Genomic DNA, 55,944 nt, shown 5'->3' on the forward strand with positions numbered 1-55,944 from the left:
GTCGAATCGTCCGAGTAGCCCACTACGAGGACGACTCTCCGCCTTGCGATGCACCGCACCTGGGGGCACCTCCCGGCGCAAGCCGGGGGAGCCGCGGGACCCGCCCTCCGGGCGGTGGGGGCACCTCCCAGCGCCGGCTGGGGGAGCTCATGTGACGACACGCCCTAGGACCTCGTCCCGCGCGGGCGGAACGGCCGCGGACGCCGCGGCACGGCGCCCCGCGGGCTGCCGGCGGGCCCGGCCCGCCCCGCGCCTGCGCCTGCGCCTGCGCCCGCGCCCGGGCCCGAACCCGGTCCCGGCCAACGACTTCGGAACGTGCAAGGAAAGAACGTCTCATGGCTTTCGACATCGACAAGTACACCAAGAGCTCCGCCGCGGTGCAGTGGTCCGACCTCGACTTCGACGAGTTCGAGCGGAATCCGCTGCCCGAGGAGACACTCCGCACGCTGCGCTACATGTGTGACATCGAGTACCACACGGTGTGCTACCTGCGTGATCTGCTGACGACGCCCTCCCACAACGAGCCCGCGGTCGGCGCCTTCATGACGATGTGGAACCGCGAGGAGTTCTGGCACGGCGAGGCGCTCGGGGCCGTGCTGGCGCGCCACGGCATCGTCGTCGACTTCGACGCGCTCAAGGCGACCCGCCTGAAGCTCAGTTGGAAGGACCGCCTGGGCACCGTGCAGCAGACGCTCGTGAGCCGGCTCGTCGGACACGACTTCGTGGCCGTGCACATGGCGTGGGGAGCCGCGAACGAATGGTCGGCGAACGCGGCCTACCACCGGCTCGCGGCACTCGAGAGCCACCCGGTGCTGACGCCCCTGCTGCAGCGGATCGCCCAGCAGGAGACCCGGCACGTCGCGTTCTACGCGTCGCAGGCGCGCGACCGTCTCGCGGCCAGCAAGAAGGCCCGTGTGATCGCCCGCATGGCGCTCGAGAAGGCGTGGGGGCCCGTCGGCTCCGGCGTCATGCCCGAGAGCGAGGTCAAGCACGTCATGACGCACCTCTTCGCCGGCCCCGAGGGGCGCAAGCTCATCCGTGACATCGACTCCCACATCGCGAAACTGCCCGGCATGGACGGGCTGCGCATCGTCGAGGAGTCCATGGACCAGCGCGGCATCGCCGCATGAGCCCCGCCCCGGGACGCGTCCGTCCCCGCGCCGTCGCCGGACGGCACGCGACGCCGCGCGGGAGCCACGGGCACGCCACCCGGCGTGCGAAGTCACCCAGCCGAACAGGAAGGCAGACGATGCCCGCGAGAACGCGCGACCGTTTCACCTCCCGCTCCCTCGCCGTGGCGCGATTCGTGGCGCAGCGGGGGCTCTTGAAGGCCGTCGTCTGGAGCGAGACGAGCGTGACGGTCCTCGGACGGGAGCGCCTGAGGGACGTCGGGGGCCCGTACGTCGTCGTCGCCAACCACACCTCGCACCTGGACACCCCGCTCATCATGGGGGCGCTGCCCCGGCGACTGGCGCGGCACCTGGCGGTCGGGGCCGCCGCCGACTACTTCTTCGACGTGTGGTGGCGCCGGGGCCTGACCGCCCTGTTCTTCAACGCCTTCCCCGTCGACCGGACCGGCACCAACCCGCGCCGCGTCAGCGCCCGGTCGCTGCTCGACCGCGGAGTGCCGTTGCTGATCTTCCCCGAGGGCACCCGGTCCCGCGACGGATCACTGGGTTCCTTCAAACCGGGAGCCGCCGCGCTCGCCTCCTCGACCGAGGTGCCGGTGCTGGCCGCGGCGATCGTCGGCGCGCACACGGTGCACCCTTGTGGATCGAAGTGGCCCAAGCGCGGCAGGCTCCCGGTGACGGTCGTCTTCGGCGACCCGCTGACCGCCCTGCCGGGGGAGGGGGTCGGCGAGTTCTCCGAACGCATCCGCTCGGCCGTGGTCAAGCTGGCCGAGGAGCACGCCGCCCCGGGCCTCCCCGTGCACGTCGCCCCGCACCACCACGCCGCAGCCGAAGGAGAGCGCCCGTGACCGCCGAATCGACCCGCCGTACCGGGGTACCGCGCGCCGGTGAGGTGAAGCACATGAAGTGGTGGGGCTGGGGCGTCGAAGGCGTCGGCTTCCACCACGAGGACAAGCCCGGTTTCGCGCCGTTCGTACGCGCGGCCGTCGGTCTCGACCTCCGGACGGGCAAGCGCGCGGAACAGCCCGCACTCTCGGAGCTGAAGGTGCCGGACTCGCGGGCACCGGAGGAGTTCGTCGCACTCCTGCGTGACGTCGTCGGGGCGGAGAACGTCGTCACCGACGACCTGTCGCGGGTGGTGCACACCTACGGCAAGAGCCTGCGCGACCTCGTCCGCGTCAGGGCGGGCGAGTTCGCTCGCACGCCCGACGTCGTCGTCTACCCGGCCGACGAGGCCGAGGTCCAGGCGGTGGTCGACGCGGCCGTCGGGTCGGACGCCGTCATCATCCCCTTCGGGGGCGGCAGCAACATCGCCGGCAGCCTCGAACCGCACGCCGAGGAGTCACGGGTGGTCGTCTCACTCGATCTCGGCCGCCTGAACCGGGTGCTCGAGATCGACGCGGACTCCGGACTCGCGCGCGTCCAGGCGGGAGCCCTGGGGCCGGACCTGGAGTCGCAACTGAACCGGCAGGGCTGGACGATGGGGCACTTCCCCGACTCGTTCACCCACTCGACGCTCGGTGGCTGGGTCGCGACGCGCTCGTCCGGAATGCAGTCGGACAAGTACGGCGACATCGCGGACATCGTCAAGGGCCTGCGCGTGGTGCGGGCCGGCGGGGTCCTGGTGATCCGCGCCGTTCCGAGCGCGTCGACCGGGCCGAGCGTGCGGGAGATGGTGGTCGGCTCGGAGGGGCGGCTCGGTGTCATCACCGAGGTCACCGCGCAGATCCACCGGCTTCCCGAGACACGCGGCATCTACGCCTATTTCTTCAAGAACCTCGACCACGGCCTCGCCGCCATGCAGGCGATCGCCGAGAGCGACGCCTCGCCCTCCGTCACCCGCGTCTCGGACGCGCACGAGACGGGCTTCTCCCTGGCCACCAGCAAGGGGTCCAAGGGGGTCGCCAAGATGCTGCAGGCCGGCCTCATGGCCTACCTCAAGAGGCGCGGCTGGAACCTCGACGAGATCTGCCTGTCGTTCATCGGTTTCGAGGGCGGCACGGCGCACGCCAAGCGGCAGAAATCGGTCGTCGACCGGATCGTGCGCCGGCACCAGGGCATCGGCGTCGGCAAGGGACCCGGTGCCCTCTACGACCAGAAGAAGTTCGACACGCCGTACATCCGCGACTTCCTGCTCGACCACGGCGCCGCCGGCGACGTGAGCGAGACCGCCGCTCCCTGGTCGCGGCTCCGCGACCTCCACGCCGCGGTCTACGAGGCGGCCGACGACGCCTACGAGGAGATCGGCCGCAGGGGCTGGATCATGTCCCACCTCTCGCACTCGTACCACTCGGGTGCCTGTCTCTACTTCACGTTCGCCTTCGTGCTGGGCGACGACCCGCTCGGCGAGTACGACACGGTCAAGCGCGCGATCCAGCAGGCGTTCGCCGACACCGGCGGCACCGTCTCGCACCACCACGGCGTGGGCCTGGAGCACGCGCCCTGGCTGGAGGAGGACATCTCCCCGCAGGGCGTCGCGGTGATGTCGGGACTCTTCGACGCCGCCGACCCGGGAGGCAACTTCAACCCGCGCAAGATCGTGCTCTGACCGCGGCCGTGCCGGTGCCTCAGTCAGGGGCATCGGTGGGGCCGGGGGAGGGCGGCGTCCCATGGAGGTTCGCCAGCGCCTCGGCGATCTTTCCCCGGCTGGTGATGCCCAGGCGGGGATAGATCCGGTACAGATGGGCTCCCACGGTGCGGTGCGAGATGAACAGCCGCTGTCCGATCTCGCGGTTGCTCAGGCCCTTCGAGGCCAGGACCGCTATCTGCATCTCCTGGGCGGACAACTGCTCCGCGCTGTTCGCGCGCCGCCGGCCGCTCGACTCGCCGGCGGCGCGCAGCTGCTCGCGGGCCGTCCGGGCCCAGGTCTCCGCGCCGATCCGGTCGAATTCGTCGCGGGCGACGCGCAGCGGGGTCCTGGCGTCCACGTGGCGGCGCTGCCGGCGCAGCCACCGGCCGTGGTGCAGGTGCAGCCGGGCGCGGGCCGGCGCCCAGCCGGCGGGCATCGCCGCGAGGGCCTCGGCGTAGCGCTGCTCCGCCGTCTCGTCCGGAGCCAGCACCGCCGCGGTGTAGGCGTGCGCCACCACCATCATCTCCGAGGGCAGTCGCCGGGCCAGTTCCGGCAGCCGCGCCATCACCTCCCGGGCGTCCCCGACGGTGCCCGCCGCGACGGCGGCGTCCGCCAGGTCGGGGGCGAGCAACCAGCGGCTCACCGAGTGGTGGTGCGGGTCGGCGGGGTCGAAGGCGCGCGCGAGGAGTTCGTAGGCCTCGGTGGTACGGCCGTCGGACAGCGCGAGCAGGCCGTCGACCTGCTGCGCCATCACCGCGGCGAACGGCATGCCCGGGAACAGGCGGTGGTTCCGCAGCTCCCTGATCGTCCGCGCCGCGGTCTCCGTCTCGCCGCGCAGTGCCGCCAGCAGCGCGGACGTCGCCTTCAGCCCCAGCCAGACGATCCACTCCCCGGTCTCCTCGGCCAGGACGAGCCCCTCGCCGCATTCCTGCCGGGCCCGGTCGAACTGACCGAGGTACAACCGTGGCCAACTGCCCGCCAGCGCACGGGCGAGCAGCCCGAGCCGGCCCTGCGAACGCCACACCGCGGCCGCCAGCGCCAGGTAGCGCGCGGCCCGGCTGCAGTCACCCATGACCATGGCGCCGCTGCCCAGGTAGTGCAGGACCCGGCCGTCCGCCCGGTCCGGCTCGAAGCCGTCCAGCCGCGCGAGCACCTCCGCCCCGTGACGGTACGGTTCGGTGTACGCGCGCACCGTCAGCACGAGGGGCGTGTCCGGGTCGGGGTTCCACCGCTTCAGCTCGGCAGTGGCCTCGGCGCGCACCTCCGCGTCGCCGTCCTGGAAGAAGCACCGTGCGGCGGCGCGCCACAGCAGGTCCTCCGCTATGTCCCCGGCGCCCGCGTCGTTGGCCGCGGCCGCGGCCGTGACCATGTCCTGGATCCGCCGGTGCGGTTCGTCCGGTTCGAAGGCGGCCTTGTCGGAGACGAGCAGCAGACGCGCCCGTTCCAGCGGGCCGACGGCACGCATGTCCGCCCGGTCCAGCAGCATCTGTGTGTGGACGCGGTCGTTGACCTCGCTGGACAGCTCGGCCGCCCGGATCAGCAGGCCCGTCCGGCGGTGGGCGTCGTGGACCAGGTCGGCCGCCTGGCGCAGCGCCGGGACGGCGGCGGCCGGCTTGCCGGCGGCCTGCAACGCGTCGGCGAAGTGCTCCAGCCGGTCGGCCAGTTCGTCGTCCGGACCGATCGCGGACGCGGCCTGGTGGGCGAGTTGCCGGTCGGGCGTGTCCGCCATCACCGCGGCGAGGGCGCGATGGGTGGCCAGCCGGTCGGTGACCGACGCCCGGGTGTAGATCGCCGAGCGCATGAGGGGATGGCGGAACTCCAGGGCACGGCCGACCAGGGTGACCAGACCCGCGTCGATCGCCTCCTGGAGCGCGTCCGGGGAAACGGGCGAGTCGGTCAGGTGCGTGGCGACCTTCAGCAGCCTCCCCATGGGCGCGGTCGGTTCGGCCGCCAGCGCCAGGAGGAGCGCCCGGCACTCACGGCTCGCCGAATCGGTGCGCGCCGCGAACGCGATCTCCAGTCGCTGGGTCAGCGGCAGGTCGTCCGTGTGGGCCGGCGGCATGTCCTCCAGGGCCTTGGGCAGTTCGATCAGGGCCAGCGGATTGCCCGCGGCGCGCTCCAGGACGAGTGTCCGCAGCCGGGCGGGCAGCCGGGGCGCGCCGGCGTCGAGCAGTTCGGCGGCGGCCTCCCGGCCCAGAGGCTCCAGATGGACGTCCGGAGGCGTGGCGGGGTCCGGCCGGAACGTGTCCGACGTGCGGACCCGTGCGGCGGCGACGATCAGTATCGGCAGATCACGGGTTCGCCGGGCGAGGAACCTGAGCACGTCCTTCGTGGACGCATCGATCCACTGCAGGTCGTCCACGAGCAGCAGCAGCGGCTGCCGGTCGGCGGAATCGGCGAGCAGTTCCAGCACGGCCAGTGCGACGTGGAAGACCTGCGGCTCGGTCTCCGCGGAGCCGAACGCGCGGCCCAGGGTCTCGCGGTGCGCGGGCGACAGGTCCTCGATGCCGCGGACGGCCGGCTGCAGGAGCAGCTGCAGCGCGGCGAAGGGCAGCCACTGCTCGGTCTCCACCCCTGAGGTGCGCAGGATCCGGAAACCGCCCTCGGCGGCCTCCGCGCCGAGGGCACGGAGCAGAGCCGACTTCCCGACGCCGGCGGTGCCGTGGATCAGGAACGCCGTACCGCTGCCGGCCGCCGTCTCCGCCAGCAACGCGCGCAGGTTCCGCAGCTCCTCGTCCCGGCCGGTCACCGCGTGCGGATTCATGCCGGCCCGTTCCCGGCCGCCGACGTCCTGGACCCGGCGCCGCCGTCCGTCCCGTGCTGCCCGCCGGCCCGCCTTCGGGCGGTCGCCGGCAGTGCGCGTACAGGGCTGAACATGCGGAGCTTCCTCTGATAACCGGCCACGTCCCTTCCGATGCTACCTGCGGGTGTCCGACGGGAACCCCGGCGCCTGCTCCGGTGGGACGGGCACGATGACTCGAGAATGACTCCGGTTCGCTCCCCCCGGGCGAGCGCAGGGAGGTGCGGCTCGTGCGCGGCGGGAAGCCGACGCCGGCGACCGCGCTACGACGGGCTCTTCCGGGGTGACGACTCCCCGGACCGCGCGAACACGTCCGTGTTGCCCCGGGGCGCGGACGATTTCCAGCGCCCGTACCCCGCATGACGGACCTTGTCCCGTTCCCCGCCCGCGTCCTGGGCGAGGAGATCCTCCAGGGCGGTGAGATTCCCCGACCGTGCCGCCGTCGTGAAGGTCTTGAGGAATCTCCGGTGCTCGGATCTGGATACCGGATTTCCCGGTCCGCCGAAAAGGTGCTTGCGCGCGCGGCTGACGATCTGGCGCGTGTTCGACTGGCTCATCCGGAGATTCTCGGCGATCTCGCTGTAGGGGTAGTCGAACGCGACACGGAGGACGAAGGCGGCGCGTTCCGTGGGGTTCAGCTTCTCGAGGATCAGCCGGAGGACCAGTTCCAGCGCTTCGGCCCTCTCGGCCGCGGTGACCAGGTCCAGGCCGGAGTCGATGTCCGCGGCCGCCCCCGTTCCGCCGCCGATCTCGTAGCGCAGCCGGGCGGACCGCGCCGCGTTGAGAGCCAGGCGGGTGGCGGTCCTGGCCAGGAAGGCGGGCGGGTTCAGCACTCTCGCACGATCGGTGCCCTGCCAGCGCAGCCAGGTGTCCTGGACCACGTCCTCGGCCTCGGACGCGCTTCCCAGCACGCGGCACGCGATCAGGAAGAGACGCGGGCGGAGTGCGTCGAAGTCGGCTGCGACGACCTCCAGCGAATTCTCGGGAGGTGTCTGTGAGGCGTGCATGATTCCTTCTTCTTCCCCGCGTGGATCTTTTGCTCTGTTCCGGAGTTCCGACCCGGCCGCGACGGCTCGGCGGCATTTCTGCGGGATCGGAAATTCTCCGGGCGTTTCCCTGGCATGCCGCGCATCACCGGATGCGGCCTGATCGGATGTGCGACCAGCATCGGCCGGTCCCCGGGGGCCGAACATCGGTCATCCGACTGTGCGGGGAACCGTCGGCCCGCGGCGACCGTGCAGCGCAGCCGCCCGGTGGAAGGCGTCGTGCGCGCTGCCGGAGGCGTCAGCGGCGGCGGGCGGCGGGGCGGGTGCGGGGCCGGGGGCGGAGGGCGGTCTCGAGGTCGTCGAGGGTCTCCATGAGGAGTTCGGCGCTGCGGCGGACGATGCGGTCCGCGTCAGACCGGGGCCAGGCGTCGAGGGTGGCGCGGACCGGGGCGAAGTCCGGGGAGCGCCGTTCGCGGACCGCGGTCGCGGCGTCCGCCGTGGCCGCGCGCAGGTGCCGGGCGAAGGGCGCGGCATCCGGGACGGGGGCCGCGTCGGGGGCCGGGAGGTGGGCCTCCATGAGCATGGGGACGCGGCCCATGGCCGACAGGGCCGTGTCGGCGCCGTCGGCGGCACGCCGGGACAGGCCGCGGCCCCGGACGGGTTCGGCGTCGGCGCGGGCGACCGCCTGGTCCCAGGCGAGCGCGGCCGCGCGAGCGTCCAGCAGGGCCGCCCGCACGGCCTCGCGCCGTCCCTTGGCCGGAGACGCGTGGGCCTCCATCGCTGCGGCGGCGTAGCGCCCGGTGGCCTTGATGCGGTCGGCCAGCCGGTTCCGCAGCCGCGGGGTCTCCCAGGCCGGGAACAGCGCGTACGCGGCCATCGCCAGCACCCCGCCGAGCATCGTCAGCAGCACGCGGTCGGGCACCGTCTGCGTCCAGCTGGAGCCGGCCATGCCGAGCAGGAAGACCACGTACGCCGACGCGGCCACCTGCGAGACCAGGTAGCCGGTGCGCATCAGCCCGTACATCAGGGCGATCGACACCACCGCCAGCACGGCGCAGGGGTAGGGCCCCGGGGCGAAGGACTGCATCACGGTGGTCGCCACCGTGACGCCCGCCAGGGTGCCGACGAAGCGGGCCACGCTGCGGCCGTACGTCTGCGAGAAGTCCGGCCGCATCACCAGCACCGACGTCAGGGGCGCCCAGTAGCCGTGGCCGAACGGCAGGGCCGCGCCGAGCGCGTAGCCGGCCGGGGCGACGGCGGCCAGCCGGACGGCGTGCCGGAAGACGGGGGAGTCGAAGCGGGCCTCGCGCCGCACCGTCCGCACGGCGAGCGGAAGGAGTTCGGCCACGCTGGGGCGGCGCAGGTGGGCGGTGTCGCCGCCGACCGAGCTGCCGCGTCCGGTGGCGGAGGAGACCGCCTCGCTGAGCAGCGCGACGAGCCTCAGCGCGGTGCGCCGGGCCGGGCCGGTGAGCTGCTCCTCGGGGGCGGGTTCGACGAGCACCACGGAATCCGCCTCCGGCGGTACGCGCACCGGCTGGGCCTCGCGCACGGCGCGCGCGACGGCGTCCAGCACGGAGGCCGCAGCGGCCAGCAACGCGCGGGCCCGGTCGCGCTCGGGCCCCTCGGCGGCGGCGCCGACCGCGGGATCGGCGAGCGAGGCCAGGACGGGCCGGATGCGTTCGGCCAGCACCCGCTTGCCGCGCAGCGCGGCCGGGCGCCGCCGTGCCTGCCGGTCGGTGATGACGGCCGCGCTGCGCGCGGTCATCAGCGGCTCGGGGTCGAAGGGCGCGACCGGGTCGTGCCGCAGCCGCCGCGCGTAGTCCGCCTCCGCCGCGAAGGCGTCGGCCAGCGCGTCGCGCTGCCTGCCCCAGCGACGTACCGGGAACAGCAGGATCAGCGCCGCCTGCACGACCCCGCCCGCCGCGATGACCAGGGCGTGGCCGAAGGCGCTCAGCACCGAGGTCGGCAGGGTGATCACGACCAGCATGACCGCGATGGTCAGGGACGAGACGATGCCCGCGGTGGGCCCCAGCGCCCAGGCCATGCCCGCGAGGAACGCCCAGACCGCCAGCAGCGCCACGAACATCCACCAGTGCGCCCCCGCCAGGTAGCCCAGGAAGGTGCTGACGGCCAGCCCGGCCCCGGCGACCAGCGCCAGCACCGGCCGGGGCCGCCAGCTGCGCTGGAAGGTGGCCATGCCGGAGGCGAAGGCGCCGAAGGCGGAGGAGGCGGCGACGGAGGGGGTGGCCAGCCACAGCGAGAGGCCGATGACGATGGCGACGCCCGCGGCGGCGCGCAGCGCGACCAGCGGTTCCAGCCCGGCGCGCTCGATCCGCAGCCCCTCGCGGGCACTGCGGCGCAGGGCACGCAACCAGGTCATGAGGCTGAGGATAGGACGGGTAGGACGGGGAGGGCCGGGTAAGCGCAGCGCAAGATCCGTTCCGGCGAGTCCGAGGAGGCAGAACGTCATGACCGCCCCCGCCCCCGCACACCGTGCCACGGTGCCGCCCGTGCCGCCCGCCCCGAGCCCGGTGCCGCCCTTCCCGCCGGACCCCGTGCCGCCCTCCCCGCACCCCGTCCCCGGTCCGACCCCCGACCCCGTGCCGCAGCCGCCCCCGCAGCCGGAGCCCGACCCGGAGCCGCAGCCCGAGCCGCAGCCGCTCTAGGCGGTGTCGTCACATGCCCTCCGCCAACCTTCGGCCGGGGGTGCCTCCACCCCACAGCTCCCCCGGCTCCGCTGGGAGGTGGCCCCCACGCTGCGTTGTCGCATCGTCCGAGTAGCCCACGACGAGGACGATCCTGCGCCTTGCGATGCACCGCACCTGGGGGCACCTCCCAGTGGCAGCCGAGGGAGCTCATGTGACGGCACGGCCCAGGCCCCGGCCAGGGACCGGCCGGCCCCTTGCCGGGGCCTGTTCACGGCCTGGTCGGGGCCCCGTTCCCGGCCGTCCCTGTCCCGGCGGGCACGACGTCTGGTTCAATGGATCCCATGGCCGGCCTCCTTGACACCGCGACAGGTCGCAGCGACCTCGAGCCGTTCTGGCCGTCCAGGCAGGAGTACCAGTTCGACCGGGAGTGTTGTCGCGCGGTCCCCGCGCGGACCCCGGCCCACAGCTGACGCCGTCCCCCGGTCGCCGCCCGCTGCCGGCCTCCCGGTGGTCCCGCGCAACACGTCGTCCGACGACCCTTCGCGCGAGAGCCGAGACCTGCATGTCCTCCAGCACCAGCACCCAGTCCTTCGCCCTGCCCGCCGCCAACCGTCAGCACCTGCGCGCCGTCCGCGGCGGTGGCGTCCGCACCGGTGACGTCCCCCCGGTACCGGACTTCCTGCCGCCCGGCGCGACCTGGCTGCCCGCCCCCGGCCACCTGATGCCCGCGGGCGTGGGCGGGCCGCCGATGGTCGGCTACCTCGTCCTCGTCCCCGTCGAGGGCCAGGAGCCGCCCGAGTCCCCTGCCACGGCCGCCGGCCGGCCCCCGGTCACCGTCGACGCCGAACGCCGCGTCGCGCGGGTGGCGGGCCGCGCCCTCGACCTCACCTACCTGGAGTTCGAACTGCTCGCCCACCTGGTGGCCCACCCGCAGCGCGTGCACACCCGCGACCAGCTCGTCACCACGGTCTGGGGGTACGGCCACGTCGGGGACGGGCGCACCGTCGACGTCCACATCGCCCGGCTGCGGCGCAAGCTCGGGCCCGAACACCGCGGCAGCATCGTCACCGTGCGCCGGGTCGGCTACAAGTACGCGCCGCCGGGGACCCGTTGAGCGGTGGGGCCGGGCGCGACGAGGAGAGCCGGGCGGCCTCCGGGAGCGTTCCCGGTACCGCCGGAACCCGGCTCTCCCACGCGTCACGGCAGTAGCATGTCCCCCCACCGGAGTATGGGTACGCTGTCCCCGTTCCGGTGCGGCTCGGCGCAGCGGGGAGCGGTTCCGGAGGGCGTGATGGCGGAGTCTCGGGAGTGGGCGCCCCCTGCGCCCGCGACGGTGGCCTGGCCGGCTCCCGCCGCCGCCAGCATGTCGCTCAACGACATCGGCGGCTTCGACTGGGACCTCGACCGCGACCGCATGCACCTCGACCCGAACGCCCTGCGGACGGTCGACCTGCGCCCGGAGGACTTCGACGGCGACCCGAAGGCGCTGTTCTCGCGGCTCACGCCCGACGAGGCCGGCGACGTCACCCGGACGATCACCCAGGCCCTCGGCGAGGGCCACTCCTCCTTCCTCGCCTTCAGCCGGCTCACCCGGCGCGACGGCAGGCATGGCTGGATCCGCTTCCAGGGCCGCATCGTCCGCGACGACGCCGGCCGGGCGAACCGGGTCATAGGGCTCGTCAGCGACGCGACCGACGAGATCGCCCAGGCCGCGGAGTGCCTGCGCGCGGACGGGGACCACCCGACCGAGAGCAACCTGGTCATGGAGGTCACCGCGTCGCTGGCCCGGGCGGTGACCGTGCGCGACGTGACCGCGGCCCTCACCGGGAACCGCAGGATGGACCGGCTCGGCATAGCCAGCCTCTTCCTCGGCCAGGTCGAGGCCGGCCGCGTCCACGTGGTGAGCGACGCCAAGGCCGGCAGCTGGGTGCCGTCGCTGCAGTACACCCGCATCGAGGACGAGTTCCCGATGAGCGAGGTGGTACGGACCCTCGTACCCCGCTTCATCACCTCCGGCGAGGAGTTCGCCCGGCGCTACCCCGAGCTGTGGCCGCACATCGAGCCGCTGGGGGCGTCGGCCGCCGCCTATCTGCCGCTGATAGCGCAGGGCAAGCCCATCGGCGCCCTGGGCCTGCTCTACCGGCACAAGCAGGGCTTCTCCCCCCAGGAGCGGCACCTGCTGATCGCGCTCAGCGGCAGCATCGCGCAGAGCCTGCAGCGCGCGATCCTCTTCGACCAGGAGCACGACATCGCGCAGGGCCTGCAGACCGCGATGCTGCCCCGCACCATCCCGCGCATCCCCGGCACCGAGATCGCGGTGCGCTACCGCTCGGCCCGGCTGGCCCGGGACATCGGCGGCGACTGGTACGACGTCGTGGCGATGCCCGGCGGCCGGGTCGCCGTCATCATCGGCGACGTCCAGGGCCACGACACCCACGCCGCCGCCGTCATGGGCCAGTTGCGGATCGCGCTGCGCGCCTACGCCGGCGAGGGCCACCCGCCCGCCAGCGTCATGGCGCGGGCCTCGGCCTTCCTGTACGAGCTGGACACCGACCGCTTCGCCACCTGCCTGTACGCCCAGGTCGACCCCGCCACCGGATCCGCGCTGCTGGTGCGCGCCGGGCACATCGACCCGCTGGTGCGGCAGTCCGACGGCACCGTCCGGGCGCTGCCCACCGCGGGCGGGCTGCCGCTGGGCCTGTCCGCCCAGTTCGGCAGGCCCGACTACCCCGTGACCCCCGCCGAACTCGCCCCCGGCGACACCCTCCTGATGTTCAGTGACGGACTCGTCGAGCGGCCCGGCGCGGACCTGGACGTCGGGGTGCGCCGGCTGTCCGCGGCGCTGTGCGAGGGCCCCCGCGAGGTCGGTGACCTCGCCGACCACCTCACCGCCGTCATGGCCGAGCAGGCCACCGACGACGACATGGCCCTGCTGCTGCTCCGGCGCGACAGCGACGCCTCCCCGCACCCGCCCCACCGGCTGCACCGCCACATCGCGCCCGGCGACCCGAAGGCGCTCTCCGAGGCCCGGGCCATGGTCCGCGAGGCCATGGCGGGCTGGCGCCTGCCCGACCGGGTCGACGAGGCCGAACTCGCCGCCGGGGAGCTGATCACCAACGCGCTGGTGCACACCGACGGCGGCGCCGTGCTCACCTTGCGCCTGCTGCCCGACCCGTCCCTGGCGCACGCCGTGCCGGACGTCACCCGGCGGCTGCGCATCGAGGTGCACGACCTCGCGGCGAACTGGCCGCGCCGCCGCCGGCCCGGCGAGCGTGAGGTGTCCGGACGCGGTCTGCTGCTGGTCGACCGGCTCGCGGACGCGTGGGGTGTCGAGCCGCACGGTTCCGGCAAGGCAGTGTGGTGCGAATTCCGCGACCGCAGGAGCGGTTCGGAGCCCCTCGGACACTGACCGCGAGGGCCCGGCCACATGCCGTTCGCGCCGGTCACGCACCCCGGATTCACCCGGACGGCTCACCCGCCACGACACACCGCCCGATTGGACGCAGGCTGTCGGTGAGGAGCCAAGAAGCCACTCTGCTCACATGCTGGCCGCGCCGGCACCGGGGAGGTCTGCGATGCCGACGGTGTCTACGAGCGTGATCGTCACCCGTACCGTGGAAGAGGTCTTCGACTTCCTTGCCGACGCCCGCAACCTCGCGTCGTGGAACTCCGGCATCGCCGCCGTCTCGGCGGACGCCGTACCCCCCGGCGAGCGGGCCGTCTACCGCTACCACTACCCGGGCCGCCACCGGGAGCACCGGCTGGTCTGCTCGGTCTTCCAGCCCTGCCGGCGGATCGCCTACCGCGGCCGGCGGATGTGGAGCCCGCTGGGCACCCAGACGCCCGAGTTCGCGTTCCGGATGCTGCCGCACTCGGGGGGCGCGTTCGTCCAGTTGCAGGTCACCTGCCAGCTCGGCGGCGGCATGCTGCTGCTGGGCCCGTTCCTGGGCTGGGCCTGGCGCCGCGACCTCCCGGAGGACGCGCGCCGGCTGCGCGAGGCCCTCGGCGACCACAGCATCGCCCCGCCGCCCCCGCTGCCGTCTCCGCCACCACCTCCGCCCGCCACCGGCGCGCTCCGGGCGGCCCAGCCCCGGGCACCGGCCGCCGAGGTGGTCGGAGCCGTTCCCGCTCCGCCGGCCAGGGGGCTGCGCCGTGCGATGGCCCGTGTAGCAGGTCAGGGCCGGATCGGCACGGGCAGCTGACGGATCCGCCGGAATCCCGGCCACCCGGCCGGTTCGCTGACAGGCTGGACGCCGTACGTGCCCCCCGCACCACAGCACAGAGAGGACCCGCAGATGGCGGAGCAGGCCCGCATCGGCGTCACCGGACTCGCGGTCATGGGCCGCAACCTGGCCCGGAACCTCGCGCGGCACGGCCACCCCGTGGCCTTGTACAACCGCACCCCGGCCAGGACGCGCTCCCTGGTGGAGGAGTTCGGCGGCGAGGGCGAGTTCCATCCGGCGGAGTCCCTGAAGGAGTTCGTCGAGTCGCTCGAACGGCCCAGGCGCATCATCATCATGGTCAAGGCCGGCGCCCCCACCGACGCGGTGATCGACGAACTGGTGCCGCTGCTGGAGCCCGGCGACATGGTCGTCGACGGCGGCAACGCCGACTACCGCGACACCCGGCGCCGGGAGAAGGCGCTGCGCGAACAGGGCCTGCACTTCGTCGGCACCGGCATCTCCGGCGGCGAGGAGGGCGCTCTCAACGGACCCTCGATCATGCCGGGCGGCTCGGTGGAGTCGTACGAGTCCCTGGGCCCGATCCTGGAGGACATCGCCGCCAAGGTCGACGGGGTGCCCTGCTGCACCCACGTGGGCCCGGACGGTGCCGGACACTTCGTCAAGATGGTGCACAACGGCATCGAGTACTCCGACATGCAGCTCATCGCCGAGGCCTACGACCTGCTGCGGCACGCCGCCGGCAAGCGGCCGGGCGAGATCGCGGAGATCTTCCGCACCTGGAACTCCGGCCGCCTGGAGTCGTACCTCGTCGAGATCACCGCGGAGGTGCTGGCCCACACGGACGCCGACACCGGCAAGCCGTTCGTCGACGTGGTGCTGGACCAGGCCGGCCAGAAGGGCACCGGCAGCTGGACCGTGCAGAACGCCCTGGAGTTCGGCGTTCCCGTCTCCGGCATCGCCGAGGCGGTGTTCGCGCGCTCGCTGTCCGGCAGCGCGGAGCTGCGGGCCGCCTCGCACGGGCTGCCGGGACCCGCGGAGACCTGGCTGGACAGCGCGGCGGGCGACCGGTTCGCCGACGACGTCGAGCAGGCGCTGTACGCCTCGAAGATCGTCGCGTACGCCCAGGGCTTCAACCTGATCCAGGCGGGCAGCAAGGAGTTCGGCTGGGACATCGACGCGGGCTCGATGGCGACGATCTGGCGCGGCGGCTGCATCATCCGGGCGCGCTTCCTCAACCGCATCAAGGAGGCGTTCGACTCCGAGCCGGGCCGTCCCACGCTGCTGACCGACGACCACTTCGCCGAGGCACTCGGCGACGCGCAGGCGGCCTGGCGGCGGGTCGTGTCCACCGCGGCGCAGCTCGGCGTCCCCGCGCCCGGCTTCTCGGCGGCGCTCGCGTACTACGACGCCCTGCGCGCGGAGCGGTTGCCGGCCGCGCTCATCCAGGGGCAGCGCGACTTCTTCGGCGCGCACACCTACAAGCGGGTCGACAAGTCCGGCTCGTTCCACACGCTGTGGGGCGGCGACCGCTCGGAGAACCCCGCCTGACGTCCGCGCCGCGTGGGCCCGGCGCGGCCGGGCCTACGCGGCGAGCGGCGGGGTGATGAGCTGCTCCGCCCAGACCGTCTTGCCCGTCTCCGTGTAGCGGGTGCCCTGGGCGTCGGTCAGCTGGGCGACGATGGACAGCCCCCGCCCGTCCTGGTCGCTGGGCGCCGCGTGGCGCGGGTGCGGGGCGGCGCTGCAGCAGTCCGACACCTCACACACCAGCACCCGGTCGCGGATCAGGCGCAACCGGATCGGTCCGGTGGAGTACCGCACGGCGTTGGTGACGAGTTCGCTGACGACCAGGGTGGTGGTGAAGGCCAGCTGCGTCAGCTTCCACTCGGTCAGCAGACGGTCCGTCCAGGCCCGCGCCTCCGCCACCGCGGCGGGGTCGTTGGGCACCTCGCGGGTCGCGACGTCGTCGGCGGCCAGGGCGCGGGTGCGCGCGGCGAGCAGCACCGGGTCCGCGCCGCACGCGGGCGTGCGCAGGACGCCGTCGAGCACCGTCGCCGGCTCGGCGGCCGGCGCGCCGTCGGCGGGCAGCACGCGCAGCCCGGTCACCCGGCCGGCGGCCTCCGCGCCGTCGGGGACGCCGTCCGTGCCGCAGCTCAGCAGCAGCACGCTGCCGGGCGGCACGTCGCACTCCAGGACCTCCGGCTCGCCCGGCGCGGGGACGTCGTCGTCCGCTGCCGGGGGCGCCGGGGGCAGCGCCCGGGGCGCCGCCGTCCAGCCGACGTACGCCACCGTGCAGCGGCAGGCCACCGGGTCGTAGACGACGATCAGGCACTGGTCGGCCCCGTCGCCGACGGGGGTCGCGGTGGACCGGTGGAGCCGGGAGAGGACCTCGCCGGGGCTCATGTCGAGCAGCACCAGCGCCCGCACCGCGGCCTTCAGCTGGCTCATCGCGGTCGCCGCGGCGACACCGTGCCCGCGCACCGCGCCCGTCACCAGGGCCACCCGCGCGCAGGGCAGCGGGATGACGTCGACCCAGGCGCCCGGGGCCGCGGACGACGGCAGGTGCCCCCGGGGTGCCTCGATCGCGCTGACCGGCGGGCCCTGCGGCGCCAGCAGGGACTCCTGGAGGATCCGCCCGGCGGCGTTCTGGACCAGGCGCCGGCGGGCGCAGTCCAGCAGCCGGGCGGCCCTGCGGGCCAGGTGACCGGCCGCCACCAGGTCGGCCCGCGAGAAGGCGGGGGAGCCCGCCGTGCGGTAGAAGGCCGCGATGCCGAGGACGACACCACTGACGTCCAGCGGCATCACCAGCAGGGAGTGCGTGCCGCTGATCCGCAGCAGCGGCGCGCGCACGGGGTCCCGGGAGAGCCACCCCGTCTGCGGGCGGAGGTTCATCACCAGGTGCGGCCGCAGGTCGGTCAGCGACGCGTGGTACGGCGTCCTGGCCGGCAGGGTGCTGATCTCGCCGACCTCGTAGGCCCGCGGGATCGCGGAGCCGCGGGCCGCGCGGAAGGCCCCACGGCGGAAGGCGAGCCCGGTGGCGGGCAGTCCCGAGACGGCGGCCTGCTCCGAGACGGTGGCGTCCGACACCTCGACGGCGGCGAAGTCGGCCACCGCCGGCACGGCTGAATCCACGAGCTGCTGGGCTGCGTCGTAGGACCACGGCCGGTCGGCGGGGCCGGCCTGGGGCGGGAGGGTGGCACAGAGCATGGGATTCGCCTCGGGTGAGGTTCGGGGTCGGCGGTTGGTGTGCCTTTCAAGCACTCACTTCCGAGGCTGCCTCCCCACCTGGGCGAACGGGTCGCTGCACCGCCGCAGACGTCACCAGGGATGTGCCGTAGACGTGACTGCGGGTTTCCCGCAACACCGCCGGCGCGGGCTGCCCACCGCGCGCGCCCGATCTACCGTGTGTGCTATGGACGTCCTCAGCCGCCCCGACGGCAGTCAGCCGCACCCCGCCATCTCCGTCGTACTCGCCGACGACCACCTGGTGGTCCGGGCCGGCATGCGGCTGCTGATGGCCGCGGACCCGGCCTTCGAGATCGTCGCCGAGACGTGCTCCGTGCCCCAGACGCTGGAGGCCGTGGAGCGCCACCACCCGCGGGTGCTCGTCCTGGACCTGACGATGTCCGGCAGGTCCAGCCTGCCGACGATCCCGGCGCTGCTGAACGCCTCGCCCAGGACGCGCATCCTGGTGCTCACCATGCAGGAGGACCCGGCGTTCGCCCGTGAGGCGCTGCGCACCGGAGCGGCCGGCTACCTGCTGAAGGAGGCCGCCGCCGAGGAACTGCTCGCCGCCGCCCACCAGGTCGCCGGCGGCGCCACCTATGTGCAGCCCTCGCTCGGGGCGCGGCTGGCCGTCGAGGACCTGGATCTGGCGGAGCGGCACCACGAGGAGCCGCTCACCGACCGGGAGGCGCAGGTGCTGACCCTGCTGGCGCTGGGCCACACCAACCAGGAGATCGCCCGGCGCCTGTTCGTCTCCGTACGGACCGTGGAGACCCACCGGTCGCGGCTGCGGGACAAGCTCGGCAAGGAGAGCCGGGCCGAGCTGATCGCCGCGGCCAGAGAGCGAGGGCTGGTGGCATGACGCCGTCCGGCCCAGGAAGGACCGGGACGCGCCTGGCCCTGGAGGGGCTGGGCACCTGTCTCCTGGCGGCGGCGACCGTCATGGAGGTCACCGACCGCTCACAGGGCTGGGAGCTCGCCCTGGCGCTGGCAGCGGCGGTCTGCTATCTGCCGCTCACGCCCATGGTGCCGCCGCGGCAGCGGGTGTGGCTCGTGGTGGCCATCGCGTTCGCGCTGATGCTGACGGTGGCCGGGACGGTCCGCATGGCCCAGCAGCCCTCGCTGAACGTCCTGCACGTGCTGCCGCTGCTGCTGGTCGCCTACGCCTTCCTCGCCGTCCGCTCCTCGGCACGCCGGGAGGCGGGCCTGCGCCGGGAGCGGGTCAGGGCCCGGCACGACGGCGAGGAGCGCGAGCGGCGCCGCTGGGCGCGCGAGTTGCACGACGACACCCTGCAGGAACTCGGCGCGGTCCAGGTGGTGCTGTCCACCGCCGCCGCGGACGGCCGGCCGGAGGCCATGCGGGAGGCCATCGACCAGGCGCGCGGCCTGGTCGGCAACCAGATCGCCTCGCTGCGGCACCTGATCGTCGACCTGCGGCCCGTGGTCCTGGACGAACTGGGCCTGCAGCCGGCCCTGCAGGCGCTGTGCCGGCGCTCGTTCGAGACGTACGGCATCCGCACCGAGTTGCGGCTCGGGCCGCAGGCGGACACCGAATGCGGCCGGCTCACCGCCGAGACGCAGGCGCAGATGTACCGGATCGTGCAGGAGGCCATCACCAACGCGGCCAAGCACGCCGAGCCGACCCGGGTGGTGGTCAGCCTGGAGAGCGACCAGCGCGCCGTGCACGTGGCCATCACCGACAACGGGCACGGCATGGCGGCCGCGACCGCCGCCGGGCGCGGCACCCCGCGCGCCGCCGAGCCGTCCTCGCCGCAGACCCGGGGCATGGGCCTGTCGGCGATGCGCGAGCGCGCCGAGCTGATCGACGCCCGGCTCGCCGTCCGCAGCGCCCCGGGCGAGGGCACCACGGTCGACCTGCGGGTGCCGCTGGCGCCGGGCCGGGTCACCGGCGAGGAGTGACCGCGGGCCGGGTGACGACGGGCTGACGGACCACGGGCCGGGTGACCACGGGCCGCCTGCGCGGGCGCGGATCCCGACCGGCAGTATGGGGGCGTGCGACTGACGCCTGTGACCTGGGAACGGCTGACCGACGCCGTCGCGGACCGCGTGCTCGAACTGCAGCCGGACGACGGCGGCGAGCGCCCACGGGTCGCGGTCGACGGGGCACCGGCCACGCGCCCGGACGCGCTGGGGGAGGCCCTGGCGCAGGCACTGCGGCTGAGGGGCCGGCCGGTCGTCCGGGTACGGGCGGAGACCTACTGGCGGCCCGCCTCGCAGCGTTACGAGCTGGGACGCCACGACCCCGACGCCTTCTACGAGCGCTGGCTGGACACCGGCGCCCTGTGGCGGGAGGTCTTCGACCCGCTCGCCCCGGGCGGCACCGGGCGCGTGCTGCCCTCGCTGTGGGACCCGCTGACCGACCGGGCGACGCGCGCGGCCTACGAGGAACTGCCGCCCGGGGGCGTGCTGTTGCTGGACGGCGCGCTGCTGCAGGGCTACGGCTTCCCCTTCGACCTCTGCGTCCACCTGAGGATGTCGGGGGCGGCCCTGGCGCGCCGCACGCCGGAGGACGAGCGCTGGACGCTCCCGGCGTACGCCCGCTACGAGCGGGAGACCGCACCCGGCGGGACCGCGGACGTCGTGGTGCACACCGACGACCCGCGGCACCCGGCCTGGACCGGGTGACCCGGCGGCCCTTGCCGCCGCCCCGCCGCGACCGTTAGCGTCCCGGAGCACCATGACTGTCGCCATCGCTCCGCTGACCACCGAGCACGTCCCCGAGGCAGCGGCCCTCCTCGACCGCTGGTACGCCAGGGCCCGCAAGGCGCTGCCCCACCAGTCGGGCCGGAGCACCGCGCCGCCGCCGGGGGAGGAACTGCTGGGCAAGACCCTCGCCGGGCCCGGCGTGGAGGCCGTGCTCGCCCGGGACGGCGACGGGTCGGTCACCGGCTACCTCGTCACCACCCCGCTCGACCTCGCCGACGACGACCGGGCCGTGCTGCGTGCCCACCCGCGTTCCGCGCTGGTCGCCTACGGCGGGCACGCGCTGCGCGGCGGCCGGGAGGGGGTGCGCGAGGACGTGCTGCGCGGGCTGTACGCGGCGGTCGCCGCGCGCCTGGTCGCGGAGCGCCGCCACGTGCACTACGTGGACCTGCCGGCCGACGAGGCGGTGGCCTCCGCGTGGTTCCGCTCCGGCTTCGGCCTGGAACGGGTGCGGGGCCTGATGGCCGTGCGGCCGCGCGGGCGGCAGCCGCGCGGGGTGGACGCGCTGTCGGTGCGCCGCGCGGGACCCGGAGACCTGGACCGGATCGGGCGGATGGCGGCGGAGGCGGCACGCGCCGACCGCGGTACGGCGGTGTTCCGGCCCCAACCCGAGGGCGCGCTGGCGACCTTGCGGACGCACTACGCCGACGCCCTGACCGACGGCCGCTGCGGGGCGTGGGTCGCGGCCCGCCGGGGCGAGGAGATCGGCATGGTGGTGCTGACCCCCGCGGCGCCGGGCCCGGTCGTGCCCGACGGGTGCGTGGAACTGGTCGAGGCGTACGTGACGCACGCGGCGCGCGGTGAGGGCATCAGCCGGGTGCTGCTCGCGACGGCGCTGGCGTGGGCGTACGACAGCGGCTACCGGCACATCACGGCCAGCTGGCCCGCGGGTTCGCCGGTGTCGGCCGGGCACTGGCCGGCGGTGGGCTTCAGGCCGGTGGCGTACCGGCTGCAGCGCGTCCTGGACCCGCGCATGTGCGGGACACCACAGCGCTGACAGGATTGGAGTGGTGAGGAGCAGTCCTCTTTCACTGTTAAACTAATTCCAGATCGTCCGGCGGACCCGGTGGAGCGTCCGCGACGAACTCCCTCGCTGCCCCGGCCAGATCCCCCCGTCCTGGCCGGGGCTTCCCTTGTTCTTGGTCTGGACATGACCAATTCATGGGAGTACCTTCGCTGTTGGTCTAGACCTACTGCCCGCGGGCTGCGCACTGCTCTCAGAACTCCCCCACGTTCTCCGAGGAGCGAAGCATGCACAGGAAATTCCGTGCCGCCGCCATCGGCCTGGGCCTCGTCGGGCTGTCCGTGCTCGGCACCGGCAGCGCCTGGAGCCACGGCTACACCGACGCCCCCATCAGCCGTCAGAAGCTCTGCGCCAACGGCACCGTGACCAACTGCGGCGACATCCAGTGGGAGCCGCAGAGCGTCGAGGGCCCCAAGGGCTTCCCGTCCTCCGGCCCCTCCGACGGCACCCTCTGCGCCGGCGGCAACAGCCGGTTCGCCCAGCTCGACAACCCGCGCGGCGGCACCGGATGGCCCACCACCAAGGTGACGTCAGGTCAGAACTACAGCTTCCGCTGGCAGTTCACGGCATCGCACGCGACGAGCGACTTCAAGTACTACATCACCAAGCAGGGCTTCGACCCCAGCCGGCCGCTCACCCGTTCCGCCCTGACCCTGACGCCGTTCCTGACCGTCAACTACAACGGCGCCAGGCCGCCCGCCACGGTCACCCACCAGGGCACCATCCCCAGCCGGACCGGGCGGCACATCATCCTGGCCGTCTGGTCCGTCGCGGACACCGGCAACGCCTTCTACGCCTGCTCCGACGTGCAGTTCTGACGCACAACTCCGGAGACAGCGAGCAGGCCGCCTAGCCCTCCGGAGCGGGCCGGCTGCCGAGCAGCCGCTCCCGCACGGCGTCGGCCCCGGCGGTGGAGACACCTCCGCCGGGGCCGACGCGCGGGGCGTCCGTGCCGCCCGGACGCCCCGTGCCGCCCGGGGCGTCCGCGGCGCCGGTGTGGGCGGCGCGGACCCGTGTCCCGCCGTCCACCACCAGCTCGGCGCCCGTGATCCAGGCGGCCTCGTCCGAGACCAGCCAGCGCACGGCCCGGGCCACGTCGCGGGGCTCGCCGATCCGTCCCAACGGCAGCCCGGCGGCGATGGTGTGCTCGGCGTCCTGGCAGACGAAGCGCGCCATCTCGGTGCGCACCAGGCCGGGGGAGACCGCGTTGACCCGCACGGCCGGGCCGAGTTCCCCCGCGAGCTGCCTCGTCAGGTGCAGCAGCGCCGCCTTGCTGGTGCCGTAGGCGCCGACGTTCGGGCCGACGTGCCCGGCGCCCTCGGTGCAGACGTTGACCACCGCGCCGCCGTGCTCGCGCATCCAGGCCCGCCACGCCAGCTGGGTCAGCCGCAGGGGCGCCTCGACGTTGACCGTGAACGCGGTGCGCCACAGGTCCGGGTCCGCCTCGGCGAGCGGCCCGTACGGGAGGTTGGTGGCGGCGTTGTTGACCAGTACGTCCAGGCCGCCGAGGGCGCGGACCGCGAACGCCGTGCAGGCGGCGAGGTGGCCGGGATCGGCCACCGTGCCGGCCAGGGTGACCACGGTGTGCCCGGCTGCCTGCAGCCCTGCGGCCGCCGTCTCCAGCCGGACCGGGTCGCGGGCGGTGAGCAGGGCGCGGGCGCCCGCGGCGGTCAGCTCCGCGGCGACGGCCAGTCCGATCCCGCCGGACGCGCCGGTGACCAGCGCCGCGCGTCCGGCGAGCGGGAGGGGATCCGTCATGGGGTGACGGTCCCATGACGACCTGTCAGTTTTCAGAGGTGGTACGGGGAAACCGGCGGGTCGACGTCAGGGGCCCGGGGCCCGGGGGTTCTGGGCCCGGGCCCCGGGCGTCAGGGCGTCAGGAGGTCAGGGCGTCAGCGTCCATTTCTGGTTGGCGCCGCCGGTGCAGGTCCACAGCTGCAGCCTGGTGCCGTTGGCGGAGTTGTTTCCCGCGACGTCCAGGCACTTGTTCGCCGCCGGGTTGACGATGTCCCGGGCCCCGCTGAGCACCCACTTCTGGTTGGTGCTCCCGGCGCAGTCCCACAGTTGCAGCTGGGACCCGTCGGCGGTGCCGAAGTCCTTGACGTCCAGGCACTTGCCCAGGGCGCGCAGGGTGCCGTCGGACGCGGCGGTCCACTGCTGGGCGGCGGTGCCGTTGCAGTCGTAGAGCTGGACGGGGGTGCCGTTGGCGGGGCTGGCCCCGGCGACGTCGACGCACTTGCCGGCCAGGCCCGTGATGCGGCCGGCCGTGCCGCCCCCGCCCCCGCCGTCGGAGGTGGTGACGCGGACGTAGTCGACGACCAGTTGCTGCGGGAAGGCGGTGCTGCCGTCGGGGTCACCCGGCCAGTAGCCGCCCACCGCGAGGTTGAGGATGACGAAGAACGGCTTGTTGAACACCCACCGGCGGCCGCCGAGGTCGGCCGGGGTGCGCCGCTGGTAGACCGTGCCGTCGACGGACCAGGTGATCGAGTCCGGGTTCCAGTCGACGGCGAAGGTGTGGAACGCGTCGGCGAAGGCCTGGCCGCCCGGCAGGGTGTAGCCGGCGCCGATGCCGCCGGAGCCGAAGTAGTCGGGGCCGTGGATCGTGCCGTGGACGGTGCCGGGCTCGAAGCCGACGTTCTCCATGATGTCGATCTCGCCGCTGGCGGGCCAGCCGACGTCGCCGATGTCGTTGCCGAGCATCCAGAACGCGGGCCACATGCCCTGGCCGCGCGGGACCTTCATGCGGGTCTCGACGTGGCCGTAGGTGGTGGTGAAGCGGCCCGCGGTGTTGAGCCGGGCGGAGGTGTACTGGCAGCTGCCGTACCAGCACTGGTAGCCGGCGGGGTTCTCCTTGCGGGCGGTGATGACGAGGTGGCCCTGACCGTCGAGGGCGGCGTTGCGGTTCCCGGCGGTGTAGTACTGCCGCTCGTGGTTGTTGACGTTGTCGCCGGTCTCGACCTGCCACTTGCCGCCGTCCACGGCGCTGCCGGCCGCGCCGTCGAACTCGTCGGCGAAGGTGGTGACGGCGGCGGTGGCGGCGGGGGCCGCGGGCAGGGGGTGGTCGGCGGGGCCGGTGGTGGTCAGGGCCGCGAGGGCGAGGAGCCCGGCGGTGGCGGCGGCGAACAGGCCGCGGGCGCGCGGGCGCCGGAGCGGGCGGGGGTGTGGGGGGAGTGCCTTCACAGGGCGCTGCCTTTCGGGGCGGTCGTGGGGGGTGGCGGACGGGGTTTGCGCTACGTCGGTCATGCACCTGACATTTCTTGAACCCTCGCGCGTGGGGGCGCGAGGATTCCCGTCCGTCTTCGTTCAAGCCTTAGTTCACGCCGTGATTGAACTGCCGCCCCCTGACCCCGTCAAGAGGTCTGGACCAAGAAGGGGCGGGCGGCCCCGACCGGGGATCCCCCCCGCCCGGTCCCGCCCGCCCCCACCCGCCGGCGCCGCGACGCGTCACGTACCGGGCTTGCGCCCGTACACGTACACGTCGTCACCGTTCTTCAGCAGGCTCCAGTACTTCTTGGCGTCGCCGCTGCGCATGTTGACGCAGCCGTGCGACCCCGGCGGCGACCACACGCTCCCCGCGATCGAGTGGAACGCCTGCCCGCCGTCGAAGAACTGGCTGTACGGCATCGCCACGTTGTACAGCGTCGACCAGTGGTCCTTGTGGCGCCAGTAGACCTTCTTGGAACCGGTGCGGGTCTCGTAGCCGTTACGGCCCGTCCGCACCGGGACCGGCCCGAACTTCAGCTTCTTGCCGTCCTGTATCCAGCTCAGCTGCCGCGTGAGGTCCACGCACGCGATCCGCCCCTTGGTGGTGGGGCACTTGCCGGCCTTGTTGGGATTGCTGCCCGCGGCCTTCTGGGAGTTCATGATCTTCATGACGCCCCAGGTCACCGGGCCCGCGTAGCCGATGTTCGGGGATATCCCGTACTTCGTCTGGAAGGCCCGTGTCGCCTTGCAGTCGGCCGCCGACTGCTTGCCGTCCACCGGCCGGCCCAGGAACTTCTCCACCTGCTTCTGGTAGGGCCCCTTGCTCGTCGTGCACGACGCGGCCTGTGCCGTGCCGCCCCCCGCCACGACCGGTGTCACGGCCATCACCGCCACCGCGAGGGCGGCCCCCGCCCGTCGTCCCGCTGACGCTCCCGCTCTCATCGCTTCCCCTTCCCCGGTGAGGCCGTCGCGCGACGGCCTCACCCCCTAGGACAACCGGGAGGCACCGGAGGTTGCGGAACGGCCGGTGCGGGAAGTGGAGGTGACGGTACGTCAGCCCCGCGGGGCGTCCTCCAGGGCCGCACGCACGATGCGGACGGCCTCCTCGGTGTCGGCCCGCGACACGTCCAGGTGGAAGACGAAGCGCAGCAGCCCGGGGTAGCCGGCGCAGCGCAGCCCGTGCCGCGCGAGACGCTCCTGGACCTGGTCGGCGGAGACCCCCGGCGCCGGCTCGGCGAAGACCATGTTGGTCTGGGCGTCGCCCACCAGCAGGCCCGGCACGCCCTTGATCCCCTCCGCGAACAGCGCCGCGTTCGCGTGGTCCTCGGCGAGCCGCGCCACCTGGTGCTCCAGCGCGTACAGCGCGCCCGCGGCCAGGACGCCCGCCTGCCGCATCCCGCCGCCGAGCGCCTTGCGCCAGCGCAGCGCCCGCGCCACGAACTCCCGGCTGCCCAGCAGCGCGGAGCCGACCGGGGCGCCCAGGCCCTTGCTGAAGCAGATCGAGACGCTGTCGAAGTGGCCGGCGATCAGCCGCGCCTGCTCGTACGGGTCGCCGCCCGCGGCCACCGCGGCGTTGAACAGCCGGGCGCCGTCGAGGTGCGTGGCCAGCCCGTGCTCGCGCGCCAGCCCCGTCGCGGCCCGCAGGTAGTCCACGGGGACGACCCGGCCGCCGATGGTGTCCTCCAGGCACAGCAGCCGGGTGCGGGGGAAGTGCGGGTCGTCCGGCTTCACCGCGGCCGCGATGTCGGCCGGGTCCAGCGTCCCGTCCGCCCGGTGGGGAAGCGGCTGCGGCTGGATCCCGCCGAGCACGGCACCGCCGCCGCCCTCCCAGCGGTACACGTGCGCCGACTGCCCGGCGATGTACTCGTCACCGCGGCCGCAGTGCGTCAGCAGCGCGCACAGGTTGCTCTGCGTCCCGGAGGAGACGAACAGCGCGGCCTCGAAGCCGAGCCGCTCCGCGATCCGGTCCTGGAGGGCGTTCACGGTGGGGTCGTCGGCGAAGACGTCGTCGCCCACCTCGGCCTCCGCCATGGCGCGGTGCATGGCCGCGCCGGGCCGCGTGACGGTGTCGCTCCGCAGGTCGACGACCCGTCCGGGCTGCTCATCGGTGACATCAGTGATCGGCATGCGTTCACCCTGCCATGCCCGCCCTTCGGTAGGATCGTCGGGTGAATTCCCACTGGCACGTCGTCCTTCCGCCGCTGTGCGCCTGACCGGGCGCACTCACTGAAGGACCGGACCACCGTCCCCGGCAGGCCGCCCGGCCGCCAGGGGCGGTCCAGGTGCGCCCGTCCCGGATCCGCTTCCCTCGATGCGTGACGTGACGAAAGGCCGCCTCCGTGCCGGACCGTACCCCCTCCCTCGCCCCCGGACGCCCGCTCGCGCCCGCTGCCGCCGCCCGGCCGCGCTCCGTCCGCGGCGCGCTGCCGATCCTCACCGCCGCCCTGCTGTGGGGCACCACCGGGACCGCCGCGTCCTTCGCGCCCGCAGGCGCCCCGCCCGCGGCGGTCGGCGGTGCCGGGCTCACCCTCGGCGGGCTCCTGCTCCTGGCGGGCGCCCGCGGGGCGCGGACCCTGCTGCGCACCGCGGGCCGCGCCGGAGCCGCGCTGCTGGCCGTCGGCGCCCTGGCCGTCGCCGGCTACCCGCTCGCCTTCTACCCGGCCGTCTCCCGTACCGGGGTCGCCGTGGCCACGGTCATCGCCCTGGGGAGCGCGCCGGTCTTCACCGGACTGCTGGCCTGGGCCGCGGGCGCGCACCGCCCCAGCCGCCGCTGGGCCGCCGCGACGGCCGTGGCCGTGCTCGGCTGCGGGCTGCTGGTGCTCGGCGGCGCGGACGCGGGCCCCGCGGCGCGCACGGACGCCGCGGGGGTGGCCCTGGCAGCCCTGGCCGGGCTCTCGTACGCGGTGTACTCCCTGGTCGGCGGCCACTTCATCGGCCGCGGGCAGGCGCCGGGCGCGGTGATGGGGGTGCTCTTCGGTTGCGCCGGGCTGCTGACCCTGCCGGTGGTGGTCACCACGGGTGTGGTCTGGCTCGCCACACCCCGTGGCGCAGGCGTCGTCCTGCACCTCGCGGTGCTGACGACCTTCCTGGCCTACCGGCTCTTCGGGCACGGCCTGCGGCACACACCGCCGTCCGTCGCCACCACGCTCACCCTCGCCGAGCCCGCCGTGGCCGCCCTGCTCGGGGTGGCCGTGCTGGGGGAGCGGCCGACGCCGCTGTCCTGGGCGGGACTGGCCGTCCTCGTCCTCGCCCTGGCGGTGCTCTCCGGCAGGGATCGCTGACGGACGGGCCTGCCCGACGGCCGCGCCCCGCCCCGGGTCATCCGGGCGGGAGGTCGTCCGTGCGCTCGCCCTCCGCCTGGGAGGGGGTCGTCCGGGGCACGTCCGGGTGGATCTCCATCGTGCTGCGCTCGGCGTCGTCGTAGATCCGCTCGCCCTCCGCCTGGGAGGGGGTCCCGGCGTAGAGGTACGGATCGGCGTCCGAGGACGTGGACTTCATGGCGGACCTCCTACGGTCGCTGCCTCCATCCTGCTCCCTCAGGCCCGGCGGGGCGAGACCAGCAGGAACGCCCTCCGACGGCGGTCGTGGTGGAGCGTGCTCTGCCAGCCGTACGCCTCCAGGACGCGCCGGCACCGGTCCAGTTCGGCCTCGGCGGTGCCCGGGGCGGCCCCGGCGGGGGAGTGCCAGGAGACCTCGGCGACCCCGCTCTGGGCGGAGGGCCCGACGGCGTAGCCGGTGACCGACGGGCGCCCGTCGGCGTCGCGCGCGGACGGGGGCCGGCCGTCCGCCTCCAGGGCCAGGGCGACGGCGTGGACGAGGCGCTCGCGCTCCCAGGGCGCGGGCCGCGTGGTGTCGCCGTCCTGCAGGACGCGGCGGATCTCCAGCAGCCCCGACCAGGCGGAGGCGACCTCGGCGGCACGGCCGGGGGCGGCGCCGGCCGTGCGGTGCCCGTCGTCGGCGGCGAAACCGCGCTCGGCGTCCCGGGCCGGCGCCTCCTCCGCCGGTGCCTCCTCCGGCGCCGTCCCCGCCCCCGTCCCCGCCTCTGGGATCTCCCCGCGGGCCAGTTCGGTGCGGACCCGGCGGCCCTCCTGCGTGAGGTAGTAGCCGCCGGTACGGCCGTAGCGCACGGCGAGACCCTGCCTGGTCAGCGCGGCGCAGGTCGGTTCGCGCGCGCTCAGCTGGCCGGTGTCGGCGTCGGACTCCAGCAGGGCGCGGCGCTGGACGGCGGTCAGGGTCATGCGAAGCACCCTATGAGCCGGACGCGGGGAGCCGGAATGCCCTACACTCGAAATCGAGCAGTTGTTCGAACGAGGTGGAGGCGGACACACCATGGTCGAAGCCGAGCCGCACCAGGACCCCGGGCCCTGCGTGCTGTACATCCGCTGCGGCGGGGCCGACCCGGCGACGCTCGCGGCGCTGACCGCGCTCGTCGGCCAGTTCACCCCCGTCGTCCGCGCCGAGCCGCCGGACGCGGTCGTGGCGGACGTGCGCTCCGCGGTGAGCTTCTACGGGCTGCTGCCCGAGCAGCTGGCCCTCATGATCAGCACCCGGGCCTCGGCCCTGTACGACGTGAGCCCGACGATCGGCGTCGCCGGGAGTCGTACGGTCGCCGCCATGGCCGCCCACGACGTCCTCGCCGGCCGGATCCGCGCCGTCGACTCCGATCCGCGGGCCGTCGCCGACTTCCTGCGCGTCCAGCCGGTCGCGGCCCTTCCCGGGATCACCGCGGAGGCCGTCCGGCTACTGGCCGCGGCCGGGCTGGAGACCGTCGGCAAGGTCGCCGCCGCGCCGCTGCCCGACGTCCAGGCCCTCCTCGGCGCCGCTCCGGGGCGTGGTGTGTGGGAACGCGCGCACGGCCTGGACCCCGCGCCGATCACCCCGGAGCACCCGCCGGGCTCACTCGCCGCGGACCGGCTCTTCACCGCCGACACCACCGACCCCACCGACCGCGGCGCGCTGAGCCGGGCCGTGCTCGAACTCGGGCTGGGCCTCGGTGACCGGCTGCGCAGCACGGGCCGTACCGCCACCGCGCTCACCCTGACCGTCCGGCTCGCCGGCGGCTCGTCCGTCAGCCGCAGCCGCACCCTGCCGGAGCCCACCTCCGACCCCGGCGAACTCGCCGAGGCCGCCTTCGCCATGCACGAGGCCCTCGGTCCGCACGGCGCCCCCGTGCGGGCCGTGGCCCTGCGCGCCGAGGGGCTGTCCGCGGCCGATCCGTACCGGGCGCGCGCCGTGCCGGTCGGTGCGGGCCGCGGCCGGGCCGTGCTGCCGTCCACCTTCGCCGATCCGCCCGCGCCGGGCCCCGCTCAGGACGAGCGCCGGCTGTCCTCGTGAAGCGCCTCCAGCACGGCGGCCATGACCTCCGCGCCGTCCAGCGGACGCGGCAGCGGTCCGCGCCGGGCCCGTGCCATGTCCCCGAAGCACGCGTCGCACACGGCGAGCGGGAGATGACGGATGCCGCAGTCGCGGACGGTGTCGTCCTCCCGCCCGCACACCTCGCACCCCGATGATGCCGCCATGTGTTCGATACTGCCGCGTCGCGGCGTTTCGCGACAGGGCGCAACCGGTGCTCGACGGACCGTCAGAATGCCTGTGCCCGTGCGCACTTGAACCGACCCGGTGCTCCGCCCCGATCACGGGCGCGGCGCCGGTTGCGAGGCGGGTGCTGCGGGACGAGGGTGGGAAGGGGGAACATCCGATCGGGCATCGAACGGAGCTTCTCATGCAAGCGAGAAAGGCCGACCTGTACAGGCGCGACCTCGCGGAGGCGCGCTGGGTCAAGAGCAGCAAGAGCCCCTACCGGGAAACCTGCGTCGAGGTGGCGGAACTCGCCGGCGGAGCCGTCGCGATCCGTGACTCCGAGAACGCGGACCTGCCGCCGCTGCGCTTCACCGCGGAGGAATGGACGGCGTTCCGGGAGGGTGTGCGCGACGGCGAGTTCGGTTAGGCCGCCGCGTTGACCTCAGCTTGACGGGCCGGTCCGCCGGGGCCGCACGACCGCTCCGGCGGGCCGGGTCCGGTCGGGTCGCGGGGCCCGTCGGGGACCGCGGAGCCTCGGCCATGTGGTTGCCTCGGGCAACCACATGCTTCGGAGGTTGCGTCACGGAAGGGGCCGGGGCGAGGGTGGGGAGGGTAAGCGAGACCGAACCTCGAACGGAGGTTCCCCATGCAAGACCGAAAGGCCGACCTGTACGCGCGGGACCTGACCGCGGCGCGCTGGGTCAAGAGCAGCAGGAGCGGCTACCTGCCGGAGTGCGTCGAGGTCGCGGACCTCGGCGACGGGGCCGTCGCCATCCGTGATTCCCAGAACAAGGACCTGCCGCCCCTGCGGTTCACCGCGCGGGAGTGGACGGCGTTCCGTGCGGGTGTGCGCGAGGGCGAGTTCGGCTAGGCCGTGACGTTCCCCCTCGCTCGGCGGGCCGGCCGGACCGGCCCGCCGAGCCTTTCACGCGTCGCCCAGCACCCGCAGCGTCTGGGCCCGCAGCGCGCACGCCACCACGCCCTCGCGGGTGTGCCGCAGTTGCGGTTCCGTCGCCGGGTGCCGCCCGGAGATCAGGTCGACGATGCGGTAGGCCGTCTCCTCGTCCTCCGCCGCGATGCACACCAGCACCGTGCCGCGGTCCGCCTCCTGCTCCGCCATGGGCGCCTCCTTCGTCGTCAGGCCATCCCCGTGGACGCGTCGGAAGACCCCACCGCCCCCGCCGCGGTTCTGCGCCCGGCGCCGGTTCACCCGCACGAAGCACCCCGGGGTGCGCGGGGCTTACGATGAGGGGCCCGGCAGCCCGACCCGGAGAGGAAGCCTTGGCCAAGCAACGGATTCCGGTCGTCGTCATCGCGGGATTCCTGGGCTCGGGAAAGACCACGCTCCTCAACCACCTCCTGCGCAACAGCGGCGGCACCCGCATCGGCGTGATCGTCAACGACTTCGGCAGCATCAACATCGACGCGCTCTCCGTCGCCGGCCAGGTGGACTCCATGGTGGCCCTCGACAACGGCTGCCTGTGCTGCGCGGTGGACGCCACGGAGATGGACGAGATGCTCGCCCGGCTCTCGCGCCCGCAGGCCCGCATCGACGTCATCGTCATCGAGGCGAGCGGCCTCGCCGAGCCCCAGGGCATGATCCGGCTGCTGCTCGCCGGCACCGGCAGCGCCGTCACCTACGGCGGGCTGGTCGAGGTCGTCGACGCCGCCGAGTTCGAGGCCGTGCGCGCCCGCCACCCCGAACTCGACCGCCACGTGCGGGCCGCCGACCTCGTCGTCCTCAACAAGGGCGACCGCGTGGACGCCGCGGGCCGCCGGCGGGTCCGCGAGGCGCTGACCGCCCTCGCCCCCGGTACGCCACTCGTCGAGGCCGCCCACGGACGGGTGGACCCCGCCCTGCTCTTCGAGCCCCGGCCGCGCACGGAGGACGGCACGGCCGCCCGCCAGTTGTCCTTCGAGGAGCTGTACGCGGACGACGGGCACGGACACCCCGCGGACGGCGACCACACCGGCCACCTCCACGCGGCCTACGACAGCGTGGAGTTCACCTCCGAGGGTCCGCTGCACCCGCGCCGGCTGATGGAGTTCCTCGACGGCAGGCCGGCCGGGCTCTACCGGATGAAGGGCTTCGTGCGGTTCGCCCCGCCCGCCCACCGGCAGAAGTACACCCTGCACGCCGTCGGCGGCTTCCTGCGCTTCCTGCCGTCCCCGTGGTCGCGGGGCGAGTCCCGCGCCACCCGCCTGGTGATGATCGGTGCGGGGCTCGACGCCGGTGCCCTGCGCAAGGGGCTCGACGCGTGCGTCGCCGGCCCGGACGAGGAATTCGCCGAGGACGCCATGCTCGGCGTGCTGCGCTACGTCCGCCCCTGACGCGGCCCGCACCGGCGCCCAGGACCCGGCGCCCAGGAAGGAACAGGCCATGAGCGACACCGAGCCCCGGACCACCGTCGTCAACCTCAAGGGCCACCGCGACGACCCGGCGTACGCGGACGTCGTCTACGTCGGCCGCCCGATGCACCGCGGCGGATGGCACCTGCCCGGATCCCCGCTGGCCAGCCCCTACCGGCCGGGGGCCCGACGGCACCCGCCGGGAGGTGCTGGAGAAGTACCGCGAACACCTGCTGGGCCGCCCCGACCTGCTCGCGATGCTGCCCGCGCTGCGCGGCCGCAGGCTCGGCTGCTGGTGCGTGCCCGAACCGTGCCACGCGCAGGTCATCGCGGAACTCGCCGACGCCGCCTGATTCGGCCGCGGCGGCCGCGTGTCCCGATCCGAGGGTCGCGCGTCCGTACCGCGTCCGGCGGGCCCGGCCGTCCCGTCCGAGGATGGACCCATCGGCACCGGGCGCCCCGCCCGGAGGCCGGCGGAACCCGGAATCCTGTCAGGAGATTCGACGTGGCTGAAATCATCGCGGACATCGAGGTCCCCGACACCCGGCTCGTGGCGGAGGCGACCGAACTGGTGCGGAAGGCCGCCGACCCGGTGGTCTACCACCACTCCCGCCGGGTGTACTTCTGGGCGTCGATGCGCGGCCGCAACCGCGGGTGGGACGTCGACCCCGAGCTGCTGTACGTCGGTGCCCTCTTCCACGACCTCGGGCTGACCGACACCTACGCCAGGACCGACCAGCGCTTCGAGATCGACGGCGCCGACGAGGCCCGCCGCTTCCTTCTGGAGCACGACGTCCCCGCGGACCGCGCGCGGCTGGTGTGGGAGGCGATCGCCCTGCACACCACCCCGGAGATCCCGTGGCACATGGCGCCCGAGATCGCGCTGGTCACCTCGGGCGTCGAGGTGGACGTCCTCGGCATCGGCTACGACGAGATCACGCCCGAGGAGCGCGAGGCGGTCGTCGCCGTCCACCCGCGGCCCGACTTCAAGAACAACATCCTCAAGGAGTTCACCCACGGCATCGCGCCGCGCCCCGACACGACGTTCGGCAACGTCAAGGCCGACGTGCTGGAGCGCTTCGTGCCGGGCTTCGTCCGCGGGAACTTCGTGGACACCATCCTGCAGTCCCCCTGGGCGGAGTGACCCCGCGCCGGTGTCCCCCGGTGCCCGTGGCCGTCACTCGCGGGTGCCGTGGGGGCGGGTGGTGCGGAAGCGGTCGCGGTAGGCGCCGGGGCTGACGCCCAGGCGGCGGCGGAAGGCGCGGCGCATGGTCTCCTCGGAGCCGAAGCCGCTGCGGCGGGCGACGGTGTCGAGGGCTTCGTCGCCGGCCTCCAGCAGGGCCTGGGCGGCCTCGACGCGGACGCGTTCGACGTACTGGGCGGCGGTGCCGCCGGTCTCGGTGCGGAAGAGCCGGGTCAGATGGCGGGAGCTGACCCCGGCCCGGGCGGCCAGGGCGGGCAGGCTGTGGTCGGCGGCGGGGTCGGCGGCGACCTGGTCCAGGACCCGGCGCAGCACCGAGTGGGCGGGGTGCCGGGGGCTCTGCCGGACGCTGAACTGCGACTGGCCGCCGGGACGTGCCATGAAGACGACCAGGAACTTGGCGGCATTGCGGGCGATGTCCGGTCCCAGGTCGGCCTCGACCAGGGACAGGGCCAGGTCGATGCCCGCGCTGATGCCCGCGGAGGTGATGAAGCGGCCGTCCCTGACGAAGATCGCGTCGCTGTCGACCTCGACCTTGGGGTAGCGGGCGGCGAGGTCGTCGGCCAGCCGCCAGTGGGTGGCGGCCCGGCGTCCGTCCAGCAGCCCGGTCGCGGCCAGCGGGAACGCGCCCGCGCAGACCGAGGCGACGGTACGGGAGCGGTCCGCGAGCCGGGTGATGCCGTCCACCAGCGCGGTGTCGGCCACCGCCGCCCACCAGTCCGGGCGCCCGGGGACGAGCAGCGTGTCGACCGGGAAGTCGACCTCCGCCAGCGACAGGTCCGGCACCAGCCGCAGCCCCGCGGTCGTCGTCACCGGCCGGCCGTCCAGCGACACCGTCCGCGTCACGTACCGGGCGCCGTACTCGTTCGCCGCCGTGTACACGTCCAGCGGACCCGTCACGTCCATCAACTGCAGGCCCTCGAACAGCAGCACCAGCACCCGGTGCGGCGCCACCACCGACGCGGCCCCCGGCGGCACCGACGGCTTCACACGGGACGTCACGGTCGTTCCTCCTGGAGCGGGCGGGTGTCCGGCGGAACGGCCGCGGGCACTCATGTGGCCCGCGTCCCGGGCACGTTGGGCCCGCCCGTCGCTGTCCGGCCCGTCATTCTCGCCCATGTCCACCGGCACCTACGACGCCGGGCTGGTGACCCCCGCGACGGACCGCTGGAGCGGGGCGAGGTGGCGCGTGGTCACCACGCGGCGGCCGCGCTCGTCGTCGTGGATGCAGGTGGACCCGGCCAGCCTGCGCACGATCTCCAGCCCGCGGCCGTGCTCGTCCGGCGGGGTGCTGTCGGGGGAGGCCCCGTCGTGGTGCCGGGCCTCGCCGCTGTCGGTGACGGTGATGACCAGGCCGTCGTCGTGCAGGCACAGCCGGACCGACATCTGCGCCCTGCCGTGGCGCGCGGCGTTCGCGGCGAGCTCGTCGACGATCAGCTCGGCGGCGATGCGGTCCTCCGCGGCCAGTCCCCAGAGCCCCAGCAGCTCGGACGCGAAGTGGCGCGCGGCGCCCACGTAGGCGGCCTCCGCGGGCTGTACGAGTTCCGCCGAACGGGTGGGGGTGGTGTCACCGCACATGACGTGTGGGCCCTTCATCGATGAGGCCCGCGGTCCCGGCGACCGCGGGGTCGCCCCACCGGCCACGCCGCCCCGCGCGGCACGCCGCGACGTCGGCCTCCCTTCCGGCCGCCGTGCCCGGCACCGCTCCCGTCCCCCCGCGCGGATAGCGTGGACGTGTGCGTCTTCTTGTGATGTCCGATACACACCTGCCCAAACGTGCCAAGGAGCTTCCGGCCGAACTCCTGGACCGGATTCCCGAGGCCGACGTCGTCCTCCACGCCGGCGACTGGGTGGACGACGCGACGCTCGACCTGCTGCAGGCGCGGTCCCGCCGGGTGATCGGCGTGTACGGCAACAACGACGGCCCGGGGCTGCGGGCGCGGCTGCCCGAGGTCGCCCGGGCGGAGCTGGGGGGCCTGCGCTTCGGCGTCGTCCACGACAGCGGCCCGGCGCAGGGACGCGAACGCCGCTGCGAGGAGCGCTTCCCCGACCTCGACGTCCTGGTCTTCGGGCACAGCCACATCCCCTGGGACAGCACGGCGCCGGGCGGGCTGCGGCTGCTGAACCCCGGTTCGCCGACGGACCGCAGGCGCCAGCCGTACGGCACCTACCTCACCGCCGTCGCGGCCGCGGGCGCGCTGACCGAGGTACGTCTGCACGAACTGCCGCGGCGCTGACCGCGGCGCTGACCGAGGCGCCGACCAGGGCAGGGGTGCCGGGGTTCTAGTGCTCCAGCGCCGGGTCGCCGGCCGGGCGGACGGCGCCCGGGTGCCCGGAGAGCCGGACCGCGCCGGGGGCCTCGGCGGCCTCGGCGGCCTCCGCCTCCCGCTCCCGGGGTTCCGCGCCGCCGGCGGCGTCCGCGGGCGGCAGCAGCGCCATGACGGCCCGGCGGTGCGCGTCGCCGGCGTCCTCGTCGAAGGGGTCCGGGGTGGCCGGCACCTGCACCCGGAGCACCGGGCCCGAGCCCAGCCGCACGTAACCGCGGCCCGGCGGCACCTCGGCGGCGGACGTCGAGCACTGCGGCGCGCCGAGCACCGCCTGGGTCTGCTCCGCGGTGACCGCGCCCAGCAGCATCCGGGCCCTGCTGTGGGCGACGACCACCTGGGCGAGTGCCTCGGCGCCGTCGAGGTGGTCGGCGACGGCGACGGTCACCCCGGCCGCGCGGCCGTGCCGGAGCGGGGTGTCCAGCAATTCCTGCGGGTCGGGGCGGTTCTCGGCGTGCGCGAGGTGGCTGAGCACCGTCGGCCGGTCGACCAGGATCCACAGCGGGCGTCGTACGTCGTCGGGAGCGGTCCGGCCGGCCTGCCGGGCGCGGTTGACGGCGATCAGCCGGCGCTCGGTCTCGTGCGCCGCCCACTCCAGGGTGGCCAGCGTCCCCGCGAGGCCGCTCTCGACGGCCATCACTCCGGGCCGCTCGCTCAGGAACGCGTACTCGCCCGTCCCGCTGCCGTCGACGACCACGAGGTCGCCCTCCGGCAGGGCCTGGAGCGCGATGGAGCGCAGCAGTGTCGTGGTGCCCGTGCCGGGCTGGCCGAGGGCGAGCAGGTGCGGCTCGGTGGAACGCGGTCCGGTGCGCCAGACCACCGGCGGCGCGTCCCTGACGTCCTCGCCGTCCCCGACCGGGACGGTGCGCTGCACGGCCTCGGGGTCGGTGAAGCCGAGCACCGTCTCGCCGGGGGAGGTGACGAAGCGCTGGGCGGCGATGTCCGTGGGCAGCGGGGGGAGCGCGGTGAGGGTGAGGTGGTTCTCCTCCTCGTTCCACTCGAAGCGGTACTCGCGGCCGCGCCCCACCTTGGCGTGCAGCACGTGCTCGACGCGGGCCCGGGCGGCGGGCTCGCCGTCGGTGAAGTAGGCGGGGTACTTCAGGTTCAGGCGGACCAGCCGCCCGTCCTCGAAGGCGTGGTCGCCGAAGGCGTTCTCCCAGCTGCCGTCGTGGGCGTAGAGCGGGCTGGGGTCGTCGGCCACCGACAGGTACGGCACCAGGGCCTCGTACAGCGCGGTCAGCCGGTCGTTCTCGGCGCCGCTCGGCCCGGTCGGTGCGGGGGTGCGGTCGCGGCCCATCCAGCCGGCGGAGCCCATCAGCGCGGCGACCAGCAGGTAGGCGCCGTAGGGGAGCAGGACCAGGACGAGGAACCCGGCGCCCACGGAGGCCATCAGTGCCGGTCCGCGGCGGTCCTTGGGGGTGCTGCCCCACCATTCGCGCGCCCAGCCGGCCTGCCGGCGCAGCCCGCGCGCGATGACGAAGAGCGGGTGGAGGACGTCCGTGGTGCTGTCGACGGCGGCCCGCGCGAGCTCACGGCCGCGGGTGAGCGAGGGGCGGCTGCTCAGGAGGGCGGAGAGGGTGCGCCGGACCACGGGGAGCTCCAGAGGATCGTTGCGGGGACGGTACGACGGGAGGGAGGGGACGGGACCGGGGGGACGGCAGGACGGGACGCGACGGGACGGGGGAGCGGGACGGGACCGGACGGGAAGGGCCCGGTGCGGAGCGGCGCCGGGCCCGGTGGTGGTTCGGCCGTGCGGAACGGCCGCGCTAGAACTTGATCCCGCCCAGGAGGCTCGCCAGGCTCGCCCCGCCGGCCTTGATGCTCGGGGCGATGGCGGTGCCCGCGAGGTAGAAGCCGAAGAGGGCGCAGACGAGCGCGTGGGACGCCTTGAGTCCGTCCTTGCGGAAGAACAGGAAGACGATGATGCCGAGCAGGACGACGCCTGAGATGGACAGGATCATGGGGGCTACTCCTGTGTGATGGGGACTGTCACCATGAGTTGTTCCAGAATTACAGTTAGTAATATGTTCTGAAAAGAGGCGAATGGGTGATTTGTAGGGAAGTTCACCCTTTCGGCTCTGCCGAACTGTTTCTTGCGGTGTGATCCTCGCCGGTCGTCCGGCGTGTCATGGGGCAGGCCCCGCCGACGGAGCAGCGAAGTCGCCCGTTCGAGTGATCAAAATCGTTAAGCTTCGGCCATGGCTTCTTGTCCGGTCCACGTCCCCGCCGTGCCACGCAGCGCCGGCACCTCCGGCGAGGCCAGGGCCGTTGAGGCCGCTTAGGGTGGATCACGAAGGCCCCTCCCGCGCACGGCGACCAGCCACCTCCAGTGAGGAACGATGAGCGAGCCGACCCCGCAGAACGACCCGGCCCAGGACCCCGGCGTCCTGCGACTCGCCGCCGAGGTCTTCGACCTCGCCCGCCGGGGCGGCACGCAGACCCTGACGGCGTACGTGGACGCCGGGGTGCCGGCCGACCTCACCAACGACAAGGGCGACACCCTCGTCATGCTCGCCGCCTACCACGGCCACGCCGCCACCGTGGCCGCCCTCCTGCGGCACGGCGCGGACCCCGACCGCGCCAACGACCGCGGTCAGACGCCGCTCGCCGGCGCCGTCTTCAAGGGCGAGGACGAGGTGGTCCGCGTCCTCCTCGACGGCGGCGCCGACCCCGCAGCGGGCACCCCCTCGGCCATCGACACGGCCCGCATGTTCGGCAAGGACGCACTCCTGGAACTCTTCGGCGCCGCATGACCCCGGCCGCCACGACGACGCCGTACCCACGATGAAGAGAAGTGGACCCATGACGGAAACCGACAGCTGGAAGAATCCGCTGCGCGATCCAACCGACCGGCGGCTGCCGCGCATCGCGGGCCCGTCCGGCCTGGTGATCTTCGGTGTGACGGGCGACCTGTCCCGCAAGAAACTGATGCCCGCCGTGTACGACCTGGCCAACCGCGGGCTGCTGCCGCCGGGCTTCTCGCTCGTCGGCTTCGCGCGGCGCGACTGGGCGGACCAGGACTTCGCACAGGTCGTCCACGACTCCGTCAAGGAGCACGCGCGCACCCCCTTCCGCGAGGAGGTCTGGACGGAACTCTCCGCCGGAATGCGCTTCGTGCCCGGCGACTTCGGCGACGACGACGCCTTCGAGAAGCTGCGCGCGACCGTGGAGGAACTCGACAAGGACCGCGGGACCAGCGGCAACTTCGCCTTCTACCTCTCGGTGCCGCCCAAGTTCTTCCCCACCGTGGTCCAGCAGCTGAAGAAGCACGGACTGTCCGACCCTCCCCGAGGCTCCTGGCGGCGCGCCGTCATCGAGAAGCCCTTCGGCCACGACCTGGCCAGCGCCCAGGAGCTCAACCGGGTGGTCCACCAGGTCTTCCCGCCCGCCGAGGTGTTCCGGATCGACCACTACCTGGGCAAGGAGACCGTCCAGAACGTCCTGGCGCTGCGCTTCGCCAACACGATGTTCGAGCCGCTGTGGAACCGCTCCTACGTCGACCACGTGCAGATCACGATGGCCGAGGACATCGGCATCGGCGGCCGCGCGGGCTACTACGACGGCATCGGCGCCGCACGCGACGTCATCCAGAACCACCTGCTCCAACTCCTCGCACTGACCGCGATGGAGGAACCCTCGGGCTTCGACGCCACGTCCCTCGTCCGCGAGAAGCTCAAGGTCCTCCAGGCCGTGCGGCCCCCCGAGGACCTCGGCGCCCACACCGTGCGCGGCCAGTACGCGCACGGCTGGCAGGGCGGCGAGGAGGTGCTCGGCTACCTGGAGGAGGAGGGCATCGACCCCAAGTCCAAGACCGACACCTACGCCGCGATCAAACTGGCGATCGACAGCCGCCGCTGGGCGGGCGTCCCCTTCTACCTGCGCACCGGCAAGCGCCTGGGCCGCCGCGTCACCGAGATCGCGGTCGTCTTCCAGCGCGCGCCCCACCTGCCCTTCAGCCACACCGACACCCAGGAACTGGGGCAGAACGCCCTGGTCATCCGGGTGCAGCCGGACGAGGGCGTCACCGTGCGCTTCGGCTCGAAGGTGCCGGGCACCTCGATGGAGATCCGGGACGTGACGATGGACTTCGCCTACGGCGAGTCCTTCACCGAGTCCAGCCCGGAGGCCTACGAGCGGCTGATCCTGGACGTCCTGCTCGGCGACGCCAACCTCTTCCCGCGCCCGCAGGAAGTGGAGGAGTCCTGGCGGATCCTGGACCCGATCGAGGAGTACTGGGACCGGCACGGCAGGCCCGAGCAGTACACCGCCGGTACGTGGGGTCCGAAGGCGGCGGACGAGATGCTCGCACGAGACGGCAGGAGCTGGCGCCGGCCATGAACATCGACCTCACCGAGACCACCTCGAGCAAGATCAACTCGGCGCTGATCAAGGCCCGCAGGGCCATCGGCAGCCCCGCGGTCGGCATGGTGCTCACCCTCGTCATCGTCACCGACGAGGGCAACCACTACGACGCCCTCAAGGCCGCCTCCGACGCCTCCCGCGAGCACCCCTCGCGCATCCTGGTCGTCATCAAGCGCCCAGGACGCTCCCCCCGCGACCGGCGCAACGCACGCCTCGACGCCGAGGTGCGCGTCGGCGGCGAGTCCGGCACCGGCGAGATCGTCCTGCTCCGCCTGCACGGCGAACTCGCCGACCACGCCCACAGCGTCGTGCTCCCGCTGCTGCTGCCCGACGCCCCCGTCGTCGTGTGGTGGCCCGAGGACGCGCCCGCCAACCCCGCCGCCGACCCCCTCGGCGCCCTGGCGCAGCGCCGGATCACCGACGCGTACGCCGTCGAGCGGCCCCTGGAGGAACTGGAGGCCCGCGCCGCCGGCTACACCCCCGGCGACACCGACCTCTCCTGGACCCGGCTCACGCCCTGGCGGTCCATGCTCGCCGCGGCGCTCGACCAGGCCAGGGCCACGGTCACCTCGGCCGCCGTCGAGAGCGAGGCGGACAACCCCAGCGCCGAACTCCTCGCCCGCTGGCTCGGCAACCGGCTGCGCGTGCCCGTCGACCGCGTCGTCACCGACGGTCCGGTCGTCACCGCGGTACGGCTGCGCACCGCGGACGGCGACATCACCATCGACCGCCCCGAGGGACCGCTGGCCACCCTCACCATCCCGGGGCAGCCCAGCCGGCACCTCGCGCTGAAGGTCCGGGCCACCGCCGAGCTCGTCGCGGAGGAACTGCGCCGGCTCGACCCCGACGAGATGTACGCCGCGTCCCTGCGCCACACCGAGGTGGCGGAGCCGCCCCGCCGGGCGAAGACCACCGCGCGGAGCACCAAGAAGCGGCCCAGTCCGGCCAGCGCGGAGGCCGCCAAGTAGACCGTCTGCCGCAGCAGTACGCCGGGGGCGGCGCACACCGCCTGCAGGAGCAGCACGGCGGCCGTGGTGAACAGGTAGCAGACCACGACCGTCAGCGCCGACTCCAGGTGCGCCCGCCACCCGGCGCGGCCGCGGCCGAAGGTGAAGCGCGCGTGCAACTCGGTGGCCAGCACCGTCGACGCCACCGTCACGAGCGCGTTCGCCAGGGCGAACGGCACCCGCCCCGACAGCGCCATGAGCACCGCGGAGGACGCCAGCCCCACCCCGCCACCGCACACGACGAAGCGCACGAACGCGGCCGGCGCGGAACGCGCGGGGTCCGAGGCACGGGGGCGAAGGGCGGGGGAGGCAGGGGAGACGGGGGCGGATCGGTCCGCGGTCACGGTGTCCATGACCGCAGGCTGCCCGCCCCCGCTGACACGGCGCTGACCGCGCGCTGACACGCCTCCGCGCAGGCCCGACGCCCCGCCGACGCCGCGGTGCCGGTCGCGACTCCCATCGGCCCGCCGGACCGGGGCCGCCACACCATCGGCGGATGGTGACGGGCTCGACGGTCAGGACAGGGCGAACGGGCCTTCCGTCGCCTTGCGGTGCTGCATGGCCGTGAGCTTGCGGACGAACAGGATGGCGAGGATCGCGGCCAGGATGTCCACGCCGTCCACGGCGATGGTCATGCCCGCGGCGTCGCGGAGGTCGTCGGAGTACCCGGAGTTCTCGTTGGTGACGAGCGCCGCCAGCAGGTCCAGGAGTTGGCCGGCCACCCACGCCGCCCACCAGTACGAGACGGGACCCGAGTCGGCGGGTCGCAGGCGGCCGTCCTGCGTCGTCTGGGAGCTCGCGACCCAGGTGTCCCGAGCGATCCCGAAGGGGATCCAGAAGAAGGCGACCGGGATGAACCAGCCACCGATCGCCCAGCCGCGGGCCTTCTCGAAGCCGTTGGGGGCGAACACCTCACCGTTGGAGCGCACCCGGTGGAACCAGATGACGAAGAGGACGCCCGTCGCCGCGAACGTGAGGAACTGCAGCGCGGCCGCGACGCCGACCCAGATGTCCGAGCGGCTCAGAGCGGACTGGTCGACGGTGGCGAGTTCGTCCGCGACGGCCGTGCCCATGAGGGCGTAGCGGCCGGCCTCCGCGGCGATGTCGACCACGTCGGCCGCGATGACCAGCGACAGGAGCACCACCACCGCGGTCGCGAGGCCCAGCGGCGAACGCAGCACGGCGATGGTCGCCGGCGGTCCGGCGGGTACGGGGTACGGGGCGCCGGGCGGCGGCCCGACAGGGCTGAACGACATGGAATCCCCCCAGGGACACAACATGAGACGTGCGCGCCGAGCGGCGGGCAGAAGGACATTACGGCAGAAGATCTTGGCCAGTCCACATCATTGACGCGCGCTCGCCGTCCTCGGCCCGGTCACGCTGTCCGAGGGCGGGAACGCCTCTCCCACCTGCACGTTTCGCCGGAGGAACAGGGGGTGCCGTGAGGTGGCGTCGATCGTGCGCGCTACGAGTAATGCGAAGGTCGAGACTGCCCCGCACCGGTGACTCCGCTCCCGGACCGGTGGCCGCTCCACCCCACCCATGTCGACACTGCCACTGTGCGTGTGATGTCCCGGGGCCGCCTCCTCGCGTCCGCCCGCTCCCCTCGTCAATTCGGCGGCGAAAACGGAGGTGTTGAGCCGGAATCGCGGGCGTGATGTGATCACACCTTGTGGGTAGACATCGAGTGTATAGACACGGTGTATATTCACTGCATGTTCTTCGACCCGCTCCCGATTCCGCTCGCACCGCCCCAGGTCGCGTCCCGTGCCCGCCGCCGTACGGTGACGCACGACGGCACCTCCGCCCCGGGAGGCGCCGCATGAGCCGCCCACCTGCCGGCGGTGCGCCCGGGCGGATCCGTCCGGCACTCGCGGACCTGGCGCTGGGCATGCGGCTGGCGGTCGCCGGAGGGCGCGAGGGGTGGATCCGCACGGCCCTGACCGCGGTCGGTGTCGGCCTCGGTGTGGCCCTGCTGTTCCTCGCCGCCGCCGTGCCGAACGTCCTCGACGCCCGGGAAGGGCGCGGCCACGCGCGGGAGACGCCGAACGTGGGGAGCGAGGTGTCGGTGGGGCGGGGGGACACGACGTTCCTCTGGTACGACGCCGGCACCGAGTTCCGCGGTGAGGCCGTGGGCGGGCAGTTGCTGCGCCCGGACGGTCCCGGTGCTCCGCCGCCACCGGGTGTGGCGCGGATCCCCGGGCCGGGGGAGATGGTGGTCTCGCCCGCCCTGCGCGGGCTGCTGGGCTCGGCGTCCGGTGCCCTCCTCAAGGAGCGGCTCGACTACCGGATCGTCGGGACCATCGCGGACCCGGGGCTGCTCGAACCGGGTGAGCTGCGCTTCTACGCCGGCAGCGGCACGTTGTCCCGCAGCGGGGGTGCGATCAGGTCCGCCGGTTACGGCCATGACCCGGGTCCGGGGCGGTTCGACCCGCGGTTGATGGTCCTGGTCGTCCTGATCTGTGTCGTCCTGCTGGTGCCGGTGGGTGTCTTCGTCGGCACGGCCGTACGTTTCGGCGGTGACCGCAGGGACCGGAGGCTGGCGGCGCTGCGGCTGGTCGGTGCGGACGCGGCCATGACGCGTCGTATCGCGGCGGGCGAGGCGCTGTTCGGTGCGGTGCTCGGGTTGCTGGTCGGTACCGGGTTGTTCCTCGGGGCGCGGCGGCTGGCGGGGTCGGTGCGGTTGTGGGGTGTGAGTGCCTTCCCGTCGGACGTCGCCCCGGACCCGGCGCTCGCGGGTCTGATCGTGGTGGCGATCCTGGTGGGTGCGGTGCTGGTCACCCAGTCGGCTTTGCGGTCGGTGGTGATCGAGCCGTTGGGGGTGGTGCGGCATGCCGCGTTGCGTCCGCGCCGGTTGTGGTGGCGGCTGGTGGCTCCCGTGGTCGGCGTCGGTGTGCTGACGTGGGCGGGGTCGGCGGAGGAGGAGCTCGGTTCGGGGGGTGTGTATCCGGTCGCGCTGGGTGCGGTGCTGGTCCTGGTGGGGCTGACGGGGGTGTTGCCGTGGCTGGTGGAGGCCGCGGTGCGGCGGCTGCGCGGGGGTCCGGTCGCGTGGCAACTCGCCGTGCGGCGGCTGCAGTTGGGCAGTGGGACGGCGTCGCGGGCGGTGAGCGGCATCACCGTGGCGGTGGCCGGGGCGATCGCGTTGCAGATGGTGTTCGGCGGGATGCAGGAGGACTTCGCGTCGTCGTCGGCTCCGAAGGCGGCGAGTGAGTCGTCCGCGGGTGCCGGGGGCGCGCGGGTCGAGGGGGCGGGGGCCGCGGTCGTGCGTGCGGACTTCCATGTCGCCACCGGTTCGGGCAGTGCGGGTTCTCCGGCGCTGGCGGAGCGGATGGCGGAGCGGTTCCGGCGGGTCGAGGGCGTGCGGCGGGTGGTCGCGACCGTCGAGGCCTATGTGAGCCGCGCGGACGCGGGATGGGGGCCCGGGTCGGTCACCACGCTCACGGTGGGGAGTTGTGCGACGCTGCGGTCGCTGGCCTCGTTGCCCTCGTGCCGTGACGGTGACGTGTTCGTGGCGCACCAGCCGGGGACGTCCGGGCGGGTGCGGGAGCGGAACCGGCTGACCGACGAGGTCGCCGTGCCGGGTGGCCGGATGGATCTCGGCGGCATCTCCGACGGCGGCTCGGGGGGCGAGCTGTGGACGTTGCCGGTGTCGGCCCGTGCGGTGGTGGCGGTGCGCGATCCGCTGGGTGAGGTCCACGACGGCATCCTGGCCACTTCCGGGGCGCTGGCCGGGCAGCGGCTGCGGCAGGCGTCGACGTCCGCGGCGGTCGCGGTCGACCGCGGTGTCCCGGACGCGGCGGAGCGGCTGCGCAACGCCGCGGCGCGGGTGGAGCCGACGTTGCGGGTGTCCGGGGCGGTGAACGTGCAGCGTGACCGGCAGTATTCGAGCGTGCAGACCGGTCTGCGGGTCGGGGGGACGCTGACGGTCGTGCTGATCGCGGCGGGGATGCTGGTGGCGCTGGTCGAGCAGTTGAGGGAGCGGCGGCGTCTGCTGTCGGTGCTGGTGGCGTTCGGTACGCGGCGCAGGACGCTGGCGTGGTCGGTGTTGTGGCAGACGGCGGTGCCGGTGCTGGCGGGTACGGTCGTGGCGATCGCGGGCGGGCTGGTGCTGGGCAGGGCGATGCTGGGCGTCGTGGCGAAGCCGGTGCGGGACTGGTGGGTGTTCCTGCCGTACGCGGGGATCGGTGCGGCGGCGGTGCTGGTGGTGACGGTGCTGAGCCTTCCGGCGTTGTGGCGGTTGATGCGGGCGGACGGGCTGCGTACGGAGTGACCGCGTGTGCCGCCGGTCCGCGTCGCCGCGGGCCGGCGGTGCGAGTCGCCTGGACGGTCCGCGGCGCGAGTCGCCCTTCGGGTCGCGCGGGTGCCGCGGGTGGCCGCGGCCGGTGCGAAGGCTGGTGACGTGCGGGGACGGCCTGGTGGGCGGGTGCCGTGGGGGAACCGCGTGAGGGCCCTTGACGTGTCCTGATGGCCGGTGTCACCATCGCGTCCATCAAATGTTTGCGTAAACGTGCGCCGACTGCGGTCGGCGATGTTTGCGCAACCATCCCGGACCCGCCCGATGCGGCGGGTCCCCGCACGACGATGTGAAGGATGGGAACATGGCTGCCATACCGCCGCCACCGGGCACCGGCCGGGCCGCTCCTCCCCGAGGACGCCGGGGCCGGCGCTGGCTGGGCTGGGGCTTCGTGGCGCCGTTCATGATCGTCTTCGCGCTGGTCTTCCTGGCGCCGATCGGCTACTCGATCTACCTGAGCCTGTTCCGCGACCGTCTCATCGGCGGGACCTCCTTCGTGGGCCTGGACAACTACGTCCAGGCCTTCCAGGACGGCCAGTTCTGGTCCGGCCTCGGGCGGGTCGCGCTGTTCCTGGCCGTGCAGGTGCCGGTCATGCTGGGCATCGCGCTGCTGGTCGCCCTGGCGCTGGACAGCGGCCGGCTGCACGGCCGGAAGTTCTTCCGGATCACGATCTTCCTGCCGTACGCCGTCCCGGCCGTCGTGGCGACGCTGATGTGGGGCTTCATGTACGGGGACCGCTTCGGGCTGGTCGCCGACATCAACGACGCCTTCGGCGTCGCGATCCCGAACCCGCTGTCACCCGGCCTGGTGCTCGCGAGCATCGGCAACATCGTGACCTGGGAGTTCGTCGGCTACAACATGCTGATCTTCTACTCGGCGCTGCACGTCGTCCCGCGCTCGCTGTACGAGGCGGCCGAGATCGACGGCGCGAGCCAGTGGCGGATCGTCACCTCCATCAAGATCCCGGCGATCCGCGGGGCGCTGGTCATCGCGACGATCTTCTCGGTCATCGGCAGCTTCCAGCTGTTCAACGAGCCCAGCATCCTCAAGCCGCTGGCGCCCAACGCCATCACGACGTACTTCACGCCGAACCTCTACACCTACTCGCTGTCCTTCTCCGGGCAGCAGCACAACTACGCGGCGACCGTCGCGATCGTCATGGGGGTCGTCACGATGATCATCGCCTACGTCGTGCAGCTGCGCGGCATGCGCAAGGAGGCCTGACGATGACTCAGGCGACCACCCCGGCCGGCGTCCCGGCCCCGCGGCGCGAGCGCCGTGCCACCGTGGCGTCAGGACGCCCGGGCCGGCGGCACTCCTCGGACCGGCCCCGGCGCAGCGTCCTGCTCACCGTCCTGACCGCGCTCGTCGCCGTCTACACCCTGGTCCCGCTGGCGTGGCTGCTGATCAGCGCGACCAAGACGCAGAAGAGCCTGCTGGACTCCTTCGGGCTCTGGTTCAGCGGTGACTTCGCCCTGTGGGACAACATCTCGCAGACCCTCACCTACGACGACCACATCTTCGTGCGCTGGCTGCTGAACACCCTGCTGTACGTGGCGGTGGGCGCGGGCGGGGCGACCTTCCTCGCGGTCCTGGGCGGCTACGGGCTGGCGAAGTTCGACTTCCCCGGCAAGCGCGCGGTCTTCGCGGTGGTGATCGGCGCGGTCGCCGTGCCGGGCGCCGCGCTGGCCGTTCCGACGTTCCTGATGTTCAGCAAGATGGGCCTGACCAACACCCCGTGGGCGGTGATCGTGCCCTCGCTGATCTCGCCGTTCGGCCTCTACCTGATGTGGGTCTTCGCCTCCGAGGCGATCCCCGACGAACTGCTGGAGGCCGCCCGGGTCGACGGCTCGGGGGAGATCCGCACCTTCTTCAGGGTCAGCCTGCCGCTGCTGGGACCCGGCATCGTCACCGTGCTGCTCTTCACCGTGGTCGCGACGTGGAACAACTACTTCCTGCCGCTGATCATGATCAAGGACCCGGACTGGTACCCCCTCACCCTGGGCCTCAACGCCTGGAACGCCCAGGCCGCCACCGCGGGCGGGCAGCCGGTGTTCAACCTGGTGGTCACCGGCTCGCTGCTGACCATCGTGCCGCTGGTCGCGGCCTTCCTCCTCCTGCAGCGCTTCTGGCAGTCGGGGCTCGCCGCCGGCAGCGTCAAGGAATGACCACCGGCGCCGTGGCGCCGTACCCCCCTCACCCTGCGGCCCTGCGCCCGGCACGTGCGTGCCGTGGCGACGGGCGGTGCCGCAGACCACCACCACAACGAAGTGAGATGCGATGACGAACAAGCCACTGCGCCGTTCGGCGCAGGCGATCGCGGTGCTCTGCGCGGCGGCGCTGTCCCTGACCGCGTGCGGTTCCTCCGACGACTCGGGGTCGGGCGCCAAGGCCGCGGACGCGGGCAGCGTGGATGCGGCGCTGAAGAAGGGCGGCTCGCTGACGGTGTGGGCGTGGGAGCCGACGCTGAAGCAGGTGGTCACCGACTTCCAGGCGAAGTACCCCAAGGTCAAGGTGAAGCTGGTCAACGCGGGTACGGGCAACGACCAGTACACGGCGCTGCAGAACGCGGTGCAGGCCGGTTCCGGGGCGCCGGACGTGGCGCAGATCGAGTACTACGCGCTGAGCCAGTTCGCGCTGGGCAAGTCCGTCACGGACCTGAGCGCGTACGGTGCCAAGGACCTGTCGAAGGCGTACTCGCCCGGCCCGTGGAACTCCGTGGCCGTGGGCGGCGGGGTGTACGCGCTGCCGATGGACTCGGGGCCGATGGCGATGTTCTACAACAAGAAGGTCCTCGACAAGTACAAGATCGCCGTGCCCACGACCTGGGACGAGTACCTGACGGCGGCCCGCGCCCTGCACAAGGCGGACCCGAAGGCGTACATCGCCAACGACACCGGTGACGCCGGGTTCGTGACGAGCCTGATCTGGCAGGCGGGCGGCCACCCGTACACGGTGGACGGCACCAAGGTGAACGTCGACTTCGGCGACGCGGGGACCAAGGAGTTCACCGGGGTCTGGCAGAAGCTGATCTCCGAGAAGCTCCTCGCGCCGATCGCGTCCTGGAGCGACCAGTGGTACAAGGGCCTGGCCGACGGCACCATCGCCACGCTGTCGACGGGTGCCTGGATGCCCGCGAACTTCGTCTCCGGCGTGCCCTCGGCGTCCGGTGACTGGCGTGCCGCGCCGCTGCCGCAGTGGCAGGCGGGGCAGACCGCCAGCGCCGAGAACGGCGGCAGCTCGCTGGCGGTGATGGAGGCGGCCAAGGACAAGCCGCTGGCCTACGCCTTCGTGAAGTACGCGAACAAGGACGCCGGTGTGCAGGCCCGCATCAAGGGCGGCGCCTTCCCGGCCACGACCGCGGACCTCAACTCCCAGGCGTTCCTGGACACCGAGTTCCCCTACTTCGGCGGCCAGAAGGCCAACGAGATCTTCGCGAAGTCGGCCGGGAACGTCGTCAAGGGCTGGTCGTACCTGCCGTACCAGGTGTACGCCAACTCGATCTTCAACGACACCGTCGGCAAGGCGTACGTGTCCTCCACGCCGCTGTCCGACGCCCTGGGCACCTGGCAGGAGGCCTCGGTGAAGTACGGCAAGGACCAGGGCTTCAGCGTCGGCGGCTGACGCCCCGGCACGGGCGGCGGCCGGCGCCCGCGGATCTCCCGGAAGGGGGCGCCGGCGCCGGCCGTCGGGGCCCGCGGACCACCGGTCCGCGAGGTCCCGCCCCCTAGACTTCTGACCACCAACGGCTGTGAAACGTATGAGGTGTACGACGCACGTGGACGGGACCGGACAGAGCTCGGCGGCGGGCGCGCAGCGGCGGCGGCGCGGTGCGTCGATGGCCGACGTGGCCAAGCTGGCGGGCGTCTCGGCGCAGACCGTCTCCCGGGTCTCCAACGGGTTCCCCGGGGTGCTGGAGGAGACCCGCCGGCAGGTGCTGGCCGCGATGAAGGAGCTGGGCTACCGGCCCAACAGCGCGGCGCGCGCCCTCAAGCGGGGCGAGTTCCGCACCATAGGCGTCATCCTGTTCAGCCTCTCCAGCACCGGCAACATGCGCACCTTGGAGGCGGTGGCGTCCTCGGCGGCCCACGAGGGCTACGCCACGACGCTGCTGCCGGTCACCGCGCCCACGCAGGACGGGGTCCAGGGCGCGTTCACCCGGCTCGGGGAGCTGGCCGTGGACGGCGTCGTCATGATCATGGAGGTCCATCTGCTGGACGCGATGACGGTGGCCCTGCCGCCGACCGCTCCCGTGGTCGTGGTGGACTCCGACGCCGGTGACCGCTACTGCGTGGTCGACACCGACCAGGCCAGCGGCGCCCGGGCGGCCGTGGAGCACCTGCTGGGCCTGGGCCACGGCACGGTGCGGCACATCGCCGGCCCGAAGGAGTCGTTCGCCGCCGAGCGCCGGGTGGGTGCCTGGCGGGCGGCACTTGAGGCGGCGGGGCGCGAGGTGCCGCCGCTGCTGCGCGGGGACTGGTCCGCGGAGTCCGGCTACGAGGCGGGGCTGCGCATCGCCGGGGACCCCGGCTGCACGGCGGTGTTCGTCGCCAACGACCAGATGGCGCTCGGGCTGCTGCGCGCGCTGAGCGAGCACGGCCGGCGCGTGCCGGAGGACGTCAGCGTCGTGGGCTTCGACGACACCCCCGAGGCCGCCTCGTACATGCCGCCGCTGACCACGATCCACCAGGACTTCGCCGAGGTCGGCCGGCGCTGCGTCGACGGCGTGCTCCGGCAGATCCGCAACGACGAGGCGGAGCGGGGCACCACGCTGGTGCCCACCCGTCTGGTCGTGCGCGGCAGCACCGCCCCTCCGCCGCGGGGCCGCTGACCGCCCCTTCCCTCCCCTGTCCCGCCGGCCACCGCCCACCCCCGCGATGGCAACGCAAACATCCCGTCGCGGGATGCCCGCCGCACACCGGCGGACACCCCGCGACCGCACCGCACGCACCAGATACTCGACTCCACTGGAGGAGCACGGCCCATGCCCGAACTGCGGATCGAAGGGAACGAATTCCGCCTCGACGGCGAGCCGTTCCGCATCATCTCCGGTGGCCTGCACTACTTCCGCGTCCACCCCGCCCAGTGGCGCGACCGGCTGCGCAAGGCACGCCTGCTCGGACTCAACACCGTCGACACCTACGTGCCGTGGAACCTCCACCAGCCCCGGCCGCGCACCTTCCGCCACGACGACGGCCTGGACCTGCCGGCCTTCCTGCGCACCGCCCAGGAGGAGGGCCTGCACGTACTGCTGCGCCCGGGCCCCTACATCTGCGCCGAGTGGGAGGGCGGCGGACTGCCGTCCTGGCTGCTCGCCACGCCCGGCATCCGGCTGCGCACGGCCGATCCCCGCTACCTGGAGGCGGTCGACGACTACCTTGACCGGCTGCTGCCGCTGGTCGTCCCCTACCTGTCCGGCAACGGAGGACCCGTCCTGGCGGTGCAGGTGGAGAACGAGTACGGCGCCTACGGCGAGGACCCGGTCTACCTGACGCACCTTCAGGAGCGGCTGCGGCAGGGCGGCGTGGACGTCCCGCTGTTCACCTGCGACCAGCCCGCCGACCTCGCCCGCGGCAGCGTCCCGGGCGTCCTCGCCACCGTCAACTTCGGCAGCCGCCCCGCGCAGGGCCTGGCCGCGCTGCGCGAGCATCAGGGCGAGGGGCCGCTGATGTGCACCGAGTTCTGGAACGGCTGGTTCGACCGCTGGGGCGGTGTGCACGTCGTGCGCGACGCCGCGTCGGCCGCCGCCGACCTCGACGAACTGCTGTCGGCCGGCGCCAGCGTCAACCTGTACATGTTCCACGGCGGCACCAACTTCGGCTTCACCAACGGCGCCAACGACAAGCACACCTACCGCCCCACCATCACCTCCTACGACTACGACGCGCCGCTGGACGAGGCCGGCGACATCACCCCCAAGTACCTGGCCTTCCGCGACGTCCTCGCCCGGCACACCACCGTCCCCGACGAGCCCCTGCCCGAGCCGTCCAAGAAGCTCAACCTCCTCGGCGTCCCGCTCGCGCAGAGCGCCCCGCTGCTCGGCTCCGCGGTCCTTCTCGGCGAGGCGGTGACCGGGCCGCGACCGCTGACCATGGAGGAACTCGGCCAGGACTTCGGCTTCGTGCTGTACGAGACCGCGCTGCGCGAACCGGGCCCCACCCTGCTGCACTTCGCCGGGATCGCGGACCGGGCGCAGGTCTTCCTCGACGGCGCGCCCGCGGGGGTCCTCGAACGCGAACAGCACGAGGCCGCCCTCGCCGTCACCGTGCCCGACGGCGGGGCGACGCTGACCGTCCTCGTCGAGAACCAGGGCCGCGTCAACTACGGTCAGGGCATCCACGACCGCAAGGGCCTCACCGGCACCGTCACCGCGGGCGGCACCGAACTGACCGGCTGGAGCAGCAGGCCCCTGCCCCTGGACGACCTGTCGCGCCTCCCCTTCACCTCCGGCGGCCCGCAGCCCGTGGGACCCACCTTCCACCGCGGGGAGTTCGAGGTCGAGCAGCCCGCCGACACCTACCTGGACCTGTCCGGCTGGACCAAGGGCAACGCCTGGGTCAACGGCTTCCCCCTCGGCCGCTTCTGGTCCCGCGGGCCGCAGCGCCGCCTCTACGTCCCCGGCCCCGCCCTGCGGCACGGCACGAACGAACTGGTCGTCCTCGAACTCCACGCGACCGTCCGCGCGACGGCCGACCTGCGCGACACCCCCGACCTCGGGCCGACCGAGGAGTGACCACGGCCTGAGCCCCGCGGGCACCGACCCGCCCGCCCGCCCGTTGGGCACGCCGGGCGGCGGGCCGGTGCCGCCCGGGCGCGTACCGCTCCGGCCCCGCCTGCGATCATGACGGGCATGCCCATCGACTGGTCACGCCTCGACGACGCCTACGGCTCCGCGGAGGAACTCGGGCCGCTCTTCGAAGAGGTCGGCGATCCCGAACTGGAGGACGACGCCTGGTTCGAGCTGTGGGAGCGGCTGTACCACCAAGGGAGCGTGTACCCGGCGAGCTTCGCCGCCCTGCCCGTCCTGGCGGACATCGCCATCGGCCGCCGGCCCGGCGAGCAGGCGCGGGCGCTCGCACTGGCCGGCCGCATCGTCGCCGAGGAGGGGCAGCTCCACGAACCGGGTCACGTCCGCGCGCACTTTCCCGCCGCGCTCGACGAACTGCGCCAGGTGATGCACCGGGTTCTGGTGGAGTGGTCCTTCGAGGGAGACGAGGACGACCACCTCTACGCCCTGGAGACCCTCATGGCCTTCGAGTGCGTGCCGGTGTGGAACCACCGCCTGGTCCCCGACCACCACGACGTGGAGTGCCCGTCCTGCTCGGCAGCAGTGGAGATCGACCTCAGCGGTACGGGCGGCCGGAACCCCGGCAGCAGCCTCCGCGACCCGTACCGGGCCCGGCAGGGCCCGGTACGGACCCCGGTCCGCCCCGCGGCGGCCGCCGACCTCGGGGCGCTGCCCGCGCGGCTGCACCGCCTGGCCGCCGAGGCCCGGGAGCACGCGGCCGCCCGGCGGGTGACCCACCTCTTCGGCCGCACCCGGTGCCCCGCCTGCGCCGCCGACCTCTCCGTCCCCGAGCGGATCACGGCCGCCGTGCGGGACGAGGCGCGGGCCGTGCGGCGGCGTTCATCTGCCGCGGGGGAAGAGCAGCATGAGCCACACGTCCACGACGTCCGCCCATGACCCGACGCGGCGGGCGAAGCGCCGGACGGTGGAACGTCGCAGCGTGCACAGCCATACGTAGGCACCCAGGGAGACGCAGAGACCGGCCCAGGTCTGCCACCACAGGAACGGCGGCACGCCCGCGGCGCCGCCGCCGGCGAGCAGGCAGAGCCCCCAGGCGAGCGCTCCCGCCGCGACGACGGCGACGGCAGCGGCCTCGCGCGCACGTCCCCGCACCGCCCAGCGGGAGGCCACGGCCCCGACAGGGATCTGTACGACGACGTGGACCAGCACGACCCATATCGTCAGCGCCCAGGCATCACCGTAGGAGAGGTCCGGGCCGCTCACAGCGACCAGCGCGTGCAGGCCCACCAGGAAGAGGACACCGCTCAGATGCATCGCCGCGATGTTGAGCGGCCCGTGCCACCCCCACACCCACCGACGGTCGTCGCCGCCCATCCTCGTGCCCGCCCCCTTGCCGCGATCAACGTGACGACGAGGATACGGCGGGGCCCACCGCGTGCCGGAACGGCCCCGGCCGGTAGGGTGCGCCCGAGGGGGGATCATGGCTGATCGCGGGTGGTACGACGACACCGAGTACGAGGACGCGGTCCGGCGGGCCGGTCGGGCGGAACGGTTCGGCTGGTGGGCGGTGGCCGGTGTGACGGGAGTGATCGGCTGCGCGCTGGTCGTCCTGGCGGCGTCTGCGCGGTCGCGCTCCTGGCGTCCGTGTACGTCCTGATGGCGGGCGACTCCTAGGAACGACACGTCCCCCGCAACGTCCCCGACCGGGCGCTGTCCGGGTTCCGCGGCAACCGAATCGTCTGCCAGCCGGTTGGAAGAGGGGTGAGGGGTTCGTCCGGCAGAGGACCTGCCGGGGTGGATCCCGAGGTGCACGTACGTGGGGCGCCGGCCGACGCGTAGACGTCCCGGCGGGTGGAGGGAAGTGAGGAACATGCGCGCCGCGCCTGACGAGCAGTGGCACGACACGGAAGAGGTCGTGCGGCGCCTCCTGCGCGACGGGGTTCCGCGGCCCGCCACCCCCGGCGACCGCATGCGGCAGATCAGACGGCGCGTGCGACAGCGCAGGCGGCGCCGCGCGACGGCGGCCGGCGCGGTCACGGCACTGACCGCCGTCGTGGCCTGCTTCCTCCTCCTGCCGGGACCGCGGCCACCGGGTGACGCCCACTCACCGGCCGCCGCGCCGGACCGCCGGAGCGCCCTTCCGGCCGCTACGCCCTCGCCCTCGCCCGCCGCCACACGGTCCCTCACGACGGTCCGCCTCCTGGAGGAGACCGCACTGACCCTGACCGTGCCGCGGGGCTGGGACAGCCTGTCCGTCGGCGACGACGGCTGGGCCACCGGATTCGTCTCCTCGCAGCCCCTCAGCCGCCCCCCGGACGGCTCCTGCCCGGACGGCGCGGACGGCGCACTGCTCACATGCCGGCCGCTGAAGGCGCTGGAGGAGGGCGGTGTGCTGATGGCGTTCCAGCCCGCCGCGACGGGAAAGGCCGGTCTGGCGACCCCCCTCCGCGTGGGCGAGCCCTCACCCGCGGGCAAGGGCTGCCGGATCCTCCTGGGCGACACGGAGCTGACGGCCTGGGGCCACGGACGCTCGACGGCCTACGGCAAGCCCTTCGAAGTGCGCGTCGACGTCTGCCTGCGCGCCCCGTCGGACGCCACCCTCACCGCGGTCACGGACGCGCTGACCACGGCGTTCCCGCGCGTCGACGGCTGACACGCGCACGGCCACGTCTCTCGACGAAGCTCCACCCCCGGCCGTGGGCGTCGGTGAAACGGACCTCGACCAGACCGGGCTGCGGCTCGTCGCCGACCCACTCGCCCGCCGCAGCGGCGGGGGCGGGAGGAAAGGCCGGTTCCGGGGCGCCCCCGCACAACCAAACCCTTGACCGGCATGTCGTACATGGCAAGGGAACAAGAGCCGCGATGCAAGGGGGAACGATGCGTGCGAAACGATACGGGGTGGCACTGGCCGCCCTGGTGATGGCGGGTGCGGGGGTGGCCGCGGCGGCCCCCACGGCAGCGGCGGCGCCCGCGGCCGTGTGCCCCACGGGCTGGGGCAGCCTCCCGAAGTCCGGGACGGACGCCGACCTCGGGGCGCTGACCGACATCAGGGCCGGCCGCCACGAGTGCTACGACCGCGTGGTGTTCGACGTGCCCACCGCCGGCACGGACGCGATCGGCTACACCGTGCAGTACGTCGACGCCGTCCACCAGGACGGTTCGGGCCGGGTCATACCGGTCTCCGGCGGGGCGATCATCGAGATCCGGGTGGCCGCCCCCTCGTACGACCCGCAGACCGGCGCCGCGACCTACCCGGGCCGGGCGGGGCGGACGCTGCCGGGCGTCGACCTGACGGGCTACCGGACCTTCCGGGACGCGAGGTTCGCGTCGAGCTTCGAGGGCGACACGCAGGTGGGTCTGGGGGTCAGGGCCCGGTTGCCGTTCCGGGTGTTCCAGCTGCCCGACCGCCTGGTGGTCGACGTGGCCCACACCTGGTGAGGCGCTCGCGCCGGCCGGGCCCGGTGGCGTGGGGCCACCGGGCCCGGCCTGGGCGGACCCGGCCGCGAACAGTAACTCCTGTGAATTCCTGGGGCGGTTGAACACTCCGGAGGAGGCGTCCGTATGTATCGACGGCTTGTCGTGTTCAGGCCGCCAATTATCAGGCGCGCAGGAGGGTTTCCTTGGTACGCAATTCGCGCAGACGTGCT

51 protein-coding genes and 1 pseudogene are annotated in these 55,944 nt (G+C 73.7%); 34 read left to right on the plus strand and 18 right to left on the minus strand.

The annotated features are described in order from the left end of the window. Nucleotides 1-335 precede the first annotated feature (335 nt). From ACFZAU_RS29730 to ACFZAU_RS29740, 3 genes are all read left to right on the plus strand, one after another. Nucleotides 336-1,130 carry a ferritin family protein gene (locus ACFZAU_RS29730; RefSeq protein ID WP_500554678.1) on the plus strand — a complete coding sequence of 265 codons (795 nt, stop codon included), beginning with the start codon at nt 336-338 and terminating at the stop codon, nt 1,128-1,130. A gap of 119 nt (nt 1,131-1,249) precedes the next feature. Next, nucleotides 1,250-1,978, plus strand: coding sequence for a lysophospholipid acyltransferase family protein (locus tag ACFZAU_RS29735; protein ID WP_499600656.1), 729 nt, complete (start codon nt 1,250-1,252; stop codon nt 1,976-1,978). Then, complete coding sequence (locus ACFZAU_RS29740; protein WP_500554679.1) at nt 1,975-3,678, plus strand: FAD-binding oxidoreductase; 1,704 nt, start codon at nt 1,975-1,977, stop codon at nt 3,676-3,678. Before ACFZAU_RS29735 ends, ACFZAU_RS29740 begins: the two co-directional genes overlap by 4 nt. Nucleotides 3,679-3,697: 19 nt before the next feature. Here ACFZAU_RS29740 and ACFZAU_RS29745 read toward each other — a convergent pair whose 3' ends face one another. The 3 genes from ACFZAU_RS29745 to ACFZAU_RS29755 all read right to left on the minus strand — a co-directional run bounded on the left by ACFZAU_RS29745 (nt 3,698) and on the right by ACFZAU_RS29755 (nt 9,865). Next, nucleotides 3,698-6,463, minus strand: a complete 2,766-nt coding sequence (locus ACFZAU_RS29745; RefSeq protein ID WP_500554680.1) for an ATP-binding protein — start codon at nt 6,461-6,463, stop codon at nt 3,698-3,700. 299 nt (nt 6,464-6,762) lie between these two features. Further along, complete coding sequence (locus ACFZAU_RS29750; protein ID WP_500554681.1) at nt 6,763-7,506, minus strand: sigma-70 family RNA polymerase sigma factor; 744 nt, start codon at nt 7,504-7,506, stop codon at nt 6,763-6,765. A 277-nt stretch (nt 7,507-7,783) separates the two neighbouring features. Further along, nucleotides 7,784-9,865, minus strand: a complete 2,082-nt coding sequence (locus ACFZAU_RS29755; RefSeq protein ID WP_500554682.1) for an FUSC family protein — start codon at nt 9,863-9,865, stop codon at nt 7,784-7,786. A gap of 88 nt (nt 9,866-9,953) precedes the next feature. Here ACFZAU_RS29755 and ACFZAU_RS29760 point away from each other — a divergent pair, with 88 nt between their 5' ends. The 5 genes from ACFZAU_RS29760 (at nt 9,954) to gnd (ending at nt 15,865) form a co-directional block, all read left to right on the plus strand. Beyond that, a complete protein-coding gene (locus tag ACFZAU_RS29760; RefSeq protein WP_499600644.1) occupies nt 9,954-10,151 on the plus strand; it encodes a hypothetical protein in 198 nt (65 codons plus the stop codon). 544 nt (nt 10,152-10,695) lie between these two features. Beyond that, nucleotides 10,696-11,247, plus strand: coding sequence for a winged helix-turn-helix domain-containing protein (locus ACFZAU_RS29765; RefSeq protein WP_500554683.1), 552 nt, complete (start codon nt 10,696-10,698; stop codon nt 11,245-11,247). Nucleotides 11,248-11,424: 177 nt separating this feature from the next. Beyond that, the gene (locus ACFZAU_RS29770; RefSeq protein ID WP_500554684.1) at nt 11,425-13,542 is read left to right on the plus strand and encodes a SpoIIE family protein phosphatase; all 2,118 of its coding nucleotides are present in this window, start codon (nt 11,425-11,427) and stop codon (nt 13,540-13,542) included. 166 nt (nt 13,543-13,708) lie between these two features. Then, nucleotides 13,709-14,335 carry an SRPBCC family protein gene (locus ACFZAU_RS29775; protein WP_500554685.1) on the plus strand — a complete coding sequence of 209 codons (627 nt, stop codon included), beginning with the start codon at nt 13,709-13,711 and terminating at the stop codon, nt 14,333-14,335. A 93-nt stretch (nt 14,336-14,428) separates the two neighbouring features. Then, nucleotides 14,429-15,865: an NADP-dependent phosphogluconate dehydrogenase gene (gene gnd, locus ACFZAU_RS29780; protein WP_500554686.1), complete on the plus strand. Its 1,437-nt coding sequence runs from the start codon at nt 14,429-14,431 to the stop codon at nt 15,863-15,865. 33 nt (nt 15,866-15,898) lie between these two features. On the opposite strand, the gene ACFZAU_RS29785 is transcribed toward gnd, so the two are convergent. After that, nucleotides 15,899-17,521 carry an ATP-binding SpoIIE family protein phosphatase gene (locus ACFZAU_RS29785; protein ID WP_500554687.1) on the minus strand — a complete coding sequence of 541 codons (1,623 nt, stop codon included), beginning with the start codon at nt 17,519-17,521 and terminating at the stop codon, nt 15,899-15,901. A 205-nt stretch (nt 17,522-17,726) separates the two neighbouring features. Here ACFZAU_RS29785 and ACFZAU_RS29790 point away from each other — a divergent pair, with 205 nt between their 5' ends. From ACFZAU_RS29790 to ACFZAU_RS29810, 5 genes are all read left to right on the plus strand, one after another. Next, nucleotides 17,727-18,401, plus strand: a complete 675-nt coding sequence (locus tag ACFZAU_RS29790; protein WP_500554688.1) for a LuxR C-terminal-related transcriptional regulator — start codon at nt 17,727-17,729, stop codon at nt 18,399-18,401. Then, nucleotides 18,398-19,459, plus strand: a complete 1,062-nt coding sequence (locus ACFZAU_RS29795; protein ID WP_500554689.1) for a sensor histidine kinase — start codon at nt 18,398-18,400, stop codon at nt 19,457-19,459. The genes ACFZAU_RS29790 and ACFZAU_RS29795 overlap by 4 nt, the downstream gene beginning before the upstream one ends. A gap of 93 nt (nt 19,460-19,552) precedes the next feature. Then, nucleotides 19,553-20,185, plus strand: a complete 633-nt coding sequence (locus ACFZAU_RS29800; protein ID WP_500554690.1) for a nucleoside/nucleotide kinase family protein — start codon at nt 19,553-19,555, stop codon at nt 20,183-20,185. 52 nt (nt 20,186-20,237) lie between these two features. Then, nucleotides 20,238-21,260, plus strand: a complete 1,023-nt coding sequence (locus ACFZAU_RS29805; RefSeq protein WP_500554691.1) for a GNAT family N-acetyltransferase — start codon at nt 20,238-20,240, stop codon at nt 21,258-21,260. A 254-nt stretch (nt 21,261-21,514) separates the two neighbouring features. Continuing rightward, nucleotides 21,515-22,105, plus strand: coding sequence for a lytic polysaccharide monooxygenase auxiliary activity family 9 protein (locus tag ACFZAU_RS29810; protein ID WP_500554692.1), 591 nt, complete (start codon nt 21,515-21,517; stop codon nt 22,103-22,105). A 31-nt stretch (nt 22,106-22,136) separates the two neighbouring features. Here ACFZAU_RS29810 and ACFZAU_RS29815 read toward each other — a convergent pair whose 3' ends face one another. From ACFZAU_RS29815 to ltaE, 4 genes are all read right to left on the minus strand, one after another. After that, nucleotides 22,137-23,045: an SDR family oxidoreductase gene (locus ACFZAU_RS29815; protein ID WP_500554693.1), complete on the minus strand. Its 909-nt coding sequence runs from the start codon at nt 23,043-23,045 to the stop codon at nt 22,137-22,139. 126 nt (nt 23,046-23,171) lie between these two features. Then, complete coding sequence (locus ACFZAU_RS29820; RefSeq protein ID WP_500554694.1) at nt 23,172-24,467, minus strand: RICIN domain-containing protein; 1,296 nt, start codon at nt 24,465-24,467, stop codon at nt 23,172-23,174. 264 nt (nt 24,468-24,731) lie between these two features. Further along, nucleotides 24,732-25,376 (minus strand): L,D-transpeptidase family protein, encoded by a 645-nt coding sequence (locus tag ACFZAU_RS29825; protein ID WP_500554695.1) that lies wholly within the window; start codon nt 25,374-25,376, stop codon nt 24,732-24,734. A 168-nt stretch (nt 25,377-25,544) separates the two neighbouring features. Continuing rightward, nucleotides 25,545-26,618 carry a low-specificity L-threonine aldolase gene (ltaE, locus tag ACFZAU_RS29830; RefSeq protein ID WP_500554696.1) on the minus strand — a complete coding sequence of 358 codons (1,074 nt, stop codon included), beginning with the start codon at nt 26,616-26,618 and terminating at the stop codon, nt 25,545-25,547. A gap of 212 nt (nt 26,619-26,830) precedes the next feature. On the opposite strand from ltaE, the gene ACFZAU_RS29835 reads away from it, so the two are divergent. Then, on the plus strand, nt 26,831-27,772 hold the full coding sequence (locus ACFZAU_RS29835; protein WP_500554697.1) for a DMT family transporter: 942 nt from the start codon (nt 26,831-26,833) through the stop codon (nt 27,770-27,772). Between the two features lie 37 nt (nt 27,773-27,809). Here ACFZAU_RS29835 and ACFZAU_RS29840 read toward each other — a convergent pair whose 3' ends face one another. Both ACFZAU_RS29840 and ACFZAU_RS29845 read right to left on the minus strand, forming a co-directional pair. Further along, nucleotides 27,810-27,989 (minus strand): hypothetical protein, encoded by a 180-nt coding sequence (locus tag ACFZAU_RS29840; protein WP_499600628.1) that lies wholly within the window; start codon nt 27,987-27,989, stop codon nt 27,810-27,812. Between the two features lie 38 nt (nt 27,990-28,027). After that, nucleotides 28,028-28,729 carry a hypothetical protein gene (locus ACFZAU_RS29845; protein ID WP_500554698.1) on the minus strand — a complete coding sequence of 234 codons (702 nt, stop codon included), beginning with the start codon at nt 28,727-28,729 and terminating at the stop codon, nt 28,028-28,030. 91 nt (nt 28,730-28,820) lie between these two features. On the opposite strand from ACFZAU_RS29845, the gene ACFZAU_RS29850 reads away from it, so the two are divergent. After that, a complete protein-coding gene (locus tag ACFZAU_RS29850; RefSeq protein WP_500554699.1) occupies nt 28,821-29,825 on the plus strand; it encodes a DNA polymerase Y family protein in 1,005 nt (334 codons plus the stop codon). Here ACFZAU_RS29850 and ACFZAU_RS29855 read toward each other — a convergent pair. Further along, on the minus strand, nt 29,798-30,010 hold the full coding sequence (locus ACFZAU_RS29855; protein WP_500464233.1) for a hypothetical protein: 213 nt from the start codon (nt 30,008-30,010) through the stop codon (nt 29,798-29,800). The two genes, ACFZAU_RS29850 and ACFZAU_RS29855, sit on opposite strands and share 28 nt — an antisense overlap. Nucleotides 30,011-30,213: 203 nt before the next feature. On the opposite strand from ACFZAU_RS29855, the gene ACFZAU_RS29860 reads away from it, so the two are divergent. Both ACFZAU_RS29860 and ACFZAU_RS29865 read left to right on the plus strand, forming a co-directional pair. Next, nucleotides 30,214-30,438 carry a DUF397 domain-containing protein gene (locus ACFZAU_RS29860; RefSeq protein ID WP_500554700.1) on the plus strand — a complete coding sequence of 75 codons (225 nt, stop codon included), beginning with the start codon at nt 30,214-30,216 and terminating at the stop codon, nt 30,436-30,438. 219 nt (nt 30,439-30,657) lie between these two features. Continuing rightward, nucleotides 30,658-30,882: a DUF397 domain-containing protein gene (locus tag ACFZAU_RS29865; protein ID WP_500554701.1), complete on the plus strand. Its 225-nt coding sequence runs from the start codon at nt 30,658-30,660 to the stop codon at nt 30,880-30,882. A 54-nt stretch (nt 30,883-30,936) separates the two neighbouring features. Here ACFZAU_RS29865 and ACFZAU_RS29870 read toward each other — a convergent pair whose 3' ends face one another. Beyond that, nucleotides 30,937-31,131, minus strand: a complete 195-nt coding sequence (locus tag ACFZAU_RS29870; RefSeq protein ID WP_018561578.1) for a hypothetical protein — start codon at nt 31,129-31,131, stop codon at nt 30,937-30,939. A 161-nt stretch (nt 31,132-31,292) separates the two neighbouring features. Between ACFZAU_RS29870 and ACFZAU_RS29875 the strand changes: the two genes are divergently transcribed. From ACFZAU_RS29875 to ACFZAU_RS29885, 3 genes and pseudogenes are all read left to right on the plus strand, one after another. Beyond that, nucleotides 31,293-32,342 (plus strand): CobW family GTP-binding protein, encoded by a 1,050-nt coding sequence (locus tag ACFZAU_RS29875; RefSeq protein WP_500554702.1) that lies wholly within the window; start codon nt 31,293-31,295, stop codon nt 32,340-32,342. A gap of 49 nt (nt 32,343-32,391) precedes the next feature. Further along, nucleotides 32,392-32,713 (plus strand): annotated as a pseudogene (locus tag ACFZAU_RS29880) (DUF4326 domain-containing protein). Between the two features lie 152 nt (nt 32,714-32,865). After that, entirely contained in the window at nt 32,866-33,504 is a 639-nt protein-coding gene (locus ACFZAU_RS29885) for an HD domain-containing protein (protein ID WP_499600618.1), read from the plus strand. A gap of 33 nt (nt 33,505-33,537) precedes the next feature. Here ACFZAU_RS29885 and ACFZAU_RS29890 read toward each other — a convergent pair whose 3' ends face one another. Beyond that, entirely contained in the window at nt 33,538-34,563 is a 1,026-nt protein-coding gene (locus ACFZAU_RS29890; RefSeq protein ID WP_500554703.1) for a GlxA family transcriptional regulator, read from the minus strand. 129 nt (nt 34,564-34,692) lie between these two features. Then, on the minus strand, nt 34,693-35,139 hold the full coding sequence (locus ACFZAU_RS29895; RefSeq protein WP_500464238.1) for an ATP-binding protein: 447 nt from the start codon (nt 35,137-35,139) through the stop codon (nt 34,693-34,695). A gap of 158 nt (nt 35,140-35,297) precedes the next feature. Here ACFZAU_RS29895 and ACFZAU_RS29900 point away from each other — a divergent pair, with 158 nt between their 5' ends. Then, on the plus strand, nt 35,298-35,798 hold the full coding sequence (locus ACFZAU_RS29900; protein WP_500554704.1) for a metallophosphoesterase family protein: 501 nt from the start codon (nt 35,298-35,300) through the stop codon (nt 35,796-35,798). Between the two features lie 46 nt (nt 35,799-35,844). Here the strand turns inward: ACFZAU_RS29900 and ACFZAU_RS29905 are convergent, their stop codons facing one another. Then, complete coding sequence (locus ACFZAU_RS29905; protein ID WP_500554705.1) at nt 35,845-37,476, minus strand: hypothetical protein; 1,632 nt, start codon at nt 37,474-37,476, stop codon at nt 35,845-35,847. Between the two features lie 175 nt (nt 37,477-37,651). After that, nucleotides 37,652-37,846 carry a hypothetical protein gene (locus ACFZAU_RS29910; protein WP_018534760.1) on the minus strand — a complete coding sequence of 65 codons (195 nt, stop codon included), beginning with the start codon at nt 37,844-37,846 and terminating at the stop codon, nt 37,652-37,654. Nucleotides 37,847-38,224: 378 nt separating this feature from the next. Between ACFZAU_RS29910 and ACFZAU_RS29915 the strand changes: the two genes are divergently transcribed. The 3 genes from ACFZAU_RS29915 to opcA are packed head-to-tail and all read left to right on the plus strand — an operon-like array spanning nt 38,225 to nt 41,215. Then, nucleotides 38,225-38,638, plus strand: coding sequence for an ankyrin repeat domain-containing protein (locus tag ACFZAU_RS29915; protein WP_500464241.1), 414 nt, complete (start codon nt 38,225-38,227; stop codon nt 38,636-38,638). Between the two features lie 49 nt (nt 38,639-38,687). Beyond that, nucleotides 38,688-40,223 (plus strand): glucose-6-phosphate dehydrogenase, encoded by a 1,536-nt coding sequence (gene zwf / locus ACFZAU_RS29920; protein ID WP_500554706.1) that lies wholly within the window; start codon nt 38,688-38,690, stop codon nt 40,221-40,223. Then, nucleotides 40,220-41,215: a glucose-6-phosphate dehydrogenase assembly protein OpcA gene (gene opcA, locus ACFZAU_RS29925; protein ID WP_500554707.1), complete on the plus strand. Its 996-nt coding sequence runs from the start codon at nt 40,220-40,222 to the stop codon at nt 41,213-41,215. Before zwf ends, opcA begins: the two co-directional genes overlap by 4 nt. 554 nt (nt 41,216-41,769) lie before the next feature. Here the strand turns inward: opcA and ACFZAU_RS29930 are convergent. Further along, nucleotides 41,770-42,510, minus strand: a complete 741-nt coding sequence (locus ACFZAU_RS29930; protein WP_500554708.1) for a DUF4328 domain-containing protein — start codon at nt 42,508-42,510, stop codon at nt 41,770-41,772. Between the two features lie 566 nt (nt 42,511-43,076). Here ACFZAU_RS29930 and ACFZAU_RS29935 point away from each other — a divergent pair. The 7 genes from ACFZAU_RS29935 (at nt 43,077) to ACFZAU_RS29965 (ending at nt 53,233) form a co-directional block, all read left to right on the plus strand. Then, nucleotides 43,077-45,524 carry an FtsX-like permease family protein gene (locus tag ACFZAU_RS29935; protein WP_500554709.1) on the plus strand — a complete coding sequence of 816 codons (2,448 nt, stop codon included), beginning with the start codon at nt 43,077-43,079 and terminating at the stop codon, nt 45,522-45,524. 328 nt (nt 45,525-45,852) lie between these two features. Beyond that, nucleotides 45,853-46,773: a carbohydrate ABC transporter permease gene (locus ACFZAU_RS29940; protein ID WP_500554710.1), complete on the plus strand. Its 921-nt coding sequence runs from the start codon at nt 45,853-45,855 to the stop codon at nt 46,771-46,773. A gap of 2 nt (nt 46,774-46,775) precedes the next feature. Then, nucleotides 46,776-47,717 (plus strand): carbohydrate ABC transporter permease, encoded by a 942-nt coding sequence (locus tag ACFZAU_RS29945; RefSeq protein ID WP_500554711.1) that lies wholly within the window; start codon nt 46,776-46,778, stop codon nt 47,715-47,717. Between the two features lie 112 nt (nt 47,718-47,829). Then, nucleotides 47,830-49,173 (plus strand): ABC transporter substrate-binding protein, encoded by a 1,344-nt coding sequence (locus ACFZAU_RS29950; RefSeq protein WP_500554712.1) that lies wholly within the window; start codon nt 47,830-47,832, stop codon nt 49,171-49,173. A gap of 136 nt (nt 49,174-49,309) precedes the next feature. After that, nucleotides 49,310-50,380 carry a LacI family DNA-binding transcriptional regulator gene (locus ACFZAU_RS29955; RefSeq protein ID WP_500554713.1) on the plus strand — a complete coding sequence of 357 codons (1,071 nt, stop codon included), beginning with the start codon at nt 49,310-49,312 and terminating at the stop codon, nt 50,378-50,380. Nucleotides 50,381-50,533: 153 nt separating this feature from the next. Continuing rightward, a complete protein-coding gene (locus ACFZAU_RS29960) occupies nt 50,534-52,282 on the plus strand; it encodes a glycoside hydrolase family 35 protein (protein ID WP_500554714.1) in 1,749 nt (582 codons plus the stop codon). A gap of 117 nt (nt 52,283-52,399) precedes the next feature. Next, a complete protein-coding gene (locus tag ACFZAU_RS29965; RefSeq protein ID WP_500554715.1) occupies nt 52,400-53,233 on the plus strand; it encodes a hypothetical protein in 834 nt (277 codons plus the stop codon). Here the strand turns inward: ACFZAU_RS29965 and ACFZAU_RS29970 are convergent. Continuing rightward, entirely contained in the window at nt 53,177-53,611 is a 435-nt protein-coding gene (locus ACFZAU_RS29970) for a hypothetical protein (protein ID WP_500554716.1), read from the minus strand. The genes ACFZAU_RS29965 and ACFZAU_RS29970 overlap by 57 nt on opposite strands. Before the next feature lie 166 nt (nt 53,612-53,777). Here ACFZAU_RS29970 and ACFZAU_RS29975 point away from each other — a divergent pair, with 166 nt between their 5' ends. The 3 genes from ACFZAU_RS29975 (at nt 53,778) to ACFZAU_RS29985 (ending at nt 55,735) form a co-directional block, all read left to right on the plus strand. Then, on the plus strand, nt 53,778-53,954 hold the full coding sequence (locus tag ACFZAU_RS29975) for a hypothetical protein (RefSeq protein WP_500554717.1): 177 nt from the start codon (nt 53,778-53,780) through the stop codon (nt 53,952-53,954). Between the two features lie 213 nt (nt 53,955-54,167). After that, nucleotides 54,168-54,950, plus strand: coding sequence for a hypothetical protein (locus ACFZAU_RS29980; protein WP_500554718.1), 783 nt, complete (start codon nt 54,168-54,170; stop codon nt 54,948-54,950). A gap of 224 nt (nt 54,951-55,174) precedes the next feature. Beyond that, a complete protein-coding gene (locus ACFZAU_RS29985; protein WP_500554719.1) occupies nt 55,175-55,735 on the plus strand; it encodes an AMIN-like domain-containing (lipo)protein in 561 nt (186 codons plus the stop codon). Nucleotides 55,736-55,944: the final 209 nt, after the last annotated feature.

The organism is Streptomyces sp. NPDC008238, from assembly GCF_042956445.1.
Lineage (GTDB): Bacteria > Actinomycetota > Actinomycetes > Streptomycetales > Streptomycetaceae > Actinacidiphila.

Coding starts and splice junctions, on each gene's coding strand:
- ACFZAU_RS29960 (WP_500554714.1), top strand. CDS start 50,534: ATGCCCGAACTGCGGATCGAAGGGAACGAATTCCGCCTCGACGGCGAG.
- ACFZAU_RS29855 (WP_500464233.1), bottom strand. CDS start 30,010: ATGGCGGCATCATCGGGGTGCGAGGTGTGCGGGCGGGAGGACGACACC.
- ACFZAU_RS29860 (WP_500554700.1), top strand. CDS start 30,214: ATGCAAGCGAGAAAGGCCGACCTGTACAGGCGCGACCTCGCGGAGGCG.
- ACFZAU_RS29845 (WP_500554698.1), bottom strand. CDS start 28,729: ATGACCCTGACCGCCGTCCAGCGCCGCGCCCTGCTGGAGTCCGACGCC.
- ACFZAU_RS29980 (WP_500554718.1), top strand. CDS start 54,168: ATGCGCGCCGCGCCTGACGAGCAGTGGCACGACACGGAAGAGGTCGTG.
- ACFZAU_RS29865 (WP_500554701.1), top strand. CDS start 30,658: ATGCAAGACCGAAAGGCCGACCTGTACGCGCGGGACCTGACCGCGGCG.
- ACFZAU_RS29955 (WP_500554713.1), top strand. CDS start 49,310: ATGAGGTGTACGACGCACGTGGACGGGACCGGACAGAGCTCGGCGGCG.
- ACFZAU_RS29930 (WP_500554708.1), bottom strand. CDS start 42,510: ATGTCGTTCAGCCCTGTCGGGCCGCCGCCCGGCGCCCCGTACCCCGTA.
- zwf (WP_500554706.1), top strand. CDS start 38,688: ATGACGGAAACCGACAGCTGGAAGAATCCGCTGCGCGATCCAACCGAC.
- ACFZAU_RS29785 (WP_500554687.1), bottom strand. CDS start 17,521: ATGCTCTGTGCCACCCTCCCGCCCCAGGCCGGCCCCGCCGACCGGCCG.
- ACFZAU_RS29745 (WP_500554680.1), bottom strand. CDS start 6,463: ATGAATCCGCACGCGGTGACCGGCCGGGACGAGGAGCTGCGGAACCTG.
- ACFZAU_RS29755 (WP_500554682.1), bottom strand. CDS start 9,865: ATGACCTGGTTGCGTGCCCTGCGCCGCAGTGCCCGCGAGGGGCTGCGG.
- ACFZAU_RS29850 (WP_500554699.1), top strand. CDS start 28,821: ATGGTCGAAGCCGAGCCGCACCAGGACCCCGGGCCCTGCGTGCTGTAC.
- ACFZAU_RS29965 (WP_500554715.1), top strand. CDS start 52,400: ATGCCCATCGACTGGTCACGCCTCGACGACGCCTACGGCTCCGCGGAG.
- ACFZAU_RS29945 (WP_500554711.1), top strand. CDS start 46,776: ATGACTCAGGCGACCACCCCGGCCGGCGTCCCGGCCCCGCGGCGCGAG.
- ACFZAU_RS29810 (WP_500554692.1), top strand. CDS start 21,515: ATGCACAGGAAATTCCGTGCCGCCGCCATCGGCCTGGGCCTCGTCGGG.
- ACFZAU_RS29825 (WP_500554695.1), bottom strand. CDS start 25,376: ATGGCCGTGACACCGGTCGTGGCGGGGGGCGGCACGGCACAGGCCGCG.
- ACFZAU_RS29970 (WP_500554716.1), bottom strand. CDS start 53,611: ATGCATCTGAGCGGTGTCCTCTTCCTGGTGGGCCTGCACGCGCTGGTC.
- ACFZAU_RS29895 (WP_500464238.1), bottom strand. CDS start 35,139: ATGTGCGGTGACACCACCCCCACCCGTTCGGCGGAACTCGTACAGCCC.
- opcA (WP_500554707.1), top strand. CDS start 40,220: ATGAACATCGACCTCACCGAGACCACCTCGAGCAAGATCAACTCGGCG.
- ACFZAU_RS29915 (WP_500464241.1), top strand. CDS start 38,225: ATGAGCGAGCCGACCCCGCAGAACGACCCGGCCCAGGACCCCGGCGTC.
- ACFZAU_RS29775 (WP_500554685.1), top strand. CDS start 13,709: ATGCCGACGGTGTCTACGAGCGTGATCGTCACCCGTACCGTGGAAGAG.
- ltaE (WP_500554696.1), bottom strand. CDS start 26,618: ATGCCGATCACTGATGTCACCGATGAGCAGCCCGGACGGGTCGTCGAC.
- ACFZAU_RS29760 (WP_499600644.1), top strand. CDS start 9,954: ATGACCGCCCCCGCCCCCGCACACCGTGCCACGGTGCCGCCCGTGCCG.
- ACFZAU_RS29730 (WP_500554678.1), top strand. CDS start 336: ATGGCTTTCGACATCGACAAGTACACCAAGAGCTCCGCCGCGGTGCAG.
- gnd (WP_500554686.1), top strand. CDS start 14,429: ATGGCGGAGCAGGCCCGCATCGGCGTCACCGGACTCGCGGTCATGGGC.
- ACFZAU_RS29735 (WP_499600656.1), top strand. CDS start 1,250: ATGCCCGCGAGAACGCGCGACCGTTTCACCTCCCGCTCCCTCGCCGTG.
- ACFZAU_RS29815 (WP_500554693.1), bottom strand. CDS start 23,045: ATGACGGATCCCCTCCCGCTCGCCGGACGCGCGGCGCTGGTCACCGGC.
- ACFZAU_RS29950 (WP_500554712.1), top strand. CDS start 47,830: ATGACGAACAAGCCACTGCGCCGTTCGGCGCAGGCGATCGCGGTGCTC.
- ACFZAU_RS29985 (WP_500554719.1), top strand. CDS start 55,175: ATGCGTGCGAAACGATACGGGGTGGCACTGGCCGCCCTGGTGATGGCG.
- ACFZAU_RS29940 (WP_500554710.1), top strand. CDS start 45,853: ATGGCTGCCATACCGCCGCCACCGGGCACCGGCCGGGCCGCTCCTCCC.
- ACFZAU_RS29935 (WP_500554709.1), top strand. CDS start 43,077: ATGAGCCGCCCACCTGCCGGCGGTGCGCCCGGGCGGATCCGTCCGGCA.
- ACFZAU_RS29770 (WP_500554684.1), top strand. CDS start 11,425: ATGGCGGAGTCTCGGGAGTGGGCGCCCCCTGCGCCCGCGACGGTGGCC.
- ACFZAU_RS29765 (WP_500554683.1), top strand. CDS start 10,696: ATGTCCTCCAGCACCAGCACCCAGTCCTTCGCCCTGCCCGCCGCCAAC.
- ACFZAU_RS29790 (WP_500554688.1), top strand. CDS start 17,727: ATGGACGTCCTCAGCCGCCCCGACGGCAGTCAGCCGCACCCCGCCATC.
- ACFZAU_RS29805 (WP_500554691.1), top strand. CDS start 20,238: ATGACTGTCGCCATCGCTCCGCTGACCACCGAGCACGTCCCCGAGGCA.
- ACFZAU_RS29975 (WP_500554717.1), top strand. CDS start 53,778: ATGGCTGATCGCGGGTGGTACGACGACACCGAGTACGAGGACGCGGTC.
- ACFZAU_RS29795 (WP_500554689.1), top strand. CDS start 18,398: ATGACGCCGTCCGGCCCAGGAAGGACCGGGACGCGCCTGGCCCTGGAG.
- ACFZAU_RS29870 (WP_018561578.1), bottom strand. CDS start 31,131: ATGGCGGAGCAGGAGGCGGACCGCGGCACGGTGCTGGTGTGCATCGCG.
- ACFZAU_RS29910 (WP_018534760.1), bottom strand. CDS start 37,846: ATGATCCTGTCCATCTCAGGCGTCGTCCTGCTCGGCATCATCGTCTTC.
- ACFZAU_RS29750 (WP_500554681.1), bottom strand. CDS start 7,506: ATGCACGCCTCACAGACACCTCCCGAGAATTCGCTGGAGGTCGTCGCA.
- ACFZAU_RS29840 (WP_499600628.1), bottom strand. CDS start 27,989: ATGAAGTCCACGTCCTCGGACGCCGATCCGTACCTCTACGCCGGGACC.